Annotated in this window: 51 protein-coding genes and 1 pseudogene (1 of these 52 cut by a window edge); 24 read left to right on the forward strand and 28 right to left on the reverse strand. The window is 70.8% G+C overall.

Translation table 11 applies throughout. The features are described from left to right. Positions 1-194 precede the first annotated feature (194 nt). Positions 195-2183: an SDR family oxidoreductase gene (locus AC3A57_RS06145; RefSeq protein WP_487578079.1), complete on the reverse strand. Its 1989-nt coding sequence runs from the start codon at positions 2181-2183 to the stop codon at positions 195-197. A gap of 154 nt (positions 2184-2337) precedes the next feature. Here AC3A57_RS06145 and AC3A57_RS06150 point away from each other — a divergent pair, with 154 nt between their 5' ends. Both AC3A57_RS06150 and AC3A57_RS06155 read left to right on the forward strand, forming a co-directional pair. Further along, positions 2338-2595 (forward strand): acyl-CoA-binding protein, encoded by a 258-nt coding sequence (locus tag AC3A57_RS06150; RefSeq protein ID WP_064748188.1) that lies wholly within the window; start codon positions 2338-2340, stop codon positions 2593-2595. Positions 2596-2632: 37 nt separating this feature from the next. Further along, on the forward strand, positions 2633-3259 hold the full coding sequence (locus tag AC3A57_RS06155; RefSeq protein ID WP_221672372.1) for a TetR/AcrR family transcriptional regulator: 627 nt from the start codon (positions 2633-2635) through the stop codon (positions 3257-3259). Positions 3260-3286: 27 nt separating this feature from the next. Here AC3A57_RS06155 and AC3A57_RS06160 read toward each other — a convergent pair whose 3' ends face one another. The 7 genes from AC3A57_RS06160 to prmB form a co-directional block, all read right to left on the reverse strand. Beyond that, positions 3287-3949, reverse strand: coding sequence for a phosphoribosylanthranilate isomerase (locus AC3A57_RS06160; protein WP_487578080.1), 663 nt, complete (start codon positions 3947-3949; stop codon positions 3287-3289). After that, entirely contained in the window at positions 3946-4785 is an 840-nt protein-coding gene (truA, locus tag AC3A57_RS06165) for a tRNA pseudouridine(38-40) synthase TruA (RefSeq protein ID WP_487578081.1), read from the reverse strand. The genes AC3A57_RS06160 and truA overlap by 4 nt, the downstream gene beginning before the upstream one ends. A 128-nt stretch (positions 4786-4913) precedes the next feature. Then, positions 4914-6962 (reverse strand): FimV/HubP family polar landmark protein, encoded by a 2049-nt coding sequence (locus tag AC3A57_RS06170; RefSeq protein WP_487578082.1) that lies wholly within the window; start codon positions 6960-6962, stop codon positions 4914-4916. Between the two features lie 407 nt (positions 6963-7369). Then, positions 7370-8392 carry an aspartate-semialdehyde dehydrogenase gene (locus tag AC3A57_RS06175; protein ID WP_064748993.1) on the reverse strand — a complete coding sequence of 341 codons (1023 nt, stop codon included), beginning with the start codon at positions 8390-8392 and terminating at the stop codon, positions 7370-7372. Between the two features lie 175 nt (positions 8393-8567). Further along, positions 8568-9581 (reverse strand): 2-hydroxyacid dehydrogenase, encoded by a 1014-nt coding sequence (locus AC3A57_RS06180; RefSeq protein ID WP_487578083.1) that lies wholly within the window; start codon positions 9579-9581, stop codon positions 8568-8570. Beyond that, positions 9574-10698: a chorismate synthase gene (gene aroC / locus AC3A57_RS06185; protein WP_487578084.1), complete on the reverse strand. Its 1125-nt coding sequence runs from the start codon at positions 10696-10698 to the stop codon at positions 9574-9576. The genes AC3A57_RS06180 and aroC overlap by 8 nt, the downstream gene beginning before the upstream one ends. 574 nt (positions 10699-11272) lie before the next feature. Then, on the reverse strand, positions 11273-12202 hold the full coding sequence (gene prmB / locus AC3A57_RS06190; protein ID WP_487578085.1) for a 50S ribosomal protein L3 N(5)-glutamine methyltransferase: 930 nt from the start codon (positions 12200-12202) through the stop codon (positions 11273-11275). A 493-nt stretch (positions 12203-12695) separates the two neighbouring features. On the opposite strand from prmB, the gene AC3A57_RS06195 reads away from it, so the two are divergent. The 3 genes from AC3A57_RS06195 to AC3A57_RS06205 all read left to right on the forward strand — a co-directional run bounded on the left by AC3A57_RS06195 (position 12696) and on the right by AC3A57_RS06205 (position 15288). Then, positions 12696-13343, forward strand: coding sequence for an SCO family protein (locus AC3A57_RS06195; protein ID WP_221672365.1), 648 nt, complete (start codon positions 12696-12698; stop codon positions 13341-13343). Beyond that, the gene (gene asd, locus AC3A57_RS06200) at positions 13340-14188 is read left to right on the forward strand and encodes an archaetidylserine decarboxylase (protein ID WP_487578086.1); all 849 of its coding nucleotides are present in this window, start codon (positions 13340-13342) and stop codon (positions 14186-14188) included. Before AC3A57_RS06195 ends, asd begins: the two co-directional genes overlap by 4 nt. An 83-nt stretch (positions 14189-14271) precedes the next feature. Next, positions 14272-15288, forward strand: a complete 1017-nt coding sequence (locus tag AC3A57_RS06205) for a hypothetical protein (RefSeq protein ID WP_487578087.1) — start codon at positions 14272-14274, stop codon at positions 15286-15288. A gap of 86 nt (positions 15289-15374) precedes the next feature. Here the strand turns inward: AC3A57_RS06205 and AC3A57_RS06210 are convergent, their stop codons facing one another. Together AC3A57_RS06210 and AC3A57_RS06215 are read right to left on the reverse strand one after the other, a co-directional pair. After that, the gene (locus AC3A57_RS06210) at positions 15375-16010 is read right to left on the reverse strand and encodes a lysoplasmalogenase (RefSeq protein WP_487578088.1); all 636 of its coding nucleotides are present in this window, start codon (positions 16008-16010) and stop codon (positions 15375-15377) included. 419 nt (positions 16011-16429) lie between these two features. Beyond that, the gene (locus AC3A57_RS06215; RefSeq protein ID WP_487578089.1) at positions 16430-18004 is read right to left on the reverse strand and encodes a transglycosylase SLT domain-containing protein; all 1575 of its coding nucleotides are present in this window, start codon (positions 18002-18004) and stop codon (positions 16430-16432) included. Positions 18005-18227: 223 nt separating this feature from the next. Between AC3A57_RS06215 and AC3A57_RS06220 the strand changes: the two genes are divergently transcribed. From AC3A57_RS06220 to AC3A57_RS06235, 4 genes are all read left to right on the forward strand, one after another. Beyond that, positions 18228-19763 carry a helicase HerA-like domain-containing protein gene (locus AC3A57_RS06220; protein WP_487578090.1) on the forward strand — a complete coding sequence of 512 codons (1536 nt, stop codon included), beginning with the start codon at positions 18228-18230 and terminating at the stop codon, positions 19761-19763. Positions 19764-19824: 61 nt separating this feature from the next. Continuing rightward, positions 19825-20328, forward strand: a complete 504-nt coding sequence (locus AC3A57_RS06225; RefSeq protein WP_487578091.1) for a copper resistance protein NlpE — start codon at positions 19825-19827, stop codon at positions 20326-20328. Positions 20329-20335: 7 nt separating this feature from the next. Continuing rightward, entirely contained in the window at positions 20336-20851 is a 516-nt protein-coding gene (gene greB, locus AC3A57_RS06230) for a transcription elongation factor GreB (protein ID WP_487578092.1), read from the forward strand. A gap of 7 nt (positions 20852-20858) precedes the next feature. Beyond that, a complete protein-coding gene (locus tag AC3A57_RS06235) occupies positions 20859-21338 on the forward strand; it encodes a GNAT family N-acetyltransferase (RefSeq protein ID WP_487578093.1) in 480 nt (159 codons plus the stop codon). Between the two features lie 593 nt (positions 21339-21931). On the opposite strand, the gene AC3A57_RS06240 is transcribed toward AC3A57_RS06235, so the two are convergent. Continuing rightward, entirely contained in the window at positions 21932-22336 is a 405-nt protein-coding gene (locus AC3A57_RS06240; protein ID WP_487578094.1) for a hypothetical protein, read from the reverse strand. 128 nt (positions 22337-22464) lie between these two features. Here AC3A57_RS06240 and AC3A57_RS06245 point away from each other — a divergent pair, with 128 nt between their 5' ends. From AC3A57_RS06245 to AC3A57_RS06260, 4 genes are all read left to right on the forward strand, one after another. Next, positions 22465-23280, forward strand: coding sequence for an MmyB family transcriptional regulator (locus AC3A57_RS06245; RefSeq protein ID WP_487578095.1), 816 nt, complete (start codon positions 22465-22467; stop codon positions 23278-23280). A gap of 103 nt (positions 23281-23383) precedes the next feature. Then, complete coding sequence (locus tag AC3A57_RS06250; protein WP_487578096.1) at positions 23384-23794, forward strand: ArsR/SmtB family transcription factor; 411 nt, start codon at positions 23384-23386, stop codon at positions 23792-23794. A gap of 49 nt (positions 23795-23843) precedes the next feature. Next, entirely contained in the window at positions 23844-24398 is a 555-nt protein-coding gene (locus tag AC3A57_RS06255) for an SRPBCC family protein (protein ID WP_487578097.1), read from the forward strand. A gap of 226 nt (positions 24399-24624) precedes the next feature. Further along, positions 24625-24981, forward strand: coding sequence for an FKBP-type peptidyl-prolyl cis-trans isomerase (locus AC3A57_RS06260; protein WP_487578406.1), 357 nt, complete (start codon positions 24625-24627; stop codon positions 24979-24981). Positions 24982-25027: 46 nt separating this feature from the next. Here the strand turns inward: AC3A57_RS06260 and AC3A57_RS06265 are convergent, their stop codons facing one another. The 3 genes from AC3A57_RS06265 to AC3A57_RS06275 all read right to left on the reverse strand — a co-directional run bounded on the left by AC3A57_RS06265 (position 25028) and on the right by AC3A57_RS06275 (position 26880). Beyond that, entirely contained in the window at positions 25028-26023 is a 996-nt protein-coding gene (locus AC3A57_RS06265) for an LLM class flavin-dependent oxidoreductase (RefSeq protein ID WP_487578098.1), read from the reverse strand. A gap of 149 nt (positions 26024-26172) precedes the next feature. Then, the gene (locus AC3A57_RS06270) at positions 26173-26679 is read right to left on the reverse strand and encodes a hypothetical protein (RefSeq protein ID WP_487578099.1); all 507 of its coding nucleotides are present in this window, start codon (positions 26677-26679) and stop codon (positions 26173-26175) included. A gap of 48 nt (positions 26680-26727) precedes the next feature. Then, positions 26728-26880, reverse strand: a complete 153-nt coding sequence (locus AC3A57_RS06275; RefSeq protein WP_487578100.1) for a hypothetical protein — start codon at positions 26878-26880, stop codon at positions 26728-26730. Positions 26881-27056: 176 nt separating this feature from the next. Between AC3A57_RS06275 and AC3A57_RS06280 the strand changes: the two genes are divergently transcribed. Further along, positions 27057-27635, forward strand: coding sequence for a hypothetical protein (locus AC3A57_RS06280; protein WP_487578101.1), 579 nt, complete (start codon positions 27057-27059; stop codon positions 27633-27635). Between the two features lie 21 nt (positions 27636-27656). On the opposite strand, the gene AC3A57_RS06285 is transcribed toward AC3A57_RS06280, so the two are convergent. Next, the gene (locus tag AC3A57_RS06285; protein WP_487578102.1) at positions 27657-28964 is read right to left on the reverse strand and encodes a PQQ-dependent sugar dehydrogenase; all 1308 of its coding nucleotides are present in this window, start codon (positions 28962-28964) and stop codon (positions 27657-27659) included. 115 nt (positions 28965-29079) lie between these two features. Between AC3A57_RS06285 and AC3A57_RS06290 the strand changes: the two genes are divergently transcribed. Continuing rightward, positions 29080-29991: a LysR substrate-binding domain-containing protein gene (locus AC3A57_RS06290; protein ID WP_487578103.1), complete on the forward strand. Its 912-nt coding sequence runs from the start codon at positions 29080-29082 to the stop codon at positions 29989-29991. Between the two features lie 378 nt (positions 29992-30369). Here AC3A57_RS06290 and AC3A57_RS06295 read toward each other — a convergent pair whose 3' ends face one another. Continuing rightward, positions 30370-32025, reverse strand: coding sequence for a serine hydrolase (locus tag AC3A57_RS06295; RefSeq protein WP_487578104.1), 1656 nt, complete (start codon positions 32023-32025; stop codon positions 30370-30372). Positions 32026-32142: 117 nt separating this feature from the next. On the opposite strand from AC3A57_RS06295, the gene AC3A57_RS06300 reads away from it, so the two are divergent. Continuing rightward, positions 32143-33399, forward strand: coding sequence for a TIGR03862 family flavoprotein (locus tag AC3A57_RS06300; RefSeq protein ID WP_487578105.1), 1257 nt, complete (start codon positions 32143-32145; stop codon positions 33397-33399). Positions 33400-33648: 249 nt separating this feature from the next. Here the strand turns inward: AC3A57_RS06300 and AC3A57_RS06305 are convergent, their stop codons facing one another. Both AC3A57_RS06305 and AC3A57_RS06310 read right to left on the reverse strand, forming a co-directional pair. Beyond that, positions 33649-34278: a hypothetical protein gene (locus tag AC3A57_RS06305; protein ID WP_487578106.1), complete on the reverse strand. Its 630-nt coding sequence runs from the start codon at positions 34276-34278 to the stop codon at positions 33649-33651. Positions 34279-34468: 190 nt separating this feature from the next. Then, the gene (locus AC3A57_RS06310; protein WP_487578107.1) at positions 34469-35209 is read right to left on the reverse strand and encodes a sulfurtransferase; all 741 of its coding nucleotides are present in this window, start codon (positions 35207-35209) and stop codon (positions 34469-34471) included. Between the two features lie 287 nt (positions 35210-35496). Between AC3A57_RS06310 and AC3A57_RS06315 the strand changes: the two genes are divergently transcribed. After that, positions 35497-35808 (forward strand): HPF/RaiA family ribosome-associated protein, encoded by a 312-nt coding sequence (locus AC3A57_RS06315; protein WP_221672344.1) that lies wholly within the window; start codon positions 35497-35499, stop codon positions 35806-35808. 158 nt (positions 35809-35966) lie between these two features. Here the strand turns inward: AC3A57_RS06315 and AC3A57_RS06320 are convergent, their stop codons facing one another. Both AC3A57_RS06320 and AC3A57_RS06325 read right to left on the reverse strand, forming a co-directional pair. Then, entirely contained in the window at positions 35967-36635 is a 669-nt protein-coding gene (locus AC3A57_RS06320) for an HD domain-containing protein (RefSeq protein ID WP_487578108.1), read from the reverse strand. A gap of 109 nt (positions 36636-36744) precedes the next feature. Continuing rightward, positions 36745-41640 carry a putative Ig domain-containing protein gene (locus tag AC3A57_RS06325; RefSeq protein ID WP_487578109.1) on the reverse strand — a complete coding sequence of 1632 codons (4896 nt, stop codon included), beginning with the start codon at positions 41638-41640 and terminating at the stop codon, positions 36745-36747. 463 nt (positions 41641-42103) lie between these two features. Here AC3A57_RS06325 and AC3A57_RS06330 point away from each other — a divergent pair, with 463 nt between their 5' ends. The 4 genes from AC3A57_RS06330 to AC3A57_RS06345 all read left to right on the forward strand — a co-directional run bounded on the left by AC3A57_RS06330 (position 42104) and on the right by AC3A57_RS06345 (position 44397). Next, positions 42104-42640 (forward strand): phage tail protein, encoded by a 537-nt coding sequence (locus tag AC3A57_RS06330; protein WP_487578110.1) that lies wholly within the window; start codon positions 42104-42106, stop codon positions 42638-42640. A 71-nt stretch (positions 42641-42711) separates the two neighbouring features. Then, complete coding sequence (locus tag AC3A57_RS06335) at positions 42712-43242, forward strand: phage tail protein (RefSeq protein WP_487578111.1); 531 nt, start codon at positions 42712-42714, stop codon at positions 43240-43242. 46 nt (positions 43243-43288) lie between these two features. After that, positions 43289-43819, forward strand: a complete 531-nt coding sequence (locus tag AC3A57_RS06340) for a phage tail protein (protein ID WP_487578112.1) — start codon at positions 43289-43291, stop codon at positions 43817-43819. Positions 43820-43824: 5 nt separating this feature from the next. After that, positions 43825-44397 (forward strand): N-acetyltransferase family protein, encoded by a 573-nt coding sequence (locus AC3A57_RS06345; protein WP_487578113.1) that lies wholly within the window; start codon positions 43825-43827, stop codon positions 44395-44397. A gap of 10 nt (positions 44398-44407) precedes the next feature. Here AC3A57_RS06345 and AC3A57_RS06350 read toward each other — a convergent pair whose 3' ends face one another. The 4 genes and pseudogenes from AC3A57_RS06350 to soxR all read right to left on the reverse strand — a co-directional run. Beyond that, positions 44408-44698 (reverse strand): DUF6916 family protein, encoded by a 291-nt coding sequence (locus tag AC3A57_RS06350; RefSeq protein ID WP_221672339.1) that lies wholly within the window; start codon positions 44696-44698, stop codon positions 44408-44410. A 592-nt stretch (positions 44699-45290) separates the two neighbouring features. Beyond that, a complete protein-coding gene (locus AC3A57_RS06355) occupies positions 45291-45758 on the reverse strand; it encodes an Ig-like domain-containing protein (RefSeq protein WP_487578114.1) in 468 nt (155 codons plus the stop codon). 701 nt (positions 45759-46459) lie between these two features. Then, the gene (locus tag AC3A57_RS06360) at positions 46460-46969 is read right to left on the reverse strand and encodes a DUF1993 domain-containing protein (protein WP_221672337.1); all 510 of its coding nucleotides are present in this window, start codon (positions 46967-46969) and stop codon (positions 46460-46462) included. A 289-nt stretch (positions 46970-47258) separates the two neighbouring features. After that, a pseudogene (soxR, locus tag AC3A57_RS06365) lies at positions 47259-47684 on the reverse strand (redox-sensitive transcriptional activator SoxR); the annotation flags it as partial. A 69-nt stretch (positions 47685-47753) separates the two neighbouring features. Here soxR and AC3A57_RS06370 point away from each other — a divergent pair. Together AC3A57_RS06370 and AC3A57_RS06375 are read left to right on the forward strand one after the other, a co-directional pair. Then, positions 47754-48740: a quinone oxidoreductase family protein gene (locus AC3A57_RS06370; protein WP_487578115.1), complete on the forward strand. Its 987-nt coding sequence runs from the start codon at positions 47754-47756 to the stop codon at positions 48738-48740. Beyond that, positions 48737-50350: an MFS transporter gene (locus tag AC3A57_RS06375; protein ID WP_487578116.1), complete on the forward strand. Its 1614-nt coding sequence runs from the start codon at positions 48737-48739 to the stop codon at positions 50348-50350. Before AC3A57_RS06370 ends, AC3A57_RS06375 begins: the two co-directional genes overlap by 4 nt. 17 nt (positions 50351-50367) lie before the next feature. On the opposite strand, the gene AC3A57_RS06380 is transcribed toward AC3A57_RS06375, so the two are convergent. The 4 genes from AC3A57_RS06380 to AC3A57_RS06395 all read right to left on the reverse strand — a co-directional run bounded on the left by AC3A57_RS06380 (position 50368) and on the right by AC3A57_RS06395 (position 55068). Continuing rightward, entirely contained in the window at positions 50368-51582 is a 1215-nt protein-coding gene (locus AC3A57_RS06380) for a glycosyltransferase (protein WP_487578117.1), read from the reverse strand. A 67-nt stretch (positions 51583-51649) separates the two neighbouring features. Beyond that, on the reverse strand, positions 51650-54484 hold the full coding sequence (locus AC3A57_RS06385; RefSeq protein ID WP_487578118.1) for a type 2 lanthipeptide synthetase LanM family protein: 2835 nt from the start codon (positions 54482-54484) through the stop codon (positions 51650-51652). A gap of 179 nt (positions 54485-54663) precedes the next feature. Beyond that, the gene (locus AC3A57_RS06390; RefSeq protein ID WP_221672332.1) at positions 54664-54840 is read right to left on the reverse strand and encodes a DUF6229 family protein; all 177 of its coding nucleotides are present in this window, start codon (positions 54838-54840) and stop codon (positions 54664-54666) included. A 51-nt stretch (positions 54841-54891) separates the two neighbouring features. Further along, positions 54892-55068, reverse strand: coding sequence for a DUF6229 family protein (locus AC3A57_RS06395; RefSeq protein ID WP_487578119.1), 177 nt, complete (start codon positions 55066-55068; stop codon positions 54892-54894). A 410-nt stretch (positions 55069-55478) separates the two neighbouring features. Between AC3A57_RS06395 and AC3A57_RS06400 the strand changes: the two genes are divergently transcribed. Further along, a protein-coding gene (locus tag AC3A57_RS06400; RefSeq protein WP_487578120.1) for a phospholipase D-like domain-containing protein crosses the window boundary here: on the forward strand, positions 55479-55913 show its start. Its footprint extends 1017 nt past the window's final position; 435 of the gene's 1452 nt are visible here — the first part of the coding sequence; it begins with the start codon at positions 55479-55481; its stop codon lies beyond the right edge, outside the window.

Here is a 55913-nt window from a genome sequence, read left to right on the forward strand (position 1 = left end):
TGCGGACAGCTCCGCTTGCGTACACCGCTGCGGCGGTCGCGGCTCACGCCGCTCCTACAGGGGGTGGCACGCGGCGGCCGCACGCTTTTTGTAGGGGCGGCTGCGCGGCGTTGCCCTGGTGCGGCAAATCCTTCGCGCAAACGCATCGGGGCGGCCCTGGCCGCCCCGATGCCTGCCATCCGTCGGAAACGCCGTTACCAATGCACGCCGCGCATCAACGCGGCGAAGGCGATCTGCTCGTTGCTGGCGTGTTCGTCCTTGAGTCCCTTGCGGTCGCCCTTGGCGGCGGCCGAATCGGGGAACAGTTCGAACGCGGTGCTCATCACCACTTCGTAGGCCTTCGGCGCCAGCGCGTTGACCACGCTGGCGAAGATGCCCAGGCGGGTGGCGATGCGGCTGGGCTTCTCGATGATGCCCTTGACCACCAGGTCGGCGGCCTCGTCCGGGGTCAGGGTCGGCACGCTGTCGTACATCTTGGTCGGCGCGATCATCGGCGTCTTCACCAGCGGCATGTTGATCGTGGTGAAGCTGATGCCCTTGCCCGACAGCTCGCCCTGGGCGCAGCGGCTGAACGCGTCCAGCGCCGCCTTGGAAGCCACGTAGGCCGAGAACCGCGGCGAGTTGGCCAGCACGCCGATCGAGCTGATGTTGATGATATGGCCCTTGCGGCGCTCGGTCATCTTCGGCATGAAGCCCATGATCAGGCGCAGGCTGCCGAAGTAGTTCAGCTGCATGGTGCGCTCGAAATCGTGGAAGCGGTCGTAGCTCAGTTCGATCGAGCGGCGGATCGAACGGCCGGCGTTGTTGACCAGGATGTCGACGTGGCCGTGCTCGTCGAGGATGGTCTTGATCAGGCGGTCGCAGTCGGCCATGTCGGCCAGGTCGGCGGTGTAGGCGAACACCTTGCCGCCGGCCGCCTTCATCGCGTCGCGGGCCTTGAACAGTTCCTCTTCGCCGCGGGCGACGATGACGGTGACGGCGCCGGCCGCGGCGACCTTCTCCGCGGTCGCCAGGCCGATGCCCGAGGAGCCGCCGGTGATGACCACGACCTTGTTGCGCACCTTGCCCTTGAGGCTGCGGTCGACGAACAGGTCCGGGTCGAGGTGGCGTTCCCAGTAGTCCCACAGGCGCCAGGCGTAGTCGTCCAGGCGCGGCACCTTGATCCCGCTGCCGCGCAGCGCGCGCTCGGTCTCGCGGTTGTCGAAGCGGGTCGGATAAGTGATGAACTTCAAGGTTTCCTTGGGAATCTTGAAGTCGCGCAGCAGCATGCCGATGAAGCGCTTGACCGGCGGCAGGTTGCCGACCGCGCCGCGGATGCCGCTGGGCACGAAGGCGAACATGCGCGCGTCGATGCGCATGGTCATCTCCGGGGTGTGGCCGGCGCGGGCGAAGGTGTTGAGCACTTCGCCGACGCGCTGCGGCTCCGGATCGGTCAGATGGAAGCAGTGGCCGTCGAGCTTGGGCTTGTGCGCGATGTGGTCCATCGCGTCGACCACGTAGTCGACCGGGATGATGTTGATCCGCCCGCCCTCGACGCCGAGCATCGGCATCCACGGCGGCAGCATCTCGCGCAGCTTCTTGAGGAAGGTGAAGAAGTAATACGGGCCGTCGATCTTGTCCATCTCGCCGGTCTGCGAGTGGCCGACCACCATGCCGGGGCGGTAGATCCGCCACTTGATCCGCTTCTCGGCGCGGACCAGGCCTTCGGAATCGTGCTTGGTGCGCAGGTACGGGTCGTCCAGGCCTTCGGCCTCGTCGAACATGTCCTCGCGGAACACCCCCGGGTACAGGCCGGCGGCGGCGATCGAACTGGTGTGGTGGAAGCAGCCGACGTTGAGCGCGGCGCCCAGGTCCAGCGCGTGCTGGGTGCCGTCGATGTTGGCCGAGCGCTGCGCGGCGACGCTGGCGGTCAGGTCGTAGATCGCGGCGAGGTGGAAGAAATGCTTGATCTTGCCGTTGAGCGCGCGGATCTGCGCCGCGCTGAGCCCGCACTTGGCCTGGCCCATGTCGCCTGCGACCGGGATCACACGCTTGAGGTCCCAGCCCATCTTCTTGGCGATGGCGTCGAACTTCTTCTGCGAATCCTTGCGCACCAGCACGTGGATCGTGCCCTTGCGTTTCAGCAGGTTGCTGACGAGGAAGCGACCGATGAAACCCGTCGCGCCGGTGACGAAATAGCTCATACCCCTCTCCTGGATGGCCGATCGGCCGCCACGTCCGGCGGCTTCCCGCTACGGTGCCAGAGCCCGGGCGCGGTAACAATTCTTTTCCGTATTGACCGCCTCCGGGGCGCATGCTGTGATGCCCCTTCGCCCTGGTGCCCAGGAGAGGCCCGCCGTGTCCGATATCCAAGCCGCATTCGAACAAGCCGCCAAAGACGTGCAGTCGCTGCCCGAACGCCCCGACAACGACACCCTGCTGCGCTTGTACGCGCTGTACAAGCAGGGCGCCGACGGCGACGTCAGCGGCCCCAAGCCCGGTTTCTTCGACTTCGTCGGCACGGCCAAGTACGAAGCCTGGGAGAAGCTCAAGGGCACCGCCCAGGCCGACGCGATGAAGAAGTACGTCGACCTGGTCAAGAAGCTGCGCGGCTGACGCCGCGCCGCCCGCCCCCACGCTCCCTGGCCGCCCGATGGCGAAACAGACCCGCCAGCGCATCCTCGACAGCGCGTTGACCATGTTCAACGCGCAGGGCGAGCCGAACGTCACCACCAACCACATCGCCGACGAGCTGGAGATCAGCCCCGGCAACCTGTACTACCACTTCCGCAACAAGGACGACATCATCGAGCAGCTGTTCGCGCGCTTCGAGGAGCGCATGGACGCCGCGCTCGCCGCGCCGCAGGGGCGCCTGCCCGGGCTGGAGGACATCTGGCTGCAGCTGCACCTGGTGTTCGAGTGCATCTGGGATTACCGCTTCCTGTACCGCGATCTGGTCGAGATCCTCAGCCGCAACCGCCGCCTGCGCCTGCGCTTCGCCCGCATCCTCAAGCGCGCCGACGAACAGGCGCATCTGGTCATGCGCGGCCTGTCCCAGGCCGGGGTGATGCGCGCCTCCGGCGACGAGCTGGCCGCGACCGCGACCAACGTGCTGGTGATCGCGACCTTCTGGCTCAATTACGCCGCCGCGCGCGGCGACAAGGACGAGCACGCCGCGATCCGCGACGGCATCGTCCAGGTCATGATGCTGTTGGCGCCGTTCCTGCGCGATGCCGAGCGGCTGCACCTGAACACGCTGATCCGCGCCTACCTGGACTGAGGCCGCGGCGCGGATCGGGCGGGGGTTTCAGTCGACGTGGCAGTCGGCGCGCCGCACTTCCTCGACGAAGCGGCGCATCTTGTCGCCGTCCTTCAGCCCTGGCGCGCTCTCGATGCCGCTGGACACGTCCACGCCCCAGGGCAGGGTCGCCAGGATCGCCTCGAAGACGTTGTCCGGGGTGATTCCGCCGGCCAGCACGAACGGCTTCTGCACCCCGACCGGGATGCGCTTCCAGTCGAAGGTCTTGCCGCTGCCGCCGCTGCCGCCGGCGGCATGGCTGTCGAACAGGAAACCGGCCGCGCCCGGAAAACGCGAGTGCAGCGCCGCCGGGTGCTGGTCGGCCAGCTCGCCGCCCATCGCGATCGCCTTCAGGTAGGGCACGCCGAAGCCGCGGCAGAAGGCATCGTCCTCGTTGCCGTGGAACTGCAGCAGGCTCGGCCGGACCTGGCGCACGACCTCGCGCACTTCCTCGACCGGGTTGTCCATGAACAGGGCCACCGCATCGACCAGCGGCGCCAGCGCCTGGCGCATCGCCCGCGCCTCCTCGGCCGCGACCCGGCGCGAGCTGCCGGCGGCGAACACGAAGCCGATCGCATCGGCGCCCAGCTCGCATGCCAGGCGCACGTCGCCGGGGCGGGTGAAACCGCAGAATTTGACGCGGGTACGGAACAGGGTGCGGGGCTGGCTCAAAGGGTGACCTCGGCGGGCAACTGGCAATCGGCGGGGTAGCGCGGTCCGACGAACAGCAGGCCGGACGATGGCGCGGTCGGCCCGGCGACGGTCCGGTCGCGGCCGGCGAGCAACTCGCCGATCCAGGCTTCCGGCTGCTCCCCGCGGCCGACCGGCAACAAGCTTCCGACAATGTTGCGCACCATATGGTGAAGAAAGGCGTTCGCCTGGACTTCGACCTCCACCACATCGCCGTCGCGCCGCACCGCGATGTACTGCAGGTCGCGCCGCGCGTGCGGGGCCTGGCAGTGCACGGTACGGAACGCCGAGAAGTCGTTTTCGCCCAGCAGGGCCTGGGCCGCCCGGTGCATGGCGTCGGCGTCGAGCGGGCGCCGCTCCCACGTCAGGTACTGGCGCTGCAGCGCCGGCCGCACCGGCCGGTTGAGGATCCGGTAGCGGTAGCGGCGCGCCCGGGCCGAAAAACGGGCGTGAAAATCCGCCGCCACCGGCAGGCACCAGCGCACGCAGACCGAGGGCGGCAGGCGCGAGGTGGTGCCCAACACCCAGCCGCGCAGGTCGCGCTCGACCGGGCTGTCGAAATGCACCACCTGGCAGGCCGCATGCACCCCGGCATCGGTGCGGCCGGCGCAGACCACGTCGATCTGGCCGCCGGCGACGAACGACAGCGCCGTCTCCAGGGTGCCCTGCACGGTGGGCTCGCCGCGCCGGTCCGGCTCGCCGGGGCGAACCAGGCGCTGCCAGCCGGAGAATTCGCCGCCATCGTATTCCACGCCCAGGGCGTAACGCCGCAGCGGTGCGGCTGCGGAATCCGGGCTTGCTTGTTGTTCTACCGCCATGGCTCTCCGCCCTGCCCGTGCGGGCCCAGGGGTGGTCCGGACGCGTGGTCCGGCACGGGTGGTTCGTCTCGGAGGGCCGTCCGGGATCGACCGATCAGGGCCGACCGATCAGGGCCGGCCGATCAGGCTCAGCCCGAGGACGCCTCGAGTTCGCGCAGCATCCGCGCCGCTTGCTGGCGCGCGGCATGGTCGCCGTTGATCAACACTTCGCCGAGCAGTTGCCGGGCGCTGCCTTCGTCGCCGAGGTCGAGGTAGGCCCGGGCCAGTTCGATCCGCTCTTGGCCGGGCGCGGCCTGGCCGGACGCGGCGTCGGCGGCGGGCGCGGCCGGGCCGGCGGCCGGAACGACCGGATCGGCGCTCGGCGCGGCCCGCTCGAGCTTGGGTTCGCTGCGCAGCGGCGCGGCGTTGCGCGCGCTGCCGGCTTCGGCCGCATGCCAGGTCGGCACCCGCTGCTGCGGGGCGGACTGCGGCTCCTGCCGCGGCGAGGTCCAGAACGGTTGCGCGGCCGGGGCCGGCTCGGCGACGACGGGTGCCTCCGCCGCGGGCGCCGGCTCGGCGCGTTGCGGTTCGCTGCGACGCTCGGCCGGGGCCTCGCCGAGCAACTGCGCGACCGGGTCGATCACTTCGGCCGCCGGTTCGGGGCGGCGGCGCAGCGCATCGCCGGCCGCGGCATCGGCGGCGGCGGCCGACGCGGGCGCCGGCGACGGGCGCGACGAGACCGGCGCATCGGCCTGCGGCGCGCGGAAATTCGGCCGCTTGGGCTCGCGCCGGCTCAGCACCCAGCCGCCGACCAGCAGGGCCAGCACGCCGAGGCCGCCGAACAGCCACGGCAGCGGCGAGCCGCTGTCGGCGCGCGCCTGTTGCTCGGCCAGGCGCTGCTGGGTCGCGGTCAGTTCGCTGTCCTTCAATGCGATCAGTTTCTGCTGATCGTTCTGCAGTTTTTCCAGCTCGGCGACCCGGCTCTTGAGTTCGGCCAGCTCGGCCTCGCGCGCGGCGAGGGTTTCGTTGGCCTGCTGGATCTCCTGACGCATCATGTTGCCCTCGCCTCCGGCGCTGAGGCCGGACTGTGTTCCGGCCTGGGTCGCGCGGCTGGCGCCCGGCGGCACGATTTCCAAACGCGCGTCGCTGCCGCGCGCCGCGTTCTGCGCCGCCGGCGCGACTGGGGCGTTGGCGGTCCGGTCGGCTTCCAGGCCGATCGGCTGCGGCACCGGCTGGCGCGCCTGGCGCCACTGCTGGACCTGGGCCCGGACCAGTTCGCTGGCCTCGCGCGGATCGATCGCGGCGACGCCGTCGGCCGGCAGGCGCAGCACCGCGCCCTGGCGCAGGCGGTTGACGTTGCCGCCGATGAAAGCTTCGGGGTTGGCGCGCAGCAGCGCGATCATGGTCTGGTCGAGGCTGTGCCCGCCGGCCAGGCCGGCGGCGATGCTCGACAGGGTCTGGCCGCGCGCGACCACGATGCCGCCTTCGGGGTCGGCCGCCGGCGCGGCCGGACGCGGCGCCGGGCGTTCGATGGTGCCGGCGTTGGCGCGCGGCGGCGCCGGCATGGGCGCCGGCTCGGGCTGCATCGCGATCGGTTCCGGCTCGGCCGGAAGCGGGCTGGGCGGCGCGGCGCCGATCAGGCTCGGGTCCTGGCTGCCGAGCTGGTTCTCGACCGCCAGCGGGTCGCTCTGCTGCGGCTGCGCGCCGAACGGCAGCGGCGCCTCCAGCGGGCGTTCGATGGTGTTGGACGCGGCCCCGGTCGGGGCCTTGATCGGCGGCTGCATCGGCGCCGCCGCGGTGCGCGGGGTATCGATCAGCGCCGAGTATTCGCGGGTCAGGCGGCCCTGGCCCCAATCGACTTCGATCAGGAAGGTCAGCAGCGGCTGGGTCACCGGCTGGCTGCTGGTGACCCGGATCACCGGCTTGCCGGCGGCGTCCAGAGCCAAAGTGAAACGCAGGTCGGTGACGATGCCCTGCGGCGGCTGCAGGCCGATGCGCTGGAAGGTCTCCGGCGAGGCCAGGCCGGCGCGCAATTGGGCCAGCTCGTCGCGGTCGCTGGAGATCACCGGGATTTCCGCCAGCAAAGGCTGGCCGGCGCGCGATTTGACCTCGATCTGCCCCAGCCCCAGCGCGCAGGCGGCGCCGCTGGCCAGGGCCAGGGACAAAGCCAGTGCGGTGCGTGCAAAACCTGAGGTCACGGACGGTCCCAATCTCGATGTCAGGCGGCGACTCTAGCGGTCGATGGGCTGAATGCGCAACGCGTTGTTAAGTTTGCGCTATCGCGGCAAGGATGCAAGCGGCGCCGTCGCGGTTTGCGCAGCGTTGCGTAACGGTGGTTTTCACCCTCGCCGCCCTTACGCCCTCTCCTACCGGTCCCCCCTTTGAAAAGGGGGGGGGGTTAGGGGGAATTGCTTTTGCTCCGTTCGCCGCAAAGGCCAGAGCAAATCCCCCCTGCCCCCCTTTTTCAAAGGGGGGAACGGCAAAGGCAATAGCTGTGCCGGCAAAGGGGTAACGGCGACGCGAACGGCCGCTAAAAAAATCGGGCCCCGCAGGGCCCGATACTTGGCCGACCGGCGCCGCTCGCGCGACGCCGGTCGAGGGTGGATCAGCGCTCGTTCCAGACCAGCTCCGCCAGTTGCACGGCGTTGGTCGCCGCGCCCTTGCGGATGTTGTCGGCGACCACCCACAGCGACAGCCCGCGCGGATGCGAGATGTCGTCGCGAATGCGGCCGACGTAGACCGGGTCGTTGCCGGAGGCGTGGGTGACCGGGGTCGGATAACCGCCGCCCTTGGCCTCGTCCACCACCTCCAGACCCGGCGACCGTTCCAGCAAAGCGCGTGCGTCGGCGGCGCTGAGCTTGTCGCGGGTCTCGATGTGCACGGCTTCGGAATGGCCGTAGAACACCGGCACCCGGACTACGGTCGCGTTGACCCCGATGCTGTCGTCGCCGAGGATCTTGCGGGTCTCCCAGACCAGCTTCATTTCCTCGGTGGTGTAGCCGTTGTCGGTGAAGTCGCCGCCGTGCGGGATCACGTTGAAGGCGATCTGCACCGGGTAGATCTCCGGCTTGGCTTCCTGGAAGTTCAGCAGCGCGGCGGTCTGCCGGCCCAGTTCCTCCATCGCGCGCTTGCCGGTGCCCGACACCGACTGGTAGGTGGCGACGTTGATCCGCTCGATCTTGGCCTTGCGGTGGATCGGCGCCAGCGCGACCAGCATCTGCATGGTCGAGCAGTTCGGGTTGGCGATGATCCCCAGCGGGCGGTTCTTGGCCGCCTCCGGGTTGACCTCGCTGACCACCAGCGGCACGTCGTCCTGGTAGCGGAAGGCCGAGGAGTTGTCGATCACCACCGCGCCGGCGGCGGCGAACTTGGGCGCGTATTCCTTGGACACCGAGCCGCCGGCCGAGAACAGCGCGATATCGACCCCGGCGGGATCGAACTTGGCCAGGTCTTGAACCACGATGGTTTTGCCGCCGAATTCGATTTTCTCTCCCGCCGAGCGCTCGCTCGCCAACACATGCAGCTGACCGATCGGGAATTTGCGTTCGGCCAACACCTTGAGCATGGTTTCACCGACCGCGCCGGTAGCACCGACGACGGCGACATTGCAGGACGTCTTGGCGTTCATCTGTTCTCAGTTACCTGACTAGTGGGGACCGCCGGACCCATTTCCGGCGGGTGTTGCTTTTTTTGTTGCGGGGAGGAGCTTGGGACTTGAGCTTCGGGACTCGGGACTCGCAAAAGCCTTCGATCGCCGTCCCCGGTTCCCAGTGCACTTGATCGCCAACCCTAATCCTTGCTCCCTAATCGCGAGTCCCGAGTCCCGAGTCCCGAGTCCCGGCATTCACCGCCGATCGCGGGCGGCCGGCGTCCGGTCCGTAGCCCAGCGCGGCGATCAGGTTGTCGACCGCCAGCGCGACCATCGCCCGGCGCGTGGCCAGGCTGCCGCTGGCGATGTGCGGGGTCAGCACCACCCGGCGCTGGCGCAGCAGGCGCGGGTTGAGCGCGGGCTCGCCCTCGAACACGTCCAGGCCGGCGCCGGCTAGGCGGCCCTGTTCCAGCGCGTCGCACAGCGCGTCCTCGTCGACGATCCCGCCGCGGGCGATGTTGGTCAGGGTCGCGTGCGGGCGCAGCTTGGCCAGCGCCGCGGCGTCGATCAGATGATGCGTCTGCGGCGAATACGGCAGCACCAGAATCAGGTGATCGGCGCGCGCCAGCAGTTCGTCGAAGCCGACGTACTCGGCGGCGTGCTCGCGCTCCAGCTGCGGATCGAGCCGGCTGCGATTGTGGTACAGCACGCGCATGCCGAAACCGCCGGCGCGGCGGGCGATGGCGCGGCCGATCCGGCCCATGCCGAGGATGCCGAGGGTGGCGCCGTGCACGTCGCCGCCGAGCAGCGCGTCGAAGCTCCACTGCCGCCACTGGCCCTCGCGCAGCCAGCGCTCGGCCTCGCCGATCCGGCGCGCGGTCGCCATCATCAGGGCGAAGCCGAAATCGGCGGTGGTCTCGGTCAGCACGTCTGGCGTGTTGGTGACCAGGATCCCGGCTGCGCCCAGCGCCGCCAGGTCGAGGTTGTTGTAGCCGACGCCGACGTTGGCGATCGCGCGCAGGCGCGGCGCGGCGGCGATCTCGGCCGCGCCGATCGGATCGTTGAGGGTGACCAGGGCGCCGTCGGCCTGGGCCAGCGCGGCCGCCAGCGCGTCCGGCGCGTGCCGGGTCACGACGGGCGTGGCGGTCACCTCGAAATGCTCGCCCAGCCGCGCGACGATGTCGTCGAACAGCGGTTGCGAGACCCAGACGCGCGGGCGCTCAGTCATCGCCGTGCGCGTCGCCGAAGCCGGGCGCGGCCGGAATGCGTGGGGCGACCTCGCCGACGTCGCCGCACTGAGCGCGGTGGCGCAGCGCCTGGTCGATCAGCACCAGCGCGACCATCGCCTCGCAGATCGGCGCGGCGCGCATCGCCACGCAGGGGTCGTGGCGGCCGGTGGTGACAACCTCGACCGGGTTGCCGTGCACGTCGACGCTGCGCCCGGGCAGGCGCAGGCTCGAGGTCGGCTTGAACGCGGTCGAGCAGCGCAGCTGCTGGCCGGTGCTGATGCCGCCGAGGATGCCGCCGGCGTGGTTGCTGGCGAAGCCGGCGCGCGAGATTTCGTCGCGGTGCTCGGTGCCCTTCTGCGCGACCGCGGCGAAGCCGTCGCCGATCTCCACGCCCTTGACCGCGTTGATGCTCATCAGCGCCGCGGCCAGTTCGCCGTCGAGCTTGCCGTAGATCGGCTCGCCCCAGCCCGGCGGCACGCCGTCGGCGATCACGTCGACGCGGCCGCCGACCGAGTCTCCGGACTTGCGCAGCGCGTCCATGTAGCTTTCCAGCTCGGCCACCTGGCCGGCGTCGGGCCAGAAGAAGGGATTGTCCTCGACCGCCGACAGGTCGTAGCCGCGCGGCACGATCTCGCCGATCTGGGTCATGAAGCCCTGCACGCGCACCCCGTAGCGCTGGGCCAGCCACTTCTTGGCGATCACCCCGGCGGCGACGCGCATGGTGGTCTCGCGCGCCGAGGAGCGGCCGCCGCCGCGCGGATCGCGCAGGCCGTACTTCTGCCAGTAGCTGTAATCGGCGTGGCCGGGACGGAACTGCTCGGCGATCGAGCCGTAGTCCTTGCTGCGCGCGTCGGTGTTGCGGATCAGCAGCGCGATCGGGGTGCCGGTGGTCAGGCCCTGGTAGACGCCGCTGAGGATTTCGATTTCGTCGGCCTCGCGCCGCTGCGAGGTGTGGCGCGAGCGGCCGGTCGCGCGGCGGTCGAGGTCGTGGCGGAACTCTTCCGGCGCGATCGCCAGCCCGGGCGGGCAGCCGTCGACCACGCAGCCGATGGCCGGGCCGTGGCTTTCGCCGAAGGTGGTCACGGTGAAGAGCTTGCCGAAGCTGTTGCTGGACACAACCGGAATCCTGGTGCGAGCCGGCAGGCGCCGGCAGGGACGGAAACGATGATGGGGGCCGCGCGTGTGCCGAAGATGAAGCCGGGCCGCGCGAACGCTGTTGCGATGGTATGACGCCGGGTTTGCGCACGGAAATGACCGATTGCGCGCTCGTCATCACCCATCGGGTCGGCCGGCGCCCTTCGCCGCCGGCTCGCGCCGGCCGCGCTGCCGGACGGCAGGCGGATGGGCGCATTGCGGATCGCGAAGAGGACACGGCGCGGGACCGGCCCACGGCAGCGCCGACCGGCTCACCTTAGCCGAGCGTCGCGGTTTCCGCTGTAACCAAGCCCGCCGTTCGCGGACCGAAGGTCGCAGGGACGGCCGTCGGCTCCGATGCGGCCGGCTCCGGCGGGGAGCGGGCCGCGGATCCGCGGGCGGCAAGGATGGGAGCGCACGCGCCGCGGGGCGCTTACGGGCGCATTTGTGAATTTCAGCCGGTCTGCGCCGGGCTTCGCACTGAAGGGGTCAGCGCTCGCGCCGCGTCGCGGCGACGGCTGGGGCCGCCCCGCTACCGACCGCCGACGCGCACGACTCAGCCGCGCGCGTCGGCGAGGCGTTTGATCCGCACGTGGTGTTCGACCAGGTCGTGGCGCTCGGCCACGAAGATGCCCATCTGGCCGACCTTGAATTCGACCCAGGCCAGCGGCAGTTCCGGCAGCAGCTCGACCAGGGCGCGCTCGGCTTCGCCGACTTCGCAGATCAGCAGGCCGTGCTCGCTGAGGTGATCGGGGGCGTCGCGCAGGATCTTGAGCGCGAGGTCGAGGCCGTCGTCGCCGGCGCGCAGGCCCAGTTCGGGCTCGTACGAATACTCCTGCGGCAGGGCGTCGGTTTCGTCGTTGGTGACGTAAGGCGGATTGGTCACGATCAGATCGAAGACCTCGCCCTGCAGGCCCGCGAACAGGTCGGACTTGCGCAGTTCGACGTTGCCGGCGTGCAGGCGCTGCTGGTTCTCGGCCGCCAGCGACAGCGCCTCATCGTTGATGTCGGCGCCGATCACCGCCCAGTCGGGGTGGTAATGCGCGGTGGCGATGGCGATGCAACCCGAGCCGGTGCACAGGTCGAGCGCGCGGTTGACTTCGCGGCCGCCCAGCCAGGGCTCGAAGCCGGCCTCGATCAGTTCGGCGATCGGCGAACGCGGCACCAGGGCGCGACGGTCGCTCTTGAAGCTGAGCCCGGCGAACCAGGCCTCGCCGGTCAGGTAGGCGGCCGGGATGCGCTCGGCGACGCGGCGTTCGAACAGCGCCAGCACGGCGTCCTTTTCTTCCGTGGTGACCCGGCCCTGGCCGTAGACCGGGCCCAGGTCGTGCGGCAGGTGCAGGGCGTGCAAGACCAGCTGGGTCGCCTCGTCCAGGGCGTTGTCGTAGCTGTGGCCGAAGGTCAGCCCGGCCGCGTTGAAGCGGCTGGCCCCGTAGCGGATCAGGTCGACGAGGGTCAGCTGTTCGAAGGAAACGGAAGCGGGCACGGCAGGTCCAGGGCGAAGCAAGACGCCCAGTATAGCCGCCGGCCCGCGGATGCGCAGGCGCCGCGCCCGCCGGTTGCGCCCGAGCAGGGGACTGTCAACCGTCTGCAGTGAACCCGACAGCGGCGCCCCATTTGAAACCAGCGGCTGATTTCCGCTTTGACAAAGAGGCAGAGGGGATTGGCTTTGGGATTTGGCTTCGCTTACGCAAAAGCGGAACAGCAAAGGCAAATCCCCCCTGCCCCCCTTTTTCAAAGGGGGGAACGGCAAAAGCAGGAGGTAGGAGGTAGGAGGCAAAAACAGCCTCACGCCCCCCGCCGAAGGATCCCCCCCCCTTTGAAAAAGGGGGGCCAGGGGGGATTGGCTTTGGCTTTGGCTTTGGCTTTGGCCTTGACCTTGGCTTTGCCCGCCACCCCCACCGCAGCCCTCGCCACCCCGCCCGACCGGACTGCGTCCGCCATCGGTATCATGGCCCGGCTCTGTCATCGGACCCGCCATGTTCAATCGCACCACCGCCATCGTCCTGCTGGTCGCCGTGCTCGCCGGCGCCGCCGGCCTGTGGGCGTCGAGCCGCTATTTCGGCTCCGCCGCCGGCCCCAAGCTGCCGCAGACCACCGCCGTGCGCCTGTTCGATCCGCCGCGCACCCTGCCGCCGTTCTCGCTGCGCCAGTCCGACGGCACCCGGCTGATTCCGGGCGAGCTCAAGGGCCATTGGACCCTGGTGTTCCTGGGCTTCACCCATTGCCCCGACGTCTGCCCGACCACCCTGGCGGAGATGTCGGTGGCGCAGAAGCGCTGGGAGTCTCTGCCCGAGGCCAGCCGCCCGCGGGTGCTGTTCGTCTCGGTCGACCCCGAGCGCGACACGCCTGACCGGATCGGCGAGTACGCCCACGGTTTCCACAAGGACACCCTGGCCGCGACCGCCGACGTGCCGGCGCTGGAGGCCTTCACCAAATCGCTGGCGATGGTGTTCGCCAAAGTGCCGGCGCCCGCCGGCGCCCCGGCCGACCAGTACACGATGGACCACAGCGCCACCCTGGCCGTGCTCGATGCGCAGGGCCGCATGGCCGGCCTGGTCCGGCCACCGTTCGACCCGAACGCGATCGCCGCCGACATGGCCGCCCTGTCGGAGGCCGCGCCGTGAGCCTGGTCACCACCCTTACCTACGCCCTGCCGCACCGCTTTCTCTCTACCTTGGCGCGCGTGCTGGCCTATTCGAACAACCCGCTGGTCAGCCGCTGGCTGATCGACACGGTCACCGAGAAATTCGGCGTCGACCTGGACGAGGCGGCGCAACCCGACCCGCGCGCCTACCCGACCTTCAATGCCTTCTTCACCCGTGCGCTCAAGCCCGGCGCGCGGGTCGCCGACCCGAACCCGCGCAGCCTGCTGATGCCGGCCGACGGCCGCATCAGCCAATGCGGCCCGATCCGCGACGGGGTGATCTTCCAGGCCAAGGGCCAGTCCTTCACCGCGGCCGAACTGCTCGGCGGCGACGAGGCCGCCGCGGCGCCGTTCCGCGACGGCGCATTCACGACCGTGTACCTGTCGCCGAAGGACTACCACCGCGTGCACATGCCCTGGACCGGCACCCTGCGCGAAACCGTGCACGTGCCCGGACGTTTGTTCAGCGTCGGCCCCGACGCGGTGCGCAACGTGCCGCGATTGTTCGCGCGCAACGAGCGCCTGGTCTGCCACTTCGACACCGACTTCGGGCCGATGGTCCAGGTGATGGTCGGCGCGCTGCTGGTCTCGGGCGTGGAAACGGTCTGGGGCGGGGTCGAAATTCCTCATTACGCCGACCGGGTCACGCGCAAGGACTACCGCGGCCGCGGCATCGTCCTGAAACGCTTCGCGGAAATGGCGCGCTTCAATTACGGCTCGACCGTGATCGTGCTGCTGCCGCCGGGCGTGGCCGAGCTGGATCCCGGCCTGGGCGCCGAGACCGCGGTGCGGCTGGGCCAGGCGCTGGCGCGCCGCAACCGCTGAACCAGCGCACCGCCCTTGCGGCCGCGGCGCAAGCCGCCGCCGCGGTTCCGACCTGCCGACCACGCTCCCACGGAGGGGAATTCATGTTCGACCATCTGCGCCCGCGCCTTATCGCCGTCGCCGGCCTCGCGCTCGTCCTGACCGCCTGCGGCGGCAACAGCGAAACCGAACAATTGGCCGAGCTGCGCGACGGCCTGGCCTATACCCAGTACCGGCGCGTGTCCGAGAGCGGCCTGCCGGGCGCGCTCGAAGCCTACCGGCTCGGCGCGCAGTGGAGCGGCAAGGCCGGCCTCGCCGCGCCGGAGCTGCCGCCGATCGGCCCCGCCGACCTGTGCATCGCCCACGTGCTGCTCGCCTACGCCGCGCTCGGCGCCGACAAGACCACCTTGGCGATCGCCGAAACCGACATCGTCGAAGCGCAGGACTGCGCACCGTTCGACGACCTCGCCGCCGCCTCGCTGCGCTCGGTCGCGTTCCATCGGCAGGAATGGCCGCAACTGGCCCAGGCCGAGAGCGAACGGGTCTGGGCCGCGCCGCGCGCGCCCGGCGCGGAGCAGACGCCGGCCGGACAGATGCTGACCCTGCACCTGGGCCTGGGCTATCTGGCGGTCAGCGAAAAGCGCTGGGACCGCGCCCAGATCCACGCCGACGCGCTCGGACAGATGCTGCAGGCGCCGTGGCTGGGCAAGATCGCCGCCGTCGGCGTGGCGGTGCAGGAAGGCCGCGTCGGCGAGGCGCTGGTCGAACTCAAGCGGCTGAGCCGGGACCCCAGCGTCCCGGCCGGGGTGCGCAGGGAACTGACCTCGCTGATCGCCCAGGCCGAAGCCAAGGGCGGCGACGTCGACTCCTTCGCCTTCATGCCGCGCCTGATCGCCACCCTGGCCTGGGACGCGGCCAAGCAACACGGCCCCACCGCCGTGCGTGCCGCGGCAAACCTGGCCGACGAGCAGAAGCTGCGGCCGATGGGCGAGTCCTTGCAGAAAGGCGTCGGCCAGGCCGGCGAAGCCGCCGGCAGCTTGTGGAACAAGGCGCGCGAGGCGCTGGCGCCGTCGTCCGACGCACCGGCGGACAAAACCGCTCCGGCCGCGCCGGCCGGTTGAGCCTCGGCATCGATGCCGGCGCCCGCGCCCGCACGACGGCGGACGGGCGCAGGGCGACGACCGCCGAGCCGCCGCTGCCGGCTCGTTCAATCCCGCGCCAGCGTCGCCGAGCGGCCGATCCACCACTGCGCCGCCCAATAGCTGGCCAATACCAGCGCCTGCGCGGCGGCGAACGGTGCGGCGAAACGGTCGATCGCCAAGGTCGCATCGGACAGCACGAAGCAGGCGCCGCCGAGCGCGGCCGCCGCCGCGGCCGAACCGGCGCGCCGGCGCCACACGGCCGCCGCCTGCGCCGCCATCGCCGCCAGCACCGCGACGTAGACGACCACCGGGATGCGCAACTCGCCCGGCAGATGCGGCCACAGCACCCACAACACCGTGCCGGCGAGCGCCGCGTAGGCCGGGAACGGCCACAGCGCCGCGAACGGCCGCGCGCGCCGGCACAGGCCGACCAGATAGGCGATGTGCGCGCACAGGAACGAGCCCAGTCCGAACACGAACCAGTCGCCGGGCAGCATCAGGAACACATCGCCCGCGGTCGACAGCAGCAGGCCGGCGACGATCGCGCGCCGATAGCCGGGCTCGGCGCCGGCGCCCAGGCGCAGCACCATCGCCGCGATCGACAGCGTCGCCGCCGGCTTGCACAGGTAATGCAGCCACGGCGCCGCATAGGCGCCGACGATGGCGAGCGCCGCCACGACCGCGACCACGCTCCGCCACACGGCCGCGGACCGGGTCGGCGATCGCATCGTTGAGCTGTGCATCGGCGCGGAACTCCTCGACGCGCGGCGATGGCCGCGCAAGCCGCTCAGCTTAGCCGGACGACGCAGCGCCGAGCCGCGAACCGGTGCAAGCTTCGCGCCGCCGCGACCATGCGTCGTCTGCCGGGCGTCGCCTTCGTCGTCGTTACACTCGTTCGCGGCTGCGCCGCGGCCCTCACCCCCGCCCCTCTCCCGCAGGCGCGAGAGGGAGCGAGCAACCAGGGATGGCGGCGAAGCCTCTCACCCCACCGCAGCCGAATCGCCGCGGCTGTCCGGTAGTCCGGATGCTGCCGGCCCATTACGCGCCGCCGCTCCCGCTGCGGAGAGGGAGCCGGGCGAGAGGTAGACCGATCGCCGCGAACGCCCGGCGGGCGGCATCCTCAGCCGCAGCCGGCCAGCTTCAGCGTCTGCCCCGGCTTGACCAGGTAGCGCGGCGCCCTGATGCCGTTGGCCTTGGCCAGTTGCTTGGTGTCGCACTGGAACTTCTGCGCCACGTCGGTCAGCGTCTCGCCGCGGCGGACCTTGTAGCTGCCCGGCTTGGCCGGCTTCTTCGCCGGCGCCGGCTTGCCGGTCGCGACGCTGGTCGCAACGCCGCTGGCGACGGCGGTCGCCACGGTGCCGTCTTCGCCGTTGCCGGTGCCCGGCACCACGGTCACCGGACCGGTGCGGACGATGGCGCTGGCGACGTCGCTGTTGACCAGGGTGCGGGCCAGTTCGGCGCGCTTGCCCTGCAGGCACCAGCGGTTGTACAGGCCGACCATGCGTGCGGTGGCGTTGAGGGTGGTGCCGGCCGGCAGGTAGGTGTCGGCCTGGTAGCGCGGATTGAGGTTGCGCAGCGCGCGCATGTAGCCCTCGCGGGTGCCGCTGCTGCCCAGGCAGATGGTCAGTTCGTAGATCGAGCTCGGCCGGCTCAGGCGCAGCTGCGCCGGTTTGGCGTCGACCTTGTGGAAGTTCAGGCCGTACTCGCGCGGGTGCAGGAACAGCCAGGCCGCGGCGATCACCATCGGCACGTAATCGCGGGTTTCGGCCGGGAACTGGTTGTACACCGACTCGTCCCAGAAATTGCGCCCGCCGCTGGCGTTGTTGATCCGCAGCGCGCGGCCCTCGCCGCCGTTGTAGGCGGCCAGCGACATCTCGATGCTGTTGTTGAGCTGGCCCAGGCGTTCGTTGAGGTACTCGGCCGCGGCCTGCGAGGATTCGCGCGGATCGTAGCGGGTGTCGAAGCCCGAGCCGTCGTCGCCGAGGCCGAAGCGCTTGCCGGTGGCGAACATGAACTGCAACGGGCCAGCGGCGCCGGCGCGCGAGGTCACATGGACCTTGCCGTTGGACTCCTTGGCCATGATCCCGAACAGCAGCGCCTCGGGCAGGCCGGCACGGTCGAACTGCGGCCACATCATCTGGCGCATGTACTGGTAGTTGTCGTAGCTCTGCATCAGCGAGCCGCGCATGTCGGTCAGCCAGCGGCGGATGCCGGCCTGCACCGCCGGGTTGTACTGCACCATCTTGACGAAGCGCTGGCCGTCGGCGCTGAGCAGCGCGGCCGCGCGCGCGGCCTCCGGGACATCGGCGGCCAGGCCCTCGCTGTCCAGGGTGCCGGCGTCCTCGCCGTCGTCGTCGACGCTGGCGGACGCGTCGGCGTTGGCCTTGAGCAGGCGCTTGTAGGCCGCCAGCAAGGTGTTGGTCTGGCAGCCCTTCTGCTTCATGCAGGCCGCGATCACGTCCTCCATGTCCTCCAGCGCGGCGTCGCTGTCCTGGCGACCGGCCGGATCGGCGTTGCGGATCTTGACCAGGGCCGACTGGTAGCGCGCCTCGGCCGACTGCATGCGTTGGTTCAGGGCATCGACCGCGGCCTGGTCGCGCTTGGACAGGGCGGCGGCTTGCGGCGACAGGCTGTACAGCGCGAGCGCCGCGGCGAGCGGCGCCAGCGCGCCGGGAATGCGGGAGAAAGCGGGCATGAGGCGTGCAGCGCGTCCTTTTTGCGGGGGGCCAGGGTAACGGCGCCGGTCCGGGCCGGGCAAGGACTGCGACACATTACCGGATTGCCCGGTCGGTCGAGTCGCGCGGCGCCACGAATGCCGCCGCCGCGCGCGCGGCCGCGGTTCATCCCCGGCACGCCCGCTGTCGGCGCCTGCCGCTAGAATCGGTCCCCGCACTTCATTCCTGAACCACGGACGCGACATGGCCCCGACCCCCGGCGCAAACCCGAACGACATCCTGATCGGCAAGGCGGTGACCACGCCGGACAGCGGCCAGGTGTTCCTGCACACCAAGCTCGGCAACCGCCACGGCCTGGTCGCCGGCGCCACCGGCACCGGCAAGACCGTGACCCTGATGACCCTGGCCGAAGGCTTCTCGCGCCAGGGCGTGCCGGTGTTCCTGGCCGACGTCAAAGGCGATGTCGCCGGCCTGGCCGCGGCGGGCGCGCTCAACGACAAGCTGCAGGCGCGGCTGACCGAGATCGGTCTGGCCGACTACGCGCCGGCGGCCAATCCGGTGGTGTTCTGGGACCTGTTCGGCAAGCTCGGCCACCCGGTACGGACCACGGTCAGCGAGATGGGCCCGACCCTGATCTCGCGCATCCTGGAGCTCAACGACACCCAGTCCGGCGTGCTCGACATCGTGTTCAAGCTGGCCGACGACCGCGGCCTGCTGCTGCTCGACCTGGCCGACCTGCGCGCCCTGCTCGGCCTGGTCGCCGAGGAGCGCAAGGACATCTCGACCAGCTACGGCCTGGTCAGCGCGCAGTCGATCGGCGCGATCCAGCGCGCCCTGCTGCGCCTGGAGCAGGAAGGCGGCGCGCATTTCTTCGGCGAGCCGGCGCTGGAGCTGACCGACCTGATGCGCACCACCCAGGACGGCCGCGGCCTGATCAACGTGCTCGCCGCCGACTCGCTGATCCTCAAGCCGCGCCTGTATTCCAGCTTCCTGCTCTGGCTGCTGTCGGAGCTGTTCGAACAGCTGCCCGAGGTCGGCGACCTCGACCGGCCCAAGCTGGTGTTCGTGTTCGACGAGGCGCACCTGCTGTTCGACGACGCGCCGGCGGCGCTGCAGCAGCGGGTCGAGCAGGTGGTGCGGATCATCCGCTCCAAGGGCGTGGGCGTGTACTTCTGCTCGCAGTTCCCCGACGACGTGCCCGACGCCATCCTCGGCCAGCTCGGCAACCGGGTGCAGCACGCGCTGCGCGCCTTCACCCCGCGCGACCAGAAGGCGGTGCGCACCGCCGCCGAGACCTTCGTGCCCAATCCGGCGCTGAACGTGGCCGAGGCGATCTCCAAGCTCGGCACCGGCGAGGCGCTGGTCTCGACCCTGCAGGACAAGGGCGTGCCGATGCCGGTCGAACGCACCCTGGTCGCGCCGCCGCGCTGCCGGATGGGCGCGATCACCGAGGCCGAGCGCCAGCAGGTCCGCGCCGGCAGCCCCATCGGCACCAAGTACGACCAGGAGATCGACCGCGAATCGGCCGCCGAAATGCTGGCCAAGCGCGCCGAGACCGCGACCGCCCAGGCCGACGCGCCGGCGGCCAAGACCCGCGAACAGGACGACCAGGAGCCCGGCGGTTTCGGCCAGGCGGTCAAGGACGCGGTGTTCGGCACCAAGCGCCGCCAGGGCATGGTCGAGACCATGGCCAAGCAGACCGCGCGCACCGTCGGCAGCCAGATCGGCAGGCAGATCCTGCGCGGTCTGCTCGGCGGCATTTTCGGCGGCAAGCGCTGACGCCGCCCGCACTGCGGCGGCCGTGCGGCCGCCGTCCCATCCACTCCATCAGGATCCGCCCGTGACCAAGCACCTGCTCGCCCTCGCCTGCCTCGCCGCGCTCTCGCTGAGCGCCTGCAAGAAGCCCGACGAAGCCGCCCCCGCGGCCGATGCGCCCAAGGCCGCCGAAACCGCTCCGGCCCCGGCCGCTCCGGCCGAGACGATGCCGGTCGCCGAAGCGCCCAAGGCCGCTTTCGACGTTGCCGCCTTCGCCGGCGCCTTCGCCGGCACCCTACCCTGCGCCGACTGCAGCGGCATCGATACCAAGATCGATTTCAAGGCCGACGGCAGCTACACCGTCGAAGAGACCTACCAGGGCAAGAAGGACGGCAACGCCAAGGGCGACGGCCATTGGGCCGCGGAAGAGGACGGCAAGCGCCTGCGCCTGGACCCGAACAGCAAGAGCGACCAGGACCGCCTGTACGAGGTCGTGTCCAACGACGAGATCCGCCTGCTCGACCAGGAAGGCAAGAAGATCGAGTCCGAGCTCAACTACAGCCTCAAGCGCGCCACCGCGGCGCAGTGACCCGGGCATGAGTCGCTGGCGCCCTCCCGCCGAACACGGCACGGCCCTGATCACGCGGGAGGGCCACGCGCGGCTGAAGCACGAACTGGACGAGTTGTGGCGGCTGCGCCGCCCCGAAGTCGTCAAAGCCCTGGCCGCCGCGGCGGCCGAGGGCGATCGCTCGGAGAACGCCGAGTACACCTATCGCAAGAAGCAGCTCGGCGAGATCGACCGGCGGGTGCGCTACCTGAGCAAGCGCCTGCCGCTGCTGCGGGTGATCGACACCGTGCCCAGCGACCCGCAGGCGGTGTTCTTCGGCGCCTGGGTCGAGGTCGAGAACCTCGCCGACGGGCAGACCGCGCGCTATCGCGTGGTCGGCCCGGACGAAACCGACGCCCGGCTCGGCCACATCAGCATCGACTCGCCGCTGGCGCGCGCGATGCTCAAGCGCCGGGTCGACGACGAATTCGAAGCGCTGCTGCCGGCCGGCCCGACCCGCTTCGTCATCGTCGAAGTCGGCTATCGGCCGCCGGCCGAGGAGTGAGCCGCCTGTGAGCGACGAGGCCCCTCTGCGGATCGCCACGGCGACGGACGCCGAAGCCATCAGCGCCCTGGTCCTGGCTTCGGCGCAACGCTGGATCTTTCCGCTTTGCGATGTCGACGGCCGCGCCGCGCTGACCGCCTCGATGGGCACCGAGGCCACCCGCGAGCGCCTGCTCGCCGGGCATGCCTACCTGGTCGCCGAAGCCGAAGGCCGCATCGTCGGCGTGGCCGCGCTGCGCCTGCCGGCGCATTTGTACAACCTGTTCGTCGACGACCGCCTCCAACGCCGCGGCATCGCGCGTCGGCTCTGGTCCGGCCTGCGCGCGCATCCCTTATTGAGCGAGGCCTGGCCCGCGCAGATCACCGTCAACGCTTCGCGCAACTCCGTCGGCGTGTACCTGCGTCTGGGTTTCGAAGTTCAAGGCGAAGAGCAGACGCGCGGCGGCATACCCTCGACGCCGATGCTGTGGCGGTCGCCGCAGGCCTGATCGGATCGACGCCGCGACCGCACCGGCGTTTGCGCAGATCGGCCAGTACGGCGACTCGATCCCCGGCGGGCTTGGGCTCCAGCGGCGAATCGGATTCGGCATGGTTTCCCTGTACTGCGGCTTGCTCGGTTTCTTCTCGCGCCTGACCGGCGCGTAATCGATGGCCGGGTCGCCCCGGCCCGAATCGTCGGCCTCGCCGCGGCCGACCGGAACCGTGTCGATGGCGCCAGCGCCGTTGAGGTCGCCGTCGATTCGCTTCCCAGGCGAGTGCCGCCGTCGAGCATGCCGGCGACCTGTTCGGCGCTCATCGCCGGGATCGGTCCGGGTTGCGCCATCGCCGGCGCGACGATCGACAACGTCGCGGCGAACAGCCCCGGAATCGGTGCATCGCGCTCCCCCCCAGGCTGCGCGAATCGGCGCGGGCCGGCCCCCGAGTATCGGGCCCGGTCGTTCATCAGACGCGCGATCCAACGCGTCCAGGCCACGGCGATGGCGATTCGCGGTCCTTCCGCACGCCCCGACTGCCCGAAAACACGACGGCCCTCGCCTGAGCGAGAGCCGTCGATGCGACCGGGCGGTTTGCAGCCCCGCCCTCAGCCACGCGACTGCCTGCGCAGGCCGAAGAATTGCAGTTCGGCGAAGATCGCCACCACCGCCGCCTGCGCCAACACATAAGCCGTGCCCAGGGTGTTCGGCGCGATCGCGCCTTCGACCAGTACCAGGATCGAGGCCGCGACCCAGGCCAGGTTGATCCCGATCACCGTCCACGCCATCGGCGGCGAGACCGTCTTGCGGGTCAACATCCAGCCGAGCAAGGCGGTCCAGGCCAGCAAGATCACGCCGCTGCGTTGCAGCCAACCCGCCTCGATGGCCAGCAAGCCGGACAAGGGTCCGGCCACGGCGAGTTGCAAGGCGCCGACGGCGCCGGAAATGACCGCGTCGGCGACCAGCGCACGACGTAACAGAGAAGAAGGACGAGCTTGAGCGGCGATGGCCATGGTCGGCTCCTGGAGGCTAGCGGTTGAAGGGGTGCGAATCTCGGTAGCCATCACACCTCCGCGGCGGCCGCGGGTCGATTACCTGCCAGGTAATGCCGCCGACCGCTGCCTCGGGCTATGGTGAGCGCATGAACGATCTGCGCCCCGTGGGCGAGCTGCTGCGCGATTGGCGCCAGCGTCGCCGTCTGACCCAGTTCGACCTGGCCGAAATGGCCGAGGTCTCGACCCGCCACGTCAGCTTCATCGAGACCGGGCGCTCGCTACCGAGCCGAGCCTTGCTGCTGCGTCTGGCCGACCGCCTCGAGGTACCGCTGCGCGAGCGCAACGTGCTGATGACCGCGGCCGGGCTGGCGCCGATGTACGCCGAGCGCCGGCTCGAAGATCCGGCGCTGCGCGAGGCCCAGGCCGCGGTCGACCTGGTGTTGTACGGCCACGAGCCGCACCCGGCGCTGGCGGTGGACCGGCACTGGAACCTGATCTCGCACAACCGCGCGGTCGCGCCTTTGCTGGTCGGGGTCGCCGAGCATCTGCTGGCGCGGCCGTCCAACGTGTTGCGGGTCAGCCTGCATCCCGAAGGCCTGGCGCCGCGCATCGTCAACCTCGGCGAATGGCGCGCGCATCTGCTGCATCGGCTGCGCCACCTGGCCGACAGCACCGGCGACGCGGTGCTGGCCGAACTGCATGCCGAACTGGCCGCCTACCCCTGCGACGACGATTACGACGAATCGATGCTGTCGCCGGCGGCGCACGTGGCGGTGCCGTTCCGGGTCCGCAGCGATTTCGGCGAACTGGCCTTCATCAGCACCATCACCGTGTTCGGCACCCCGCTCGACGTGACCTTGTCCGAACTGGCGATCGAGTCCTTCTTCCCCGCCGACGCCGCCACCGCGCAGGCGATGCGCGCGTTCGGCGCGAGCCTGGAGCCGATGCCGCCCGGGCATTGAGTCCCACGGGCCCAGGGATCGGTCTTCGACCGCTGGTCGGCGGCGCGGCAAACATTAAACCAAAAGGTTGACAATCGCCGGGGTCGAGCGGATATTCAACCCCATGGTTGACGATAGTTCCGAGCGGCTCGACGCCGTATTCCATGCCCTCGCCGATCCGACCCGGCGGGCGATGCTGCGGCGCCTGGCCGAGGGCGAACGCAGCGTCGGCGAGCTCGCCGAGCCGTTCCGCATGACCCTGGCCGCGGCGTCCAAGCACATCAAGTCGCTGGAGCGCGCCGGCCTGATCGAGCGCACGGTACGCGGCCGCAGCCACGTCTGCCGCCTGCAGGCCGCGCCCTTGCACGGCGGCTACGAATGGTTGCGTCACTACGAACGCTTCTGGAACCAGCGCCTGGACCTGCTCGAAGCGCTGCTGCGCGAAGACGACCGCCAGCGCGGCGCCGACGCCGTGTTGGCCTCTTCATCCGCCTCGCCCCCGGCGACGCGACGCAAACCGCGGACGCGCGGCTGAAACCGTCCGCCCACCCCGACAGGCCGCTGCGCGGCCGGAGGACTCGATCATGAACTCGCTGACGCCCCTGGACTACGGCACCGTCGTCGCTTCCGACACGGTGCGCATCGAACGCATGCTGCCCGGCCCGATCGACCGGGTCTGGGCCTATCTCACCGACGCCGATCTGCGCGCGCGCTGGCTCGCCGGCGGCGACATGGACCTGCGCCCCGGCGGCGCGGTCGAGTTGCGCTTCGACCACGGCCGCCTGAGCCGCGGCGACGATCCGCCGCCGGCCAAGTACTCGCACTGCACGCAGGAAATACGCGAATACGGCCGCATCACCGCAATCGATCCGCCGCATCGCCTGGCCTATACCTGGAACGAGGCCGGCGACGAGTCGTCCGAGGTCGAGTTCCAACTCAGCGAACGCGGCGATCAAGTGCAGCTGATCGTCACCCACCGCCGCCTCGCCGACCGCAACGCCATGGTCAGCGTCGCCAGCGGCTGGCACGCCCATCTGGACGTGTTGCTGGCGCAGTTGTCCGATCAGGAGCCGGGCGGGTTCTGGCGCAACCACACCCGCCTGGAAGCCGAGTACGAACGCCGCATCCCGGCCGGGTGAGCGCGCCGCCGTCGCCGGCAGGGGCTAAGCTGTGCGCCCTTGTCGGCGAACTTAGAGGTCGCGCGTGTCCGATTCCGTTTCCGTGTTTGCGTCCCTGCCGCGCGGCCTGCGCGCCGCGCGCCTGGGCGCCGCCCTGCTCTGCGCCGCACTGGCCGTCAGCGCCTGCCAGCGCTCCGGCACCGAGGCCGCGGGCGAAGGCGCGGCGGCCAAGGTCTACAGCGGCCGCATCGCCCAGTTCCAGACCATCGACCAGCAGGTCGGCACCGGTGCGGTGGCGCAGCCGGGACAGACCGTGATCGTGCATTACACCGGCTGGCTGTACGACGAAAAGGCCGCCGACAAGCACGGCACCCAGTTCGACAGCTCGCTGACCCGCGGCCGGCCGTTCGAATTCCTGCTCGGCGCCGGGCGGGTGATCCGCGGCTGGGACGACGGCGTGGCCGGCATGCGGGTCGGCGGCAAGCGCGTGCTGATGGTGCCGCCGGACATGGGTTACGGCGCCGCCGGGGCCGGCGGCGGGGTGATCCCGCCGGACACCTCGCTGGTGTTCGAAGTCGAACTGCTCGGCGTCGAACAACGCTGAGCCCGTCGTGCGCGCCGATCGGCGCGCGACGCGGCCGGCGCGCGGCTCAGGCCGCGCGCAAGGTCTTGCAGGCCTGCGCCGCCAGAGCGAAGGAATGCAGGCGCGCGGCGTGATCGTAGATATTCGCGGTCAGCATCAACTCGTCCGGACGATGGCGGGCGACGAAAGCGGCGATGCCCTCGCCGACTTGCGCCGCGTCGCCGACCACCGCGCAGGCCAGCGCCTGGGCCACGCCGGCTTTCTCCAGCGGCGTCCAGAACCGTTCGATGTCGTCGATCGGCGGCGGGATCAGCCCGGGCCGGCCGCGACGCAGATTGACGAAGGCCTGCTGCTGGGTGGTGAACAAGCGTCGCGCCTCATCGCCGCGCTCGGCCGCGACCACGTTCAAGGCCAGCATCGCATGCGGCCGCGGCAACCGCGCCGACGGGACGAAATCGCGCCGGTACAGGGTCAGCGCCTCGTCCATCGCGTCCGGAGCGAAATGCGAGGCGAACGCGAACGGCAGGCCCATCGCCGCGGCCAGGCGCGCACTGAACAGGCTCGAGCCCAACAGCCATACCGGCACCTCCAGGCCGGCGCCCGGCACCGCGCGCACCGCCTGTCCGGGCTGGGCCGGTTCGAAGTAATGCAGCAACTCGGCCACGTCCTGCGGAAAACTGTCGGCGCCGTCGTAGTAGCGACGCAGCGCGCGCGCGGTGGCGTGGTCGGTGCCCGGCGCGCGGCCCAGGCCGAGGTCGATCCGGTCCGGATACAGCGAGGCCAGGGTGCCGAACTGCTCGGCGACCTGCAGCGGCGCGTGGTTGGGCAGCATGATGCCGCCGGCGCCGACCCGGATCGTCGACGTGCCGGCGGCGATATGGCCGATCAGCACCGCGGTCGCGGCGCTGGCGATGCCGGGCATGTTGTGGTGTTCGGCCAGCCAATAGCGCGTATAGCCCAAGGCCTCGGCGTGCCGGGCCAGCGCCAGGCTGTTGGCGAAGGCCTGACGGGTGTCGCTGCCTTCGGTGACGGGGGCGAGATCGAGTACGGAAAACGGCAGCATGGGCGGCGATCCGGAGGATATCCCAACGATCTGGGGGCCGCGGCGCGCGATTCCAGCGCCGCGGCGGATCGTATCCGGATACGCAGTGTTGCCGGTGCGGCACCGATCGATCACGCGACGCCACACCCGGCAAAGCCGCGGGCGGCGCCTCAGAACAAGTCGAAGCTCAACCCGTCGCGCTCGTTGTCCCAGACCGTGCAGAACACCCACCAGCGGCCGTGTTCGTGGCACAGCTGGATGCTGTTGGCGCCGCGCTTGAGCAGCACCGGCGAATCCGGCGCCGGCCGCGCCTCGTACTTGCTCCAGACGTGGGCGACCTGGCCGAAGCGTTCGATGCGCTGGTCGGTCTCGACCTCGTAGAAGGCATGCTCGGCGAACAGCGGCGCGACGTCGGCGATATAGCTTTCGACATCGAACACCGCCGCGCGGGTCGACCCGTCGGCTTGCACCACGGTGCGCAGCGACAGCGCGCGCGGATGCTGCAGATAGCGCAGGCGCGCCCAATCGCGCGCCGCGCCGGCCGGCCCGGAAATGCAGGCGTAGACCGCGCGCACCAGGCGACCGATGTCCTGCACGTCCTCCTGCCACTCGAGGGGAATCGGATCCCGGGCGTCCTGCGCGTGGTCGCCGTGCGTCGAGCCGATACTGTCGTTCATCGCCTACCGTCCTGGTTCGAAAAAAGAACTACGCCACCGCGCGGATGCTCACCACGGCAGCGGCCAGCCCAGCGACGGCGCCGCCAGGCAGTACAGGGCCGCGGCGACCACGCCCCACATCGCCGCCTTGAGCAGGAACCCGACCAGCTTGAAGGCCAGATACAGACCGGCCGCCAAGACCAGGATCGCCGCCACGCTCATGCATCGCCTCCGCCGTTGCCGATTTCGCGTCCGAGCTTAAGCGCCGCGGCGGTGGCGACCAAGTGCCGCCAGCCTGCGGCGCTGAGCGGCGCCTGAGCGAACCCAGGCCGCAGCGCGACAAGCGCGCGGCGCCGGCTTAAGGTGACGCACTGGTCCGGTTCCCAACGAGCGCCGCGATGTCCCCACCCCGTTCCGTCGCCGCCGTCGCGGCGCTGTTCGCGCTGTCCTCGGCCGGCGCCGCGGCGCCGCCCGCCGCCTCGCCCGCCGCCGACCTGGACCGGGTGCGCGGCTGCTGGATCCAGCGCGTCGAACCCGACGGCAAGGCCACGCGCCTGTTGCGGCTGCTGCCCGACCACGATCGCCCGGGTTGGCTGGGCGGACAGATCCAGCGCGCCGACGGCGACGATCCCGACCGCCGCCTGCACCTGGAGTTCTCGCGCGACGGCGAACTCGCCAGCCTGACCCGCGCCGCACCGGCCGCCGATACCGGCGGCCCCGCGCCGCAAGGCCTGGTCCAGCAAACCCGCACCCGGATCGATTTCGTCCGCGTGCTCGGCGCCGGCCGGGCCGCGGCGGATGCGGCATCGGGCGCGACCACCCTGGAGTACCGCGCCAGTGCCGGCGCGCAACGCTTACGGATCGAAGTCGAAGACGAGCGCCTGCACCTGAGCATCGACGGCCTGGGCCCGCTGCGGCCGCGCCGGCCGCCGATCGCCCAGACCCTGTTCGACGGACGCCGCGACGGCTGCGACTGAGCCGGACGCGCGGCGAAGCGTTCAGCGCGCCGCCGTCACCCGCCACACCGCATTGCCGACATCGTCGCTGACCAGCAGGTCGCCGTGCCGGTCCAGGCGCACGTCGACCGGGCGGCCGCGCGCCTGCTCCTTGGCGTCGAGGAAACCGTCCAGCACCGTCAGCGGCGCGCCGTCCGGGCGGCCGTCGCGGAACGGCAGGTAGATCACCTTGTAGCCGCTCTTGGGTTTGCGGTTCCAGGAGCCGTGCTGGCCGACGAACAAGCCGTTGGCATAGCGCTCCGGCAAACGCGTGCCGTGCGAGAACGCGATGCCCAGCGACGCGGTGTGCGGGCCGAGCGCGTAGTCGGGCGCCAGGGCCTGGGCCACCAGGTCCGGCCGCGGCGGCTTGACCCGCACGTCGACATGCTGGCCGTAGTAGCTGTAGGGCCAGCCGTAAAAACCGCCGTCGCGCACCGAGGTGACGTAGTCGGGCACCAGGTCGCTGCCGATCTCGTCGCGCTCGTTGACCGCGGTCCACAGCGCGCCGGTCTGCGGCTCCCAGGCCAGGCCGTTGGGGTTGCGCAGCCCGGTCGCGAACAGGCGCTTGCGGCCGCTGGCGCGGTCGAGCTCCCAGATCGCGGCGCGGCCGGCCTCGATCTCCATGCCGTTCTCGCCGACGTTGCTGTTGGAGCCGACGGTGACGTAGAGCTTGCGTCCGTCGCCGCTGGCGATCAGGTTCTTGGTCCAGTGATGGTTGATCCCGGCCGGCAGGTCGGTGATCTTGGTCCCCGCCTCGGCGATCTGCGTCGCGCCCTGGCGATAACGGAACCGCCACACCGCATCGGCATTGGCGACATAGAAATCTTCGCCGACCAGGGCCATGCCGAACGGCGAATGCAGGCCCTTGAGGAATACCGTGCGCAGTTCGGCCACGCCGTCGCCGTCGGCGTCGCGCAGCAGGCTGATCCGGTCCGCGCTGGGCACCGCGGCGCCGGCGCGCTGCATCGCCTTGCCGGTGATCCACGCCTTCAGGCCGGAACGCTTGCGCGCCGGCGCATTGCTTTCGGCGACCAGCACATCGCCGTTGGGCAGCACGTGCAGCCAGCGCGGGTGGTCCAGGCCGGTGGCGTAGGCGTTCACCGCCAGGCCTGCGGCCGCGGTCGGCGCGGCGCCGTCCGGCCAGCCCACCGCCGGGGCGATGTTGACGGTCGGGATCGTGGTCCGGTTCGGCGCCGGCAGCTTGGGCCGCGGGCCGGTGCCGTCGGACACCTGCAGGCTCGCCGATTCGCCGCAGGCGCACAGGGCCGCGGCGGCGCACAGCGTCGCCAGCCGTCGCAGCGCTCGGATCATGCGGATTCTCCTGGTTCGCAGCGTGCCGCCAGCATGCCCGCGGCGCCGTTATCGGGCTGAGAACGCGGTCACTGCGCTCCGCCCGCCTGCGCAGCCTGTGCCTAAAATGCGGACGATGAAGATCGCCCTCGAAGAACTGCAGGCCTTCGCCACCGTGGTCGACACCGGATCGATCACCGCCGCTGCGCAATCGCTGGCGCAAACCGTGTCCGGGGTCAGCCGCGCGCTGAGCCGGCTCGAGGACAAGCTCGGCACCACCCTGTTGCGACGCACGACCCGGCGCCTGGAACTGACCGAGGAAGGCGAGGCCTTTCTGGCCCGCGCGCGCGCGATCCTGGCCTCGGTCGAAGACGCCGAAGAACACATGGCGCTACGCCGCCAGCAACCGGCCGGGCGCCTGCGCATCAATGCGGCCTCGCCGTTCATGCTGCACGTGGTGGTGCCGCTGATCGGCGCGTTCGGCGAACGTTATCCGCAGATCGAGCTGGAGCTAAACACCAACGACCGGATCGTCGACCTGATCGAACAACGCACCGACGTCGCGATCCGGATCGGCCGCCTGGCCGACTCCAGCCTGCACGCCCGGCCGCTGCCGAGCAGCCGCCTGCGGGTACTCGCCAGCCCGTCCTATCTGCAAGCCCGCGGCGAACCGCGCAGCGTCGCCGAACTGGCCGCGCACCGCCTGCTCGGTTTCGCCCCGACCGCGACCCTGAACCGCTGGCCGCTGCGCGACGCGCACGGCGCGGAGCTCGAGATCGCCGCGCAGTTGCACGCCTCCAGCGGCGAGACCCTGCGTCAGTTGGCTCTGGCCGGCGAAGGCATCGTCTGCCTGTCGGACTTCATGACCCGCGAGGATCGCCGCCGCGGCGACCTGGTGCAGTTGCTGGCCGAGCAGACCCTGGACGTACGCCAGCCGATCAACGCGGTGTACTACCGCAACACCCGGTTGGCCTCGCGCATCGCCTGCTTTCTGGATTTCCTCGCCGAGCGGCTGCAGCCGCAGGATGGCGCCGCGGCCTGGGAATGAGCGCCGGCGACAAGGAAAGGCCCCGCACCGCGTAGCGCCGCGATGCGGGGCCGTAAGTGGCGCGGCGGGCACGGTCCCGCGACGCGCCACAAGCATCCGCCGCTCCCCTGGAGAAGAAGCGGCGGGTCGACGACGATCCGTCCTGGTTACTGAACGCAGCGGCGACGCGTCCCCCTACCCCGGCCGGACGGATGGTCGGGACCGGCGTCTGCGGCCCCGTCGGAACCGGCGCGAGACCGCAGCAGCGCGGTCGCGGCTCACGCCGCTCCTACAGGGGTTCCAGGACAAGACGCGGCGAGATTGAGGGATGGCGGTCGCGGCTCGCGCCGCTCCTACAGGGGTACAGGACAAAGACGCAGCGACGAGGCTAGATGGCGCTCAGGAACCGGACGCCGCGACCGGACTCAAGCGCAGGTCCTGGAAGTCGAAGCTGAAATCGGTCAGCGGCGACACCGCTTCCATGCGCAGCTCGCGCACCTTGCCGTCCTCGGTCAGGGCGAAATTGACGAACGCGTCGGCGTTGAGCCAGCGCCGGTCCCAACGCACGATGAAACTGTCGTGCTGCCAGTGCTCGAGCGTGCCGACCAGTTCCGCGGTGCGGGCGAAACGCAGGCGCAGCTTGCCGTCGGCGGCCGCCTCGATGCGCACGTCGCCGTACCACGGGTCGCGGTAGGTGCCGGCATAGCCCGCCGCCGGCAGCGACGGACGCGAGTCCGGCGCGCGTGCGGCCAAGTGCTTGGCCCAGTCGTCGTCGGCCTTGCTGCGGCTCTTGGCCAGGGCCGCCGCATAAGCCGCGTTCCAGTCGGTGCGCGGCGCGTCCAAGTAGGCGTCCAGCGCGCGCATCGTCACCGCGTGGAACGCCCCGGCCAATTCGGCATTGGTCAGCACCACCACGCCGAGCTTGTGTTCGGGCACCAGGGTCACCCGCGAAACCATGCCCGGCCAGCCGCCGGTATGCCAGACCAGCTTGCGGCCGCGGTAATCGGTCAGCTGCCAGCCCTCGCCGTAGCCGGCGAAGTTCGGTTTCACCGCGGCCAGTTCCGGCACCGAGGGCTCGGCGATCGGCATCGGCGTGACCACCGACCACATCGCCTGCTGGCGCTTGGCGCTGAACAAGCGCTGCTCTTTGTCGCCGCTGCGCGCGTACACCCCGCCGTCGAGCTGGACCCGCATCCACTTGCTCATGTCGTGGACGCTGGAATACAGGCCGCCGGCGCCGGCGACATTGGCCCAGGTCATCCGCGGCGCCGGCTGCAGGTCCTTGAAATCGGCCTTGGCGTGACCGCTGGATACGTTGTCGCCGGGACGCAGGGCGTCGCTGTTGTAGCGCGTCTCGTCCATGCCCAGCGGGCGGAAGATGCGCTGCGCCAGGAACTCGCGATAGCTCTGCCCGCTGGCCTTTTCGATCACCAGTTGGGCTACGCCGTAGAGGATGTTGTCGTAGGCGTACTGAGCGCGGAAGCCGCCGCTCAGCGGCACTTCCGCCAGGCGCCGCGCCACTTCTTCGTTGCTGTAATCGGTGCCTGGCCAGTACAGCAGGTCGCCGGCGCCCAGGCCCAAGCCGCTGCGGTGGGCGAGCAGGTCGCGCAGGCGCATTTCCCGGGTCACGTAAGGGTCGGCCATGCGGAACCAGGGCAGATGGTCGATGACCCGGTCGTCCAGGCTCAGCTTGCCGTCGTCGGCCAGCATCGACAGCGCGGCGGCGGTGAAGGCCTTGGTGTTGGAGGCGATCGCGAACAGGGTATGGGCGTCCACGGCGTCGGGTTTGCCGAGTTCGCGCACCCCGTAGCCGCGTTCCAGCACCACCCGGCCGTCCTTGACGATGGCGACGGCGATGCCGGGCACCTCGAACTGGCGGCGCACGCCTTCGACATAGGCGTCGAAGTCGCGCAACTGCTCCGGCAGCGGCGCCGGCTCGGCGGAGGGCTGGTCGGCAGCGGGCCGAGCCGTCGCGGGCACGGCAGCGGCGGCGGCGCTCGCGCTCAGGCACAGCAGCAGGCCGGCGCCTTGGGTCTTCCAGTCGGATCGGGGCATGGTCGGGTTCCGCGGATGCAATCCGCACTGTGGGCGATGCCGCGCCGCCGCGCCAGGGTCGGAACGGGCGGATCGCCGGCGCGGCATACTATCCGGCCCCCGCACCGCTGCCGCCGCATGCCCGCCGTTTCCTCCCCTACCCTGCCCGGCCTGGCCATCGTCGGCGGCGGGCCCGCCGGCCTGATGGCGGCGCAGACCGCGCGCGCGCTCGGGGTCGAGGTCGACCTGTTCGAGGCCAAGGGCTCGGTCGGGCGCAAGTTCCTGATCGCCGGCAAGGGCGGGCTCAACCTCACTCACGGCGAGCCGCGGCCGGCGTTCGACCGCCGCTACGGCGCGCGCGCCGAAGCCGTCGGCCGCTGGCTCGACCGCTTCGACGCCGACGCGTTGCGCGAGTGGGCGCACGGCTTCGGCGTCGATACCTACGTCGGCAGCTCGGGGCGGGTGTTTCCGCTCGACCGCAAGGCCGCGCCCTTGCTGCGCGGCTGGGTGCGCCGGCTGCGCGAAGACGGCGTGCGCTTCCATGTCCAGCACCGCTGGACCGGCTGGGCCGAAGACGGCGCGTTGCGCTTCGACACGCCCGGGGGCGAGGTGCATGCGCGCGCGGCCGCCAGCGTGCTCGCGCTCGGCGGCGGCAGTTGGCCGGAACTGGGCTCGGACGGCGCCTGGGTGGCGCCGCTGCGCGAGCGCGGGATCGACGTCGCCTCGCTGCTGCCGTCCAATTGCGGCTTCGACATCGGCTGGAGCGAGCACTTCGCCTCGCGCCATGCCGGCGCGCCGCTCAAGCCGGTGGTCGCGCACTGGCGCGACGCCGACGGCGAACAGGCGCTGCAAGGCGAATGCGTGGTCACCGCCGGCGGCATCGAGGGCAGCCTGATCTATGCGCTGTCGGCGCGGCTGCGCGAGGCCATCGCGGCGCACGGCGACAGCGTGCTGGAGCTGGACCTCGCTCCGGGGCGCGAGCTGGAACGACTGCAACGCGATTTCGCCCAACCGCGGCGCGGCCGCAGCGTCGGCGAGCACCTGCGCCGGCAGACCGGTCTGGACGGGGTCAAGGCCGCGCTGGTGTTCGAGATCCTCGGCAAGCACGGCCTGGACGACGCGGCCACGGTCGCGCGCACGATCAAGCGCCTGCCGCTGCGCCTGCGCGGCGCGCGCCCGATCGCCGAGGCGATCAGCAGCGCCGGCGGGGTGCGCCTGGAGGCGATGGACGCGCAACTGCGGCTGCAAGGACTAGCCGACGCGGTGTATTGCGCCGGCGAAATGCTCGATTGGGAAGCGCCGACCGGCGGCTACCTGCTGACCGCCTGCTTCGCCAGCGGCCTGATCGCCGGCGACGCCGCCGCGCGCCGCTTGCTGGCGGCGCGATCGCCGTAGGAGCGGCGTCGCGCGGGATCTCCTCGCAGGCCGATCGCATGGCCGCACGACCGGGCTTCGGTTGCCGGCGCGGTATCAAACCGCTTGGGTTGGTCGCGGCTTACGCCGCTCCTACAAGAGCCGCCCCTGCAGCAGCGGCGTCCCACGGGGATTTCCTTCGGTCATAAGCGGCGACAGCCAAAGCGACGTACCCAAGCGCAACGGCCCAAGCCCGCTCGCCCGGAGCTCGACACCTCTACGCAGCGCCGCTCAACCCGCGGCCTTCTCCTGCGCCTTGCCCATGTAGAACATCGATGCGCACAGGCCCACGCCCTGCGACGTCGCCGCCGGCAGGTCGCTGCCCTGCAGCGCGATCAGCTTGATCACGTCGCCGCCAGCCTCGCTGACCTTGGCCAGGGCGATGAAACCGGTCGGAGTGGTGCCGCAATAGGCATTGGCCGGGGCCTTTTCCGGCGGCGTCTGCTCGATCACCCGACGCAGCTCGATCGCCTGGCTGGCCTCGACCTGCATGACCGCGCCATAGGTTTCGCCGGCGGCGTATTGGTCGCCGCCGCGCACCAGGGCGACGCGTTCGGTCTTGTACAGCGCGCCGTTCTCGCCCTTGAGCTCGAGATCGTCGATGGTCAGCTTGCCGGTCATCGCCGCGGCCAGCGGATTGCCCGGTTCGAACGTGCCCAGCGCGACCGGAGTCAGCACCGGCGGCGAGGCGCGTGTGCCCGGGTCGGCGGCCGGATCGGGCACCGATTGCGGTGCCGGCGGCGGCGGCGCGGTGGTTTCCTGCGGGGCGGCGGTATTGACCGGCGCGCCCTGGCTGCACGCGGCGAGCGCCGCGACGGCGAGCGCGAGCGCGGACAGGGCGGAAAGCGAGCGTCGGTTCATCGAAAATCCTCGTTCTGATGCAAGCGCGGGCGCCTGCCGTTGCGCAGGCCGCCCGCTCGCGGCGCGTCGTCGGGGGAGGCCGGCGCGAAGGCGCAGGCGCGACACGAACGCGCAGACTAACCGTTCGCCCGGCGTGGCCGGGTTAATAGTTTGTAAGAAACGGTAAAAGTCGCGAAATCCGTCGAAACGCTCAGCCCGCGGCGTCCTGCAGCGGCCGCAGTTGCGGATCCAAGGCGACCCGCTCGTCGAACACGAAGCAGCCGCCGTCGTAGTGGCGGCCGCCGACCTGCTCGAAATAGCCGAGGATGCCGCCGTCGAGCTGGAGCAGATTGTCCATGCCGTCGGCGCGCAGCCACAGCGCCGCCTTCTCGCAGCGGATGCCGCCGGTGCAGAAGCTGACCACGGTGGCGTCGGCGAGCGCGGCACGGTGCGGCGCCAGCGCTTCGGGCAGGTCGGTGAAGTTGTCGATCGGCAGGGTCAAGGCATCGGCGAAACTGCCGTAAGCGATCTCTTCGCGATTGCGCGTGTCCAGCAACACCACTGGCCGGCCGGCGTCGTCGCGACCGGCGTCGAGCCAGCGCGCCAGGGTCTGCGGCGACACCGCCGGAGCGCGCTCTTGCAGCGGCGAGGCGCCGTCGCGGCGGAAGGCGATGATCTCGCGCTTGAGCTTGACCTTGAGCCGGGCGAACGGCGCGCTGCGGCTGCGGCTGTACTTGACGATCAGATCGGCGAAGCGCGGATCGGCGCGCAGCTCGGCCAGCAAGTCTTCGATCGCCTCGGCCGTGCCGGCCAGGAACAGGTTGATGCCCTCTTCCGCGACCAGGGCGGTGCCGCGCAACTGCAGCGCCTGCGCCCGCTCGCGCAGACGCGCGGCCAATGCCGGCGGATCGGCGATGGCGACGAAATGGTAGGCGGCGATATTGACGATCATCGGCGCATTCTACCTTGGGCGCCGCTTCAACCCGGACGACCAGCCCGGACGACCAGCCCGGGCGCCCGGCCCTTGCGGCCGTCTTTGCCGAATCGGGCTCAGGCCCGCGCAGCCGATCCGCGAGGTTCGCATGTTCCGCCTGGGCCGAAGCTGAACGCCGCGAGAACCTTCCGCGGCATCCCCGGTCGGACTTAGGGCATGGCCGCAACGCGAATGCGCGGACCGTGCGAGAGGCCGCCGCAGGGGCGGCGGCTTCGCCCTCTCACTGCGCCAAAGGAGGCGTCTGCATGAAGGTTCAGCTCAACACCGACCATCACCTGCGCGGCGACGAGTCGCTCGCCCAACACGTCGAAGGCGTGGTCGATCACAGCCTGGGTCGCTACCGCGACCAGGTCACCCGGGTCGAAGTGCATCTGCGCGACGTCAACGGCGCCAAGTCCGGCGGCGGCGACAAGCACTGCACCATCGAAGCCCGCCTCGAAGGCCGGCCGCCGGTGGCCGCGACCGAGGATGCAGACACCATGCGCGCGGCGATCAGCGGCGCGGCGCGCAAGCTGCAGCGCGTGTTGGACGGCTCGCTGGGCCGCCTGAGGGCGTAAGCGCCGCCTCCCTGCCCGTCACGTTCCGCCCGCCCCGGCCGGCCCTTGCCGGGCGCTGCGGCCCCGGCGACCGCGAACCGGTCGCCCCTCCGGGCGCGCCCGTCCTGCGGGCGCGCCTTTCTTGTGCGCCGACCGGCGCGCGCTCCGCTGCGGCGATCTCAACGTTTGGTGGTGACGGCACGGCGCAGGTTGTTGCGCGCCGCCGCATCGTAGCGGGCATGGTAGTAGTCGCTGAGGAAGATCCGCTCGCGCTTGAGCAGGCCCTTGAGGAAGCGCCTGCGGTTGAGCCTGAACAGCGGCCCCGGCACGTGGCCGCGGTATTCCGAGGCGATCCCGCGATCGTAAGCGTCGAACTGCGCGGTCGCGGCGCCGAGGATGGCCATGTCGCCGTCCAGGAACAGCCGGGTCTCCTCGTCCACATCCTCGCGCGCGATCGCGCCGTGGCGCGCGGTCAGCTCGATCAGTCCGGCGACGCGGTCGGCATCGATGCCGGCATGCGGCAACCAGCGCGCGATATGCTCGCGCGCCAACAGCGCCGAACGCGCCTCGTTGTCGCGCCGGCCGGCGTGGTAGATCGCGTCGTGGTACAGCACCGCCAGCGCGACCTCGACCGGCTGGCGCCAGCCGGGACCGGCGGCGACGTCGGCGTAATGGCCCAGCACTTCGGCTACATGGCCGAGGTTGTGGTAGGCGCGCGGCGGCGCCGCATAGGCGGCTTCCAGCGCGGCGCGCAGTTCCTCGGGCAATTGCAGGGGCAACTGCGCCAGGGCCGCGTCGGACAGGCGTGCGGGCTCGCGTTCGGCGGAGGGCGGAGAAGATTCGGACATCGCGGCGGGGACGCAGTGGCGCGGGGCCCCATCTTGGCACTTCGGCGGCCGCCGTGGGCCGTCCCGGTCCGTGGCGGCGGGCGCGGCCGTGGCCGCGCCCGCCGGCGCCTCAGTACCTCTTCTCGAAATTGATCAGCAAGCTGTGATCGTCGTCGTTGCCGCTGCCGAACAGGCCGCGGTACTCGAAGCGCAGCGCCCAGTCGCGTTCGCCCTGCAGCACCGCACCGAGACCGAATACGTAGCGGTTGCGGTCCAGGCCGAGAATGCGCGCGCGGTAGAACGGCCCGCCGAGCATGTAGGCGTAGCTCATCGTCGCGATGCTGTCGTCCTCGAAGTCGTGCTGGTATTCCAACAGCATCCGCGGCGACAGCCGGCCCCAGCTCATGTCGTAGCGGTAGTCGATGCGCAGGCCCAGGCTGGTGGTGGTGGTGTCGACGTCCTGATCGCGATAGTGCAGCGCGTACAACGGGTCGCCATGCTCGGTGTAGCCGTCCAGGCGAGCGCGGGCGATGTCCAGGCGCGCGTACGGGGTCACCCGCAGGCGGTCGCGCTGGTGCTCGAAGCCGGCCGAGACCGAACCGAACCACTGCTTGCCGTCGCGCGAGCCGCGCACCATGCCGCCGGTGTCGGTGACGTAGCGACGGGTGTCGAACGACAGCCACTGATAGCCGAGCAGGCCGTCGAGGTAGAAGGTCTTGCCCGGGTGGTAGCTGGCATAGCCGACCAGGCTGTAGCTCTCGGCCTCGCTGCGGCTGCCGCGCTGGCCGACGTCGGTGTCGTCGCGGCCGTAGCCGACGCCGCCGCCGAGGGCGAAGGCATCGCTGAGGCGCACGTCGGCGCCGGCGCTGATGCCGCTGGTCTCGAAGTCGAAGCCGGCCGAGCCGCTGCGGCCGTCGCGGTTGCCGCTGTTGATGGTGCCGCCGGTCCACACCCCGTAACGGCTGCCGCTGCCGGCCACCGGAGCCGGTTCCTGCATCGCCGCGGCGTCGTCGCCGAGCAAGGCCTGACGGCAATCGCTGCCCGGGGTGCGGCGCGCTTCGTCGCGGCAACGCGAGTCGATCGAGAAGCTCAGCCCGTTGTCGAAACGCGCCCCGTTCTCGCCGCCTTCGTGCAGCCCCTGCATGCGCTGCTGGAAGTTGCCGATCTGCGAATTGGCGAAACGCCGCGCCGCCGAGGTCTGCGCGCCGAGCAGGCCGAGCACTTCGGCGTCCTTGGACGGATCGCTGCGCGGCGCAACCTCTATTTCGATCGTCGCCACCGTCGAGGTCGCGTGCGCATTGCTGATCGTGAAGCTGGCCACGGCCACGCCGGCGTAGCCGATCACCGGCGTATAGCGCAGTTGGAAGCCGCCGCCGGAGCCGACGATCGTCGCCGTGCCCGAACTGGCCGGGGTCAGCGAGACCAGGGTAGCCGCGGTGAACGGGCCGCCGCGCGCGCCGGTGGTCAGCTCGACCACGACCGCCGCGCCGGCGACCGTGCGCACCCGCCGCGACACCGCCACCGGCACCGCGTTGACGGTGATGGTCGAGGCGATCGGCGCCGACGGGCCGAAGGCGTTGTTGAGCGTGTAGTTCAGGACGATCGCGCCGGCCGTGTCCGCGGCCGGGGTGTAGGTGATGCGGGTGCCGTCGACCGTCGCCGTGCCCGAGCTCGGCGGCGCCAGCAGGGTCACGCCGGTGAACGGACTGCCGGTCGCTCCGGTCGCCGCATCGATGGTCACCGCCGTGGTCGACAGGGTGGTCGCGGTCTGCGGCTGGCCGACCGGCACCGGCAGCGCCGCGACCGTAACGGTCACGGTCGCCGGCGCCGAGGTGCCGCCCGGGCCGCTCGCGGTGTAGGTGAAGCTGTCGCTGCCGAAGTAGTCGGCGGCCGGCGTGTAGACCACGCTGGTGCCGCTGACCGTGGCGGCGCCGTGGCTGGGAAGGGTGGCGATCGCGACCGAGCTGATGATGCCGGTATCGTTGGCGACCACATCGACGGTCACCGGGCTGTTGGCCAGGGTGCTGGCGCTGTCGTCGACCGCGACCGGCACCGCGTCGGCGACGACGATGGTGTAAGCGACGGTGCTGTTGTAGCCGGCATCGTCGGTGGAGCGGACGGTGAAGCTGTAGCTGCCGGCCAGCACCGGCGTGCCGCTGAGCGTGCCGGCCGAGGAGAACGCGATTCCGGCCGGCAGCGCGCCAGACACGATCGAGTAGGTGTACGGCGCGATGCCGCCGCTGCTGCTCAGGCTCTGGCTGTAGGCGGTGCCGACCACCCCGTTCGGCAGGGTCGTCGGCGAAATCACCACCGTCGCCGGATCGATGCGGAAGGTCCGCACGACCGCCGCGTTCTGGCCGTTGGCGTCGGTGGCGCGCACGGTGATGCTGAAATTGCCGTCGCTGCGCGGGACGCCGGACAGCGCCCCGGCCGAGCCGAAGCTCATGCCGATCGGCAGCGAACCGGCGAGCAGCGAGTAGCTGTACGGCGCGACGCCGCCGCTGGCGCTGAAGCTGGCGCTGTAGGCGGTGCCGGCGGTGCCGTCGGGCAGGCTCGGCGGGTCGATGGTGATGGTCGGGGCGCCGACCTGGATCACGTAGTTCTGGGTGATCTGGAACGGCGCGCCGGTGCCGGTGCTGGAGTCGGTGGCGCGAACGCTCAGCGTGTACAGGCCCGGTACCGTCGGCGTACCGCTGAGCACGCCGGCCGAGGACAGGCTGACCCCGACCGGCAGCGCGCCGGCGGTCAGCGAGAACGAGTAGGTCGGGGTGCCGCCGCTGGCGCTGAAGTTCACCGTGGTGGCGACGCCGTACGGCATCGGTATCGTGCCGGCGGCCGGAGTCATGCTCAGCGTCGGCGCGCCGACCGTGAGGGCGAACGATTCCGACTTCGTCGACGGCCCATCGCCGGTGCTGCTGTCGGTGGCCTGGACGTTGACGGTGAAGCTGCCGGCCTGGGTCGGCGTACCGCTGACGGTGAGGCTGTCGCTGCCGGTGGCCGTCAGGCTCAAGCCTGCGGGCAGTCCGCTGGCGCTGTAGCTGGCGTAAGGCGCGGCGCCGCCGCTCCAGGTGAAGCTGACGCTGTAGCTGGCGCCGACCTGGGCGTTCAACGGGCCGGACGGGGTGACCGCGATCGCCGGCGGAGCGACGGTGATCGTGACCGTCGCCGGCGCCGAGGTGCCGGCGCCGTTGGTCGCGGTGTAGGTGAAGCTGTCCGCGCCGTAGTAGCCGGCGGTCGGCTGGTAGGTGATCGAGGTGGCGCTGGCGATCGCGGTGCCGTGCGCCGGTGCGCTGCCGATCGCGACCGAGGCCGGCGTGCCGCCGGTGATCGACAAGGTGATCGGAGTGGCGCCGGCGTTGTAGGCGACGGAGGCCGAGACCGGGTTGGCGACCGGCGCGATGTCGACGATCTGCAGCGAGTAACCGCGCGGCGCCGAGTTGTACGGCCCCGAGCCGGTGCTGGAGTCGGTGGCGACGACGGCGAAATTGAAGGTGCCAGGCGCGGTCGGCGTGCCGCCGAGGGTGCCGGTGCTGGCCGACAGGGTCAGGCCGGGCGGCAGCGCGCCGGCGGTCAAGGCATAGGTATAGGGCGAGGTACCGCCGCTGGCGGGGTTGAGGGTGGCGCTGTAGGCCGAAGCCACCGTGCCGTTGGCCAAGGTGGTCGCCGGCAGGGTCACCGTCGCCGGATTGACGGTGAAGATGTAAGCGCGCGAGCCGGTGTACGGCGCGCCGGCGCCGGTGCTCTGGTCGGCGGCGATGATCATGAAGTTGAACGATCCGCCCGCGGTCGGCGTACCCGACAGGACCCCGCCGGCGCTGATGCTCAGGCCCGGCGGCAACGCGCCCGGCGGGGCCGAGAAGGTGTAGCTGCCGTTGCCGCCGCTGGCGCTCAGGGTCTGGCTGTAGGCCACCCCGACCGTGGCCGCGGGCAGGGTCGGCGGGTCGACGTTGATGTTCGGCGGCGCCACCACCAGGCTGTAGGCGCGGCTGCCGACGAAGCTGTTGGCGTCGGTGGCGCTGACGGTGAAATTGAAAGTGCCGACCGCGCTCGGCGTGCCGCTGAGGCTGCCGGTCGAAGACAGGGTGAGGCCTGCCGGCAGCGCGCCGGCGGTGACCGCGAAGCTGTACGGCGCGGTGCCGCCGCTGGCGGTAATGGTCTGGCTGTAAGCGACCGCGGCGGTGGCGTTGGGCAGGGTGGCCGGGTTGACGACGATGGTCGGTTCCAACGCGACGGTGACGTTGTAGGTCTTGATGCCGAAGGCGACCGACGTGGCGCCCGGCCCCGGTTCGCTGCTATCGGTGGACTTGACCGTGAAGCTGAAGTTGCCGGCCGTGGTCGGCGTGCCGCTGATGGCGCCGGTACTGCTCAGGCTCAGGCCCGGCGGCATGGCGCTGCCTACTTCGAGGGCGTAGGTATACGGCGCATAGCCCCCGCTGCTGGTCAGATTCGCCGAATACGCCAGGTTGCGGGTCATCGCCGGCAACGGATCGGGACCGATCACCGGCTGGGTGTTCGGGATCGAGATCGAATACGACTTGACCGTGGTGATCGGCGTCGGCGTGGTCGAGTCGGTGACGGTGATCGCGACGGCGAAGTTGCCGCGTTGTATGACCGTGCCGCTGAAGGTGCCGGCGCTGAAGTTAAGCCCGTTGGGCAAACTGCCAGTGGTCAGGGTGTAGGTATATGGCGCAACGCCTCCGGTGGCGCTCATGGCCTGGTTGTAAGCAACCGCGAGCACCGGAGTGATCGTCGCTGGACTGACCGTGATCGGGCTGGTGCCCGGAGCGATGGTGACGTTGACGGTGACGTCGCCGCCAACGCCGTCTTCGAAAACGAAGCTGTCGCTGAGCGCCGAATCGCCGTTGTGGGTGTAGGTGACCAGGTCGGTCGACTGATCGGTCGAAGCCGAGCCATGCGCGGGATGGGTGGTGACGATGCCGATGCCGAACCCGGTCGGAAACGGGCCGCCGTCGCAATGATCGGCGTTCAGGACGCCAGTACCGCCATTGGCGACCGACAGGGTCATGACCGGACAGATGACCGACGGCGCCGCACTCGCGGTACTGGACCAGAGCATGGCCAAAGCAGCTGCCACAAGCCAACCAAACCGTAGCGCACGGTTCCTGATCGACACACTTGAACGCTTGACGTCACAGACGCCGGCTTGACGCGTTGACTGCTGCATAGTGGCCATCCCCTGACATCGCCCCCTGGCGAGGGTCGGCGACCTTGTGCGTGATCGATCCGGGCTGGACGGCGCATCGAAACCGTCCGATGCCCGTCTTTCATGACCTGATACGCAATTCGGTCCGGAATCCGGCCGCATTCGCCGCGATTTGCCGTTAAGCCATGTCATGGCGCGTCAGCGCCATGCCGGAACCGGTCGGGCCGGCCCGCTCCGCCGTGCGCGGGACGGGTTGTGCGACCGTGGTAACGGTACGCAATCCAAGGCCCGCACGGGGGCCGGACGACCTTCTCTGGGGGAAGAGATGACAGAAGTATATTTGGGACAAATCATCGCCGTCGGGTTCAATTTCGCCCCAAGGGGCTTCGCTCTTTGCAACGGCCAGCTTCTGGCGATCGCCCAGAACCAGGCCCTGTTCTCGCTGCTGGGCACCACCTACGGCGGCAACGGGCAGACCAATTTCGCCCTGCCCGACCTGCGCAGCCGCACGCCGGTGGGTTTCGGCAATTCGGTCGATCCGTCCTGGAACCCGTCGCCGTACCAACTGGGGGAAACCGGCGGAGTCGAGAACGTGACTCTGCTGACCACACAACTGCCGGCCCACACCCATGCCATGGCCGGCAGCAACGTCGCGGCGACCAGCCGCAATCCGACCAACAATTTCTACGGCACCACCGCTGCCGCGACCCCGCTCTACGCCACGACCGGCCAGACCCAGGTGCCGTTGTCGCCGACCACGGTCGGCCCGATAGGCGGCACCTCGCCGCATCCGAACCTGCAGCCGTACCGCGTGATCACCTATTGCATCGCGCTGGTCGGCATCTACCCGTCGCGCAACTAAGGCTCGCCCGACATCATTCGGCCGCCCGAAGCGGCCCACTATTCCAGTAACTAGATTTCGGAGCATTGATCATGAGCGAGCCCTATGTCGGCGAAATCCGTCTGTTCGGCTTCAGTCGCGTCCCCAACGGCTGGTTTGCCTGCGATGGCAGCCTGCAACCCATATCGCAATACGAAACCCTGTTCGCGCTGATCGGCACCATCTATGGCGGCGACGGCGTGTCCACCTTCGCCGTGCCGGACCTGCGCGGCCAGGTGCCGCTGCATTGGGGACAAGGCCCTGGACTGAGCAACTACGTCATCGGCCAGGCCGCCGGCAGCGAGAGCGTCACCCTGATCGCGCAGCAGATGCCGAGCCACACGCACACCATGCTGGCCACGACGCTGACGGCTAGCGCAGTGACCCCGGCCGCCACGCTCGAGTTGGGCGGATTGAACGGCGACGCCATGTACGTCACCGATATCAGCGGCGCGGCGCCGTTCTCGATGAATCCAGCCACCCTCGGCGGCGCCGGCGGCAGCCAGCCGCACGACAATCTCATGCCCACGCTGACGGTGCAGTACTGCATCGCCTGGGCCGGCATCTTCCCGCAACAGAATTGAGCAGCGCCGGCCCGCACGCGGGCGCGCACGCCATCAGGAGTACGACATGACCGAACCTTTCATCGGCCAGATTCAGCAATTCGGTTTCAATTTCGCCCCGCGCGGCTGGGCGTTCTGCAACGGCGCCACCCTGGCGATCCAGCAGAACACCGCGCTGTTCGCCCTGCTCGGAACGCAGTACGGCGGCAACGGCCAGACTACCTTTCAGCTGCCGAACTTCGCCAACCGCGCGGCCTGCAATCAAGGTCAGGGGCCCGGCCTGACCGACCGCACGATCGGCGAAGTATTCGGCAGCGACTCGGTCACCTTGACCAGCGCGCAGATGCCCGCTCACGTTCACACGGTGCAGGTATACAACCAGCCGACGGCATCGAAGAAGGCCGCGTCACCCAGCGTCGGAAACGCCTTGGGATCGCCCAGCGCCAGCGCCTTCGCGATTCCCGGCACGGCCAACGCACCGTTTTCGCCGACGGTGATCCAACCCGCCGGCGGCGGCCAGCCGCACGAGAACCGCCAGCCCTACCTGGCGATGAACTTCTGCATCGCCCTGCAGGGCGTGTTCCCCTCGTTCGGTTGATCGCGATGCACGGGCCGTCGCCGACGCTGTCGTTTCCGCCGCCGCATCGCGGCGGCCCGTGCCTGCGTCTGGCCGCCGGCCTGTGCGAACAGGGCGTAACCTTGCGCGCGGCCCGCGACGACGACATGGCCTGGCTGCGCCGGCACTACCGCCAGCGGCGCGCCGCGGAATTCGCGCCGCTGGGCTGGCCGGCGGCGGCGCTGGAGGCGTTCCTGGACCAGCAATTCGCCATGCAGCACCAGCATTACGCCCGCTACTACGCCGACGCGCAGTTCCTGATCGTCGAACGCGACGCGGCGCCGATCGGGCGGCTATACCTGCTGCGCCGCGCGCCGGAGCACCTGCTGGTCGATATCGGACTGGACGCTAACGAGCGCGGCCAGGGCCTGGGCGCGGCGCTGATCGCGGCCGCGCAGGCCGACGCCGCCGCATCGGGACGCGGACTGCGCCTGCATGTCGAGCACGGCAACGACGCGGCGCGGCGCCTGTATCAACGGCTGGGCTTCGAACACGAAGAAAACCTGCCGACCCACGCCGCGATGCGCTGGCGCGCGCGCGAACCGGCCGCGCCGGCCTGAGGCGACGGCCTCAGTTGAAGATCGCCTGATACAGGAAGCCTTCGCGCTCGCGCGCGACCGGCACCAGGAAGATGCCGATTTCGCCGATCGAATCGTGGCGCATCAGATAGGTCTGCTGCGGAAACAGGAACGAAGAGCCGTTGCGGAACAGCAGCGAGAACGGCATGCGCATCGCCTGTTGCGGCCGGGTGCTGAGCGCGCGCGCTTCGACCAGTACGAACGGGACTTCGCCGTCGTTGAGTTGCGCCGAGTAGGTCTCGTTCACGTGCGTAGCGAAATGTTCCAGCGTCAACAGTTCCATCGCAGGCCTCCCCAAGCCGAGGCCGCATCGTCACCGCAGGCGGCGCGCGATGCAAGCCCCGGGTGCGGATTCGCGACCGACGGCAGGATCCTTCGCGGGCGCAGCGCACACGTCCCACCCGGCACATTGAGCCGGGAGCGTGCGCCACCCGCGATCGCCGGCCCCGACCGTCGCCGCCGCGGTCCCAGTCCGCAACGGCGACGGCCGGAGCCGCCGATGGCCGGGCGTCCCTGCCCGTCCCTGCTTTCATCACTGACGGAGATGAAAGTTTCCAACTCATGTCCTCGCCGCGCCCAGGCGGGGCGGCGCGACGCGGTGCCGCGCCGGCCGCGGCGTCCGTCCGGCAAAGCCGACGGGCGCCGCGGACCGGCCGACCCCGGGGATGGCGCGAACCGGCGGCGCGCCCTCGGCGCTGCGGTCCCTGCCCTCGCCGCCACGACACGGCGAGCGGCGGACCCGCGGCGCGCATCGTGCGCACCCGGGCCGGTTCGCGCGGTCGGTCGCCGCGCCTTGCGCCTGCGACCGTTCCCCTACCCCTTTCCGAGGGGTACCGGCGGCCCCGGCGCGAGCGCGCCGGAGCGGATGCGCGAAGCTACAAGGCCGCCACGGCGCGCGGCATGGCGTTGCCGCCGATCGCGGTCACCGCGACCACCGCATCGGCGCTGGCCTGCCCGCTGTGCACGCGGTAGACGTAGGTGTCGACGCCTTCGAAACCCGGATCGGGCGTATAGGTCGCGCGGCCGTCCTGCAGCCGCACCACGCCGTGACTGGGCGCTTCGACGATGCTGTATTGCAACTGCGAGCCATCGCCGATCGAACCGCGCAGGGCGACCGTGGCGGCGGCGCCGTCGACGCTGTTGGTGACCAGGTCGGCGGCGGCGAGCGGCCGGTAGCGATCCAGATCGCTCACGCCGCGTTCGACCGCTGCGGCGGCGCCGGCGAAGGACGCGGCCGACATCGCCAACGACGACAGCATGGGGTTCGGGGCGCCACCGGCGATGCCGACCGCGAACAGGCTCAGGCACAACACGACGGGCCCCTTGATACTCTTGGACAACATGCCAACTCCTTCTGGTTGAGAACGGGATTGCCGACTTCCACGGCACGTTCCGGACAGCGCATCCCTGCGCCGATCGACTGCGCGACCGTTCCTCGATCGCTTTCCCTGCCGCTTCCGGACCCGCTGCGACGTCCTGTCGCCAACGGGAAAGCATGATCGCAGGAGGGCGTCGCAGAGGCCGAGACGGGGCGCGACCGGAGTCGAAAAATCCGCGCTTCGATGCCTGCCGCGCGAGCCGATGCGCCGACCGGATCGGCAGCGTGCGCGAGGGTGGGATCAGCGCTTGAGACGCAGCGGCGGCGTTGGCCAGACCGGGCAGAACGGCGATCCGGCGACCGCCCTCACCCGGGCCTCTCGCGCAGACGGGAGAGGGAGCGAGGCAGCGGCTGCGGGATCCTGCGATGACGCCTCTGCTGCTGGCGGGAGAGGCGCGAAATATCGGCTATCGGGTGTCGTGACCAGCCCCTCTCCCGCTTGCGGGAGAGGGGCTGGGGTGAGGGCGCAGGGTTGGGGTGAGGGCGCAGGGTTGGGGCGAGGGCGCAGGGCTGGAATGAGGGCGCACGGCAGACGGGCCGTTCGCCGAAACGCTAACCGCGATCGCGCACCGCCCGCGCAGCAACCTGCGCTCATCCGGTCGAACGCCGGGGTCGAACCAAGAACCGTACCGCCGGCATCGAAACGCCGGCCGGGTGAAAAAGCGCTTAGTGCTCGCCCATGTAGTCGCGCTTGCCGATCGCCAGGCCGTTGTGGCGCAGGATCGCGTAAGCGGTGGTGACGTGGAAGAAGAACTGCGGCAGGCCGTAACGCACCAGGTAATCCTGTCCGCCGAAACGGCGCTCCTTCGGCGTACCGGGACGCAGCACCACGTCGCGGTCTTCGGCGCCTTCGAACAGCGCCGGTTCCAGGCCGTCGATGAAGGCCAGGGTCTTGGCGATGCGCGCCTGCAGTTCGGCGAAATCGCGCTCGTCGTCCGGGTAGGACGGCACTTCGACATCGGCCAGGCGCGCGCTCACGCCCTTGGCGAAATCGCAGGCGATCTGGACCTGGCGCAGCAGCGGGAACATGTCCGGAAACAGCCGCGCCTGCAGATAGGCGTCCGGATCGATGCCGCGTTCGCCGGCATGCTCCTGCGCGCGCTGCAGGATCGTCGACAGGCTGCCGAGCATCTGCCGGAGCACCGGCACCGAAGCGGAATACATCGAAATCGTCATGGCGAAGACCGTGGTGGGAAAGCGCGCATGGTACGCCGCCGCGGCGGCGCGCGGTGACGGTCGGCCGCGATGTTCGCCCGAAACCGGCCGACGCCGTGCCGGAAGCCGCTCGCCCGGGCGAGCGGCGGCCGAGGCTGCGCAATGCCGCCGGCCGACGCAACGGCGCCTGTCATTCCGATCCGACGCGGACGGGCTTGGAACAGTCCATCCTGGAGGTCGCGCTCTTGCCGGTCGTGCGTTTCTTGGCGGCGGCCGTGCCGCGCCGCCGCGGCTGGGCCAGCGCCGCCGCCCAGCGCTGCGCGCCGGAGCCCTGGTCGCCCCAACTGTCGCCCGGATTGGCCAGCCTGCACCGGTCCAGCGACAGGCAGCCGCAGCCGATGCACTGGTCCAGGGTGTCGCGCATCAGGCTCAGGTGGGCGATGCGCTGCTCCAGTTCGTCTTTCCACGCCGCCGACAACCGTGCCCAGTCGGCGCGGGTCGGCACGCGCGCGTCCGGCAGCGTGTCCAGGGCCTCGCGTATCGTCGCCAGGGGCATGCCGACCCGCTGCGCGACCCGGATCAGCGCGATGCGGCGCAAGGTGTCGCGGCTGTAGCGCCGCTGGTTGCCGGCGGTGCGCAAGCTGTGGATCAGTCCCTTGGCCTCGTAGAAATGCAAGGCCGACACCGCCACGCCGGAGCGCTCGGCGACCTGCCCCACCGAGAGTTCCATCGCCATGCTCATGCGCTTGACCTCAACTTTGATTGAGGTTCTATGCTGCGCCGCAGTTCCGAACCGGGTCAAGCCATGAGCGCCGCCGAACGCCGCGATATCGCCTCCTCCGCCGCACCGCCGCAGGTCAAGGCGGTGGTCTACGAGCGCCATGGCGGCGCCGAAGTGTTGCGCGCGATCGACCTGCCGATGCCGCAGGCCGGCGCCGGCGAGGTGCGGATCCGGGTCCGCGCGGCCGGCGTGCGCCCGCGCGACATCGCCCTGCGCGCCGGCCACGCCGCAGTGCCCGGGGCGTTTGCGCGCCGGCTCGGCAACGAATTCGCCGGCGTAGTCGACCAGGTCGGCGAAGGCGTCGAAGGCCTGAAGCCCGGCGATGAAGTGCTGGGCTGGGCGGCGGCGATGAGCTATGCCGAGGTGCTGACCGTGCCGGCCGAACAGGTGGTGCACAAGCCGCCGAGCATGTCCTGGGCGGTCGCCGGCGCGCTGGCCTCGACCGGCCAGACCGCGTTGGCCGCATTGCGCGCGCTGGATCTGCAGGCGGGCGAAACCCTGCTGGTCCGCGGCGCCGCTGGCGGCATCGGCAGCGTCGCCGTGCAGTTGGCCCGCGCCTGGGGCGTGCGGGTGATCGGCAGCGCCGCGCCGGCCGATCACGATTATCTGCGCTCGCTGGGCGCGACGGCGATCGACGAGGACGAGACTGCGCCGGCACAGTTGCGCGCCTTGGCGCCCGACGGCGTCGATGCGGTGTTCGACGCGCTAGGCGCCGCGGCCTCGCCGGCCTGGGCCAGTCCGGATGCGGCGCCGCCGCGCGTGGTCGGCCTGCACGACGCGACGCACCGGCCCCGCCAGCGTGCGCGCACGCCGTGCGCCAGCGAGCGCAGCCGGGCCGGCCTGATCGAACTGGTCGGCGCCCATCTGCGCCACGGCCTGCTGGTGCGGGTGCGCGAGATGTTTCCGCTGGCCCGCGCCGCCGAAGCGCATCGCGCGGCCGAACGCGAGCCGGCGCGCGGCAAGGTAGTGCTGATGGTCTACCAGACCGCGCCGTCGGAGTCGTTCGCATGAGCCAGGACGAATCCATCGCCGGCGCCGCGCTCGGCGACGCCTCGAACGCGCCGGCCGGATACGAACCGCCGCCGCAGTCCGCGCGGCCATGGTCGGGAGGGGCCGCGGCAACGGTCCCCGGCGAAGCGGAACTGGCCCAGCGGGCCGGGTCGGCCGTCGCCGCGGCTCCTCCCGAGCACGGCCTGGATGCGCCGGGTCCGTCCGCATCGGGCCCGTCCGCATCGGGCCCGTCCGCATCGGGCCCGTCCGTATCGGGTCCGTCCGTATCGGGTCTGTTCCAGCCGGCCTATCGCGCGCTGACCGCGGGCGCTGTGGCCTTGGTCGCCTTGGTCGGTTTCGAAGCGCTGGCGGTGACCACCGCGATGCCGACCGTGGCCCGCGCGCTCGACGGCCTCTCGCTGTATGCGCTGGCCTTCGCCGGCACCCTCGCCGCGAGCGTGGTCGGCATGGTCGCCGCCGGCCCCTGGGCCGACGCGCGCGGCCCGGCCGCGCCGCTGCGCCAGGGCATCGTCTGGTTCGCGCTCGGCCTGCTGCTGGCCGGCGCGGCGCCGTCGATGGCGTGGTTGATCGCCGGGCGCGTGGTCCAGGGCTTCGGCGGCGGGTTGATCTCGGTGGCCCTGTACGTGGTGGTCGGCCGGGTGTACCCGTCGCGCCTGCATGCGCGCATCTTCGCCGCCTTCGCCGCGGCCTGGGTGGTGCCGGCGATCGTCGGCCCGGCGATCAGCGGCGCGATCGTCGAACACATCGGCTGGCGCTGGGTGTTCTTGTCGGTGCCGCTGGCCGCGGCGCTGGCGGCGTGGCTGGTGTTGCCGGCCCTGCGCGGCCTCGGGCCGAGCGCGGCCGCCGTCGCGCGGCCGCAGCGCGCGCGCCTGCTGTGGGCGTTGCTGGCCACCGCCAGCCTGCTCGGCCTGCATTACGGCGGTCAGTTGCGCGATGCCGGCGCCTGGCTGTGGATCTTGATCGCGGTCGCGGCCCTGGTCGCGGCCGCCTCGCGGCTGTTGCCGGCCGGCGCCTTGCGCGCCGCACGCGGGCTGCCGACCGTGGTCGCGCTGCGCGGCCTCGCCGCCGGCGCGTTCTTCCTCAGCGAAGCCTATATCCCGCTGCTGCTGGCGCAGGAGCGCGGCTTGTCGCCGACCTGGGCCGGGCTGGTGCTGACCCTGGGCGCGATCGGCTGGTCGAGCGGCTCCTGGATCCGCGGCCGCGCCCCGGCCAGCGCCGCGGCCACGCGTTTCCTGCACGCCGGCATGGCCCTGCTCGGCCTGGGCGTGCTCGCGATCGCTGCGTTGACCTGGACCGCGACGCCGCTGGCGCTGGGCGTCGCCGGCTGGATCGCGGCCGGCTTCGGCATGGGCCTGATGTATCCGACCTTGTCGGTGCTGATGCTGGAACTGTCGCCGCCGGAACGCCAGGGCGAGAGTTCCTCCGCCCTGCACCTGGGCGATGCGATCTTCACCGCCACCGCGTTGGCGATCGGCGGCTCGCTGTTCGCTGCGTTGCTGACCCGCTCGCATCTGCTGGCCTACCTGTGCGGCTTCGGGATCGCCGCGGCGCAGGCCTTGCTCGGCTTGTGCCTGGCGTCGCGGGTGCGGATGGCCACCGCTCCCCGCTAGCACGGCCGACCCCGCTGCTACCCCTGTTGCGCAGCGGCCTGGGCGTTGCGCCGCACGGCCGGGCGCGCCTGGGCCAGGCGCTGGTACAGCGCCACCACCTGCTCCATCAGTCCTTCCGTGCTCCAGGCGCGCGCATCCTGCGGCCCGGCCTGGGCCAGCCGCGCGCGCAGTTCCGGCGAGCGCAGCAACCGGGTCACATGGGCGGCGAAGTCGTCGACGTCCTCTTCGCTGATCAGGGCGCTGCGCGCATCGCGCAACACCGTGGCCGTGCCCATCACTGCGGTCGAGACGATCGGCACGCCCAGCGCCATGGCTTCGATCAGCACCAGGCCCTGGGTCTCGGTCGGCGAGGCGAACACGAAGGCGTCGCCGGCCTTGTAGGCGTCGAGCAGGGTCGTGCGCCGGTCCAGGTTGCCGAAGAACCGCACGTTGGCGTCCAGGCCGTACTCGTGCGCCAGGCGCTTGAGCCGCGGCGCGTCCGGGCCCTCGCCGGCGATGATGAACATCAGCCGCGGAAACTCCGTCACCAGCCGTCGCGCCACCTGCAACAGGAAAGCGATGTTCTTCTCCACCGCCAGCCGGCTCACCGTGACCAGGGTCGGGCGGTCCTGGGCGATGTCGTGGGCGATGCGGAAACGCGCGCCGTCGCCGCGCGCGAACTCGCTCAGGTCGATGCCGGTCGGCAGCACCGTCGCCGGCGTGCCCACGCCGTAGCGCCGCAGCACTTGCGCCATCTGCGCCGAGGGCACGATCAGGTGGTCGACGCCATGGCAGAGCATGCGCGACAGCCGCCGCGCGACGAAGCGCAGCCAAGGCGCCGGCGCCCACGGCAGATAGTGGCCGATGTATTCCTCGAAATAGGTGTGGTAGGTCTCCACCGTCGGCCGGCCGCTCAACTCGGCCAGGCGCACGCCCAGGCGGTGGGCGCGGAACGGGGTATGGACGTGGATCACGTCCCAATGCCGCGCCGCCAGCGCAGGCAGGATCCGGCGCAGCTCCGGCGCGCGGATCAACCGGTCTTCGGGATCGAAGAAGATCACCCGCGAGGCCAGCCGGACGATCTCGAACTCGTCGCTATCGTGCTGCTCCTGGCCGCTGTCGGGGCCGTAGTCCGGCGCCACCACCGTCACCGAATGCCCCATCCTCGCCAGCGACTGGGCGAAGGTGCGGATCGAGGTCGACACCCCGTTGACCCGCGGGAAGTAGACGTCCGACAGCATCAGGATGTTCATCCGGCCAGCCTAGCCCTCGCCCATGACTGAATCGTGGCGGCGGGCCGCGCGGCCCGCCGCCGGAGCGTCAGCGCCCTGCCCGCCGCTCGAACACCAGCGGCGTGACCAGAGGGCAGTCCGGGTGCATGCGGTTGAGCGCGTGCACCGCGCCGGCCACGCCGGTCATCAGGCCCGGGGTGAAGGCATCGCGGGCGCGGCTGCCGACCGCGCCGTGGTGCTCCTCGATCGCCGACACGATCTGCATCGTGTGTTCGGCCGGGTCGCCCCAGCCGCCGTCCGGGTCCAGCCGCGCGGCCCGCGCCAGCAACTCCCACAAGGCCAGGTCGCCGTGGCACAAGGTGTGGCTGACGCCCCAGCCGAAGCCGCGCGCGGCGTGCGCGGCGCGGCGCAAGTCGCGCAGGTGGCGGGCATCGCCGGTGAGCTGGTACAGGTCGCAGGCGGCCAGGCCGATGCCGACGCTGCCGTGACACCAGTTGTGCAGGAACTGCTCCTCGTCGGCGATGCGCGCGTCGCGCCAGCAGCCGGCGCGGTCGTCGTACAGGCCCTCTTCGAAGGCGAACGCGCGCTCGGCCAGGCTCAGCCAGCGCGCGCGGTCCTCGGCGCTGCCGGCGGCGCTGTGGCCGATCCGGCTCAGCGCCCAGCCGATGCCGCTGGCGCCGTGCGCGTAGCCGCCGATCGGCGCGTCGAAGATCGTCGACGGCCAGCACGCGCCGCGCTCGTCGACGATCGCCTGAGACTCCATGAACCGCGCCGCGCGCGCGGCCAGTTCGCGCCAGCGCGGATCGCCGCTGGCGTCGGCCAGTTGCAGCAAGGGCACGATCGCGCCGCTGGCGCCTTCGAGCAGGTCCAGGTAGCGGTCGGCCTCGAAGCCGGCCGCCTCCAGCGCCCGGGCGCGCTCGATCGCCCACTCCAGCATCTGCGGCCGTCGCAACAGGTCGTGCAAGCTCACCCAGGTCCAGATCTGCCCGCCGTAGCCGATCATGCCGCCGACCGTGCTCGGCGCATCGGCCTGCTCGATCGTGCGCAATGCGTGCAACGTGCCCTCCAGCGCCGGCTCCAGGCCGTCGACCGGGTCGGCGCGGCCGGCGCGGCATTCGTGCAGATAGCCGGCCAAGCTCAGCGCCACGCCGCCCAGGCCGGTGTACAGATCGGCCTGCAGCGGCCGGGTCACCCAGCCGGTATCGCCGAGCACCGGGCTGATCCAGGTCACGCTGCCGTCGTCGCCGTACACCGCCAGGCGCAGCAATTGCCCCACCGCCTGCGCCGCGGCCGCGCGCCGGCGCTGGTCGAGCCGCTCGGCGTGCGGATGGCGGGCGACGATCTCGGCGCGCACGCGCTCGTTCTTGCCCAGTCGCTGGTTCAGATCGACCGTGACCAGGGCGCTGCGGATGGTCAGCTCTTCCAGCTCGACCCGCATCCGCCGCCAACGCTGCAGGGTTTCCTCGATCCGCGCCGGGTCCAGCGGGGCGACGAAGATCGGCACGTCGCCGACCCGCATGTCATCGATCTCGCCGTCGATTTCGTGCGCCGACGACGGCGCGATCGGCAGCGCGACGGCGTTGCGGCGCAGGATGTCGCGGGCGCGCTCGATCGCCTTGGGCTCGTCGTGCAACGAGGCCGGGTGCCAGAGCATGCGCATGATTTCGACATAAGCCTGGGTCGGCCGGCGGATGTCGCGCGCCGGGCAGCCGAGGAACCCGCGCAGCAGCGGCTCCAGCGCGCCCTCGGCGTCGAGCGCGCGCAGGCGCGCGGTGGCCGCAACGAAGCCCTCGCTGATCCGGTCCCAGAACCGGCTCACCTCGGGGTTGGGGCTGGGATGGTTCTGCGACTGGCCGAAGTCGGCGCTGACGATCTGCAGCCGCGCGCGCGCGGTGCCCTCGTCGGCGATGCTCGGCATGCGGATCTGCGGCTGCTCGCCCGGCAGCGCGCCGGCCGCGGAGATGTCGACGCCGCCGAAGCCCAGCACCGGGGCGCGGAACGGCACGATGCCGGTGCGCAGCACCGAGGTGCGGATCAGCTCGGAGGCCAGATCGAAGGCGCGGCCGCGCGGCGACGGCGGAGTGTCGACTTCGATCGCGAACAGGCTTTCGACGTCGATCGCGACCGGCACCGGGCCGGCGGCGATCAGGTTTTCCTGGTGCAGGTCGGTGCCGCCGAGCAACTGCATCGCCGCCAGCCAGTGGCCGAGGTTGCGATAGAACGTGCCCAGTTCGGCGTCGCCGTCGCAGTAGCGGTGGTCGACGTAGCCGGTCCAGCCATAGTCGCCGCAATCCAGCGCATACGGCACCCGGATCCGATCGGGGTCGTCGCCGAACACCTGGGCGAGGAACGCGTCCAGGGCCAGATCGATGCGCAGCGAACGCGGCTTGTACATGATCCGCCCGCCTTCGAAGCCCAGCCGCACCACGGTCTGGCCGCCGGCGTGGCGGTCGCCCTCGCCCGGTTGCACCGCCAGCAGGCGGCCCGGCGCGTGGCCGAGCAGTTCGCCCAGGCGCTCGCGATCGCTGGCGATGCGCGCCGCCAGCGCTTCCAACGCCAAGCGCTGCAGTTCCAGGCTGCGCTGCAGGCGCTCGTGCAGCGCGGGATAGCGCTGGCGCAGATGCGGGTCGAACGGCGGCTGCAGCGCCAGGGCGATGAACTGCTGGAATTGCTCGACCTCGTCCTGCGCCGGCAACTGTCCGCCCAGGCGCGCGGCATGCAGTTCCAGCAGCAGGGTGCGGCTGAGCTTGAGCCGCGCGTTATCGTTGAGGGTCTGCGCGCCGACCCGCTGCAGCAGCGCGATCTCGTCGCAGTCCAGCTGCGGCGCCAGCGCGGCCAGGGTCGTGTCCAGTCGGGCGCGATGCGCGGCGGTGAAGGTTTCGATGATCGGGAGGAACGACTCGCCGCTGCTGGGTTCGCTCATCGTGTCGGTGCATCCTGCGGAATCGACGGAACCGCAGGCTCGGCGCGCGCCGGTCGCATTCGCGGGAGCGGCATCGGCGCGGCCTGCGGCGGAACGGGAATGGGCGGCGTCGCCGGCCCGGTGGATCGAACCCGCTCCCGGCGCGAGCCGGGAGCGGGCAAGCGCTGGCTAGCGTCTGCTCAGCAGCAGTAGCCGCCGCCGGAAGCGCTGCAGCTGCTGCAACGGGTCAGCAACGGCAAAGCGGTGTCGGTCAGCGCGGCTTCGGTCGCGGCGATGCCTTCGACGTACAGCGGGCCGGCCGGGTTTTCCGATTCCGAACCGTTCAACCAACCCGAAACGATGTCTTCGATCTGCATGAACCTCTCCTTGTCGGTAACAGACGTCTTAGCGCGGATTCGCCAGCGCGGTCAGCAGCACTGACCGCCGCCGGAAGCGCTGCAGCTGCTGCAACGGGTCAGCAGCGGCAAAGCGGTGTCGGTCAGCGCGGCCTCGGTCGCGGCGACGCCTTCGATGTACAGCGGACCCGCCGGGTTCATGTCTTCCGAACCGTTGAGCCAGCCCGAAACGATGTCTTCGATCTGCATAAACCTCTCCTTGTTCAATACATGATTGGAATCGGTGGCGGCCCGCGCCGGGATCCCGGGAAGCGGGCCGATTCCGATCGTTGACGGCGTACGTGCACGGAGTCGTTGCGGACGGCGGAGCGAGCCTCATCGGCGTCGGACACCGTCCCCTGGCAACTCCGCGCCGACACGCTGCGCGCTCGCCCGCCCCCGTGTCAACTGTCGGTTCTGTTTATTGCGCCGCACAAGAAAGCGTCGCGGTCGCCGCCGAAGTCGGCGAAAATCCGTTCGCACCGCTGTAGCGCCCGTTCATCGCATTCCGCCCCGTTTGCGTCGCGCGCATTCCGCGATAACTATCACGCTTGCCTCCGACCGTCCCGATGCCCGACCGCTTGCAATCTCCCGCCGACGCCGCCACGAACGCCGCCCCGATGCGCAAGCGCCGCGGGTTGCGACGCGCACTGTGCGCCGCGGTACTGATCTGGGCCGCTTCGGCCAGCTTCCACGCATTCAAGCCGCTGCCGCCAGGCATCGGCGCGGAGCATCCGCTGCGCGCCGCACGCGACGTCGCCCTGCTCACCGATGTCACCTGGGTCGACGCGAACGGCCAGCGCCGCAGCGAACAGCAAATCTTCGACGAAAGCCTGCGCCTGATCGGCCAGGCGCAACGCGCGGTGGTCGCCGACCAGTTCCTGTTCAACGATTTCGCCGCCGCGGCCGGCGGCGAGGCCCATCGCCGGCTCAGCGACGAACTGGCGGCGGCGCTGATCGCGCGCAAACGTGCCGTGCCGCAGCTGCGCGCGGTGCTGATCACCGACCCGATCAACACCGTCTACGGCGGCCAGCGTTCGCCGCGCCTGGAGGCC

This window comes from Lysobacter sp. Soil_C_15, assembly GCF_057657315.1.

Excerpts from the sequence above, each read along its gene's own strand:
- AC3A57_RS06265 (WP_487578098.1), bottom strand. The coding sequence starts at position 26,023 with ATGCTGCCGTTTTCCGTACTCGATCTCGCCCCCGTCACCGAAGGCAGC.
- AC3A57_RS06285 (WP_487578102.1), bottom strand. The coding sequence starts at position 28,964 with ATGATCCGAGCGCTGCGACGGCTGGCGACGCTGTGCGCCGCCGCGGCC.
- AC3A57_RS06175 (WP_064748993.1), bottom strand. The coding sequence starts at position 8,392 with ATGAACGCCAAGACGTCCTGCAATGTCGCCGTCGTCGGTGCTACCGGC.
- AC3A57_RS06385 (WP_487578118.1), bottom strand. The coding sequence starts at position 54,484 with ATGAGCGAACCCAGCAGCGGCGAGTCGTTCCTCCCGATCATCGAAACC.
- AC3A57_RS06320 (WP_487578108.1), bottom strand. The coding sequence starts at position 36,635 with ATGTCCGAATCTTCTCCGCCCTCCGCCGAACGCGAGCCCGCACGCCTG.
- AC3A57_RS06270 (WP_487578099.1), bottom strand. The coding sequence starts at position 26,679 with ATGAACGACAGTATCGGCTCGACGCACGGCGACCACGCGCAGGACGCC.
- AC3A57_RS06180 (WP_487578083.1), bottom strand. The coding sequence starts at position 9,581 with ATGACTGAGCGCCCGCGCGTCTGGGTCTCGCAACCGCTGTTCGACGAC.
- AC3A57_RS06280 (WP_487578101.1), top strand. The coding sequence starts at position 27,057 with ATGTCCCCACCCCGTTCCGTCGCCGCCGTCGCGGCGCTGTTCGCGCTG.
- AC3A57_RS06300 (WP_487578105.1), top strand. The coding sequence starts at position 32,143 with ATGCCCGCCGTTTCCTCCCCTACCCTGCCCGGCCTGGCCATCGTCGGC.
- AC3A57_RS06220 (WP_487578090.1), top strand. The coding sequence starts at position 18,228 with ATGGCCCCGACCCCCGGCGCAAACCCGAACGACATCCTGATCGGCAAG.
- AC3A57_RS06360 (WP_221672337.1), bottom strand. The coding sequence starts at position 46,969 with ATGACGATTTCGATGTATTCCGCTTCGGTGCCGGTGCTCCGGCAGATG.
- AC3A57_RS06325 (WP_487578109.1), bottom strand. The coding sequence starts at position 41,640 with ATGACCCTGTCGGTCGCCAATGGCGGTACTGGCGTCCTGAACGCCGAT.
- AC3A57_RS06350 (WP_221672339.1), bottom strand. The coding sequence starts at position 44,698 with ATGGAACTGTTGACGCTGGAACATTTCGCTACGCACGTGAACGAGACC.
- AC3A57_RS06355 (WP_487578114.1), bottom strand. The coding sequence starts at position 45,758 with ATGTTGTCCAAGAGTATCAAGGGGCCCGTCGTGTTGTGCCTGAGCCTG.
- AC3A57_RS06305 (WP_487578106.1), bottom strand. The coding sequence starts at position 34,278 with ATGAACCGACGCTCGCTTTCCGCCCTGTCCGCGCTCGCGCTCGCCGTC.
- AC3A57_RS06370 (WP_487578115.1), top strand. The coding sequence starts at position 47,754 with ATGAGCGCCGCCGAACGCCGCGATATCGCCTCCTCCGCCGCACCGCCG.
- AC3A57_RS06380 (WP_487578117.1), bottom strand. The coding sequence starts at position 51,582 with ATGAACATCCTGATGCTGTCGGACGTCTACTTCCCGCGGGTCAACGGG.
- AC3A57_RS06375 (WP_487578116.1), top strand. The coding sequence starts at position 48,737 with ATGAGCCAGGACGAATCCATCGCCGGCGCCGCGCTCGGCGACGCCTCG.
- AC3A57_RS06290 (WP_487578103.1), top strand. The coding sequence starts at position 29,080 with ATGAAGATCGCCCTCGAAGAACTGCAGGCCTTCGCCACCGTGGTCGAC.
- AC3A57_RS06345 (WP_487578113.1), top strand. The coding sequence starts at position 43,825 with ATGCACGGGCCGTCGCCGACGCTGTCGTTTCCGCCGCCGCATCGCGGC.
- AC3A57_RS06295 (WP_487578104.1), bottom strand. The coding sequence starts at position 32,025 with ATGCCCCGATCCGACTGGAAGACCCAAGGCGCCGGCCTGCTGCTGTGC.
- AC3A57_RS06155 (WP_221672372.1), top strand. The coding sequence starts at position 2,633 with ATGGCGAAACAGACCCGCCAGCGCATCCTCGACAGCGCGTTGACCATG.
- AC3A57_RS06195 (WP_221672365.1), top strand. The coding sequence starts at position 12,696 with ATGTTCAATCGCACCACCGCCATCGTCCTGCTGGTCGCCGTGCTCGCC.
- AC3A57_RS06335 (WP_487578111.1), top strand. The coding sequence starts at position 42,712 with ATGAGCGAGCCCTATGTCGGCGAAATCCGTCTGTTCGGCTTCAGTCGC.
- AC3A57_RS06205 (WP_487578087.1), top strand. The coding sequence starts at position 14,272 with ATGTTCGACCATCTGCGCCCGCGCCTTATCGCCGTCGCCGGCCTCGCG.
- AC3A57_RS06240 (WP_487578094.1), bottom strand. The coding sequence starts at position 22,336 with ATGGCCATCGCCGCTCAAGCTCGTCCTTCTTCTCTGTTACGTCGTGCG.
- AC3A57_RS06145 (WP_487578079.1), bottom strand. The coding sequence starts at position 2,183 with ATGAGCTATTTCGTCACCGGCGCGACGGGTTTCATCGGTCGCTTCCTC.
- AC3A57_RS06275 (WP_487578100.1), bottom strand. The coding sequence starts at position 26,880 with ATGAGCGTGGCGGCGATCCTGGTCTTGGCGGCCGGTCTGTATCTGGCC.
- AC3A57_RS06395 (WP_487578119.1), bottom strand. The coding sequence starts at position 55,068 with ATGCAGATCGAAGACATCGTTTCGGGCTGGCTCAACGGTTCGGAAGAC.
- AC3A57_RS06330 (WP_487578110.1), top strand. The coding sequence starts at position 42,104 with ATGACAGAAGTATATTTGGGACAAATCATCGCCGTCGGGTTCAATTTC.
- AC3A57_RS06340 (WP_487578112.1), top strand. The coding sequence starts at position 43,289 with ATGACCGAACCTTTCATCGGCCAGATTCAGCAATTCGGTTTCAATTTC.
- truA (WP_487578081.1), bottom strand. The coding sequence starts at position 4,785 with ATGGCGGTAGAACAACAAGCAAGCCCGGATTCCGCAGCCGCACCGCTG.
- AC3A57_RS06245 (WP_487578095.1), top strand. The coding sequence starts at position 22,465 with ATGAACGATCTGCGCCCCGTGGGCGAGCTGCTGCGCGATTGGCGCCAG.
- AC3A57_RS06250 (WP_487578096.1), top strand. The coding sequence starts at position 23,384 with ATGGTTGACGATAGTTCCGAGCGGCTCGACGCCGTATTCCATGCCCTC.
- greB (WP_487578092.1), top strand. The coding sequence starts at position 20,336 with ATGAGTCGCTGGCGCCCTCCCGCCGAACACGGCACGGCCCTGATCACG.
- AC3A57_RS06215 (WP_487578089.1), bottom strand. The coding sequence starts at position 18,004 with ATGCCCGCTTTCTCCCGCATTCCCGGCGCGCTGGCGCCGCTCGCCGCG.
- AC3A57_RS06315 (WP_221672344.1), top strand. The coding sequence starts at position 35,497 with ATGAAGGTTCAGCTCAACACCGACCATCACCTGCGCGGCGACGAGTCG.
- AC3A57_RS06390 (WP_221672332.1), bottom strand. The coding sequence starts at position 54,840 with ATGCAGATCGAAGACATCGTTTCGGGTTGGTTGAACGGTTCGGAATCG.
- AC3A57_RS06255 (WP_487578097.1), top strand. The coding sequence starts at position 23,844 with ATGAACTCGCTGACGCCCCTGGACTACGGCACCGTCGTCGCTTCCGAC.
- AC3A57_RS06310 (WP_487578107.1), bottom strand. The coding sequence starts at position 35,209 with ATGATCGTCAATATCGCCGCCTACCATTTCGTCGCCATCGCCGATCCG.